The organism is Bacillus cereus, from assembly GCF_007678085.1.
GTDB lineage: Bacteria > Bacillota > Bacilli > Bacillales > Bacillaceae_G > Bacillus_A > Bacillus_A cereus_BE.
Genome location: NZ_VEDW01000001.1, coordinates 519043 through 576713, shown reverse-complemented (window position 1 = coordinate 576713; position 57671 = coordinate 519043). Strand labels below are relative to the sequence as shown.

Here is a 57671-nt window from a genome sequence, read left to right as displayed (position 1 = left end):
GCAATTGTACGAATTTTTTCTTCTAATGGTAATTCTAGTTCATAAAGTGGTGCGTAGTTATTTTCACCTTTTTCAATTTCTTTTAACACTTTTTCAGCAAGGTCAACTCCGCCTTGGCCACCTTTCTCCCAAACTTCCGTTAAGGATACTGCATAGCCACGCTCATTGCACCACTCTTGTAAGTAAGCAACTTCTGCATCTGTATCCGTAATAAATTTATTAATTGCAATTACGAAAGGCACACCGAAGCTTTGAATTGTTTCAACATGCTTCTGTAAGTTTTCCATACCTTTTGCTAATGCATCTACATTTTCTTCTTTTAATTGATCTTTTGCTACGCCACCATGCATTTTGAGCGCACGAATAGTCGCAACAATAACAACTGCTTCTGGTTTAATGCCAGCTGCACGAGCTTTAATATCTAAAAACTTCTCTGCACCTAAATCAGCACCGAATCCAGCTTCTGTAATAACATAATCACCTAATTTTGCTGCCATTGTTGTAGCGATAACACTGTTACAACCGTGAGCAATATTCGCAAATGGTCCGCCGTGAATGATAGCTGGTGTATTTTCTAACGTTTGTACTAAGTTTGGTTTTAATGCGTCTTTTAATAATAATGTTAACGCACCTTCTACACCTAAATCTTTAACCGTTACAGGTTGATTTGCAAAGTTATAAGCAACTACGATGCGAGATAGACGAGCTTTTAAATCTTGAATATCTGTTGCAAGGCAGAATACCGCCATAATTTCAGATGCTACTGTAATATCGAAACCGTCTTCACGTGGTACACCTTGAACTGGCCCACCAAGACCAATTACTACGTTACGTAGGGCACGATCATTTAAGTCAACACAGCGTTTCCAAACGATTTTACGCGTATCAATTCCAAGTGTGTTTCCTTGTTGGATATGATTATCAATAAACGCCGCTAACGCGTTATTAGCAGTTGTGATCGCATGAATATCTCCAGTAAAGTGAAGGTTAATGTCTTCCATAGGTACTACCTGTGAAAAACCGCCACCTGCCGCTCCGCCTTTTAGTCCCATCGTCGGTCCAAGAGATGGTTCGCGAAGTGCAATTACTGTTTTCTTACCAATTTTATTAAAAGCTTGACCTAAACCAACTGTTACTGTTGATTTACCTTCTCCAGCTGGAGTTGGGTTAATCGCTGTTACTAAAACAACTTTACCGTCTTCCTCGTTCTGTAAGCGCTTAAAAATGTCAAGAGATAGCTTACCTTTATAATGCCCGTATGGCTCTAATTCATCTTCTAAAATATTTAATTCAGCTGCAATTTCTTGAATCTTCTTCATACTCGCTTCTTGTGCGATTTCAATGTCGGATTTAACTGTTGTAGTAGTTGTCATATACCCTAGTCCCCCTTTAATTGGTTCTGATGATATTGTATCAGTTTTTTGTATTTTCTGCACTTATTTACCTCCTAAAAATTCTTTCATTTCTTTATACGTTTTTTAACATAAATACCCATAAGAACGTTAACGATTGTTGTAACTCTGTAGGGAGTTGACCTAACATCTTCTCATTCACTCCGCGCTTAAATACACCGATCCCATCTACAACTTCAAAACCTTGTTCTTTCGCTAATTGTTCAAATTCCCAAGGCATCATCGTATTACAAACAACATCTTTTCCGTATAAACGAGGATAACTGTTCTCTCGAGGTTTTGCTGTCGGTCCTAAAATTGCAATACATGCATACCCATCGCTTTTTAAAACACGCTTTATCTCATTTAATGCTTGTAATGGCTCCTCGGTCCATTCTAAAGAATTAATTGCCATAATTGATTCAAATTGTTCATTTTCAAACGGTAGGGATGAAAGATCTCCTTTTATAAAAGATAAATCCGGTCCTTCTCCGCGCTCCTTCCCTTTTTGAATCATCACTTCTGATAAATCTACTCCAACTGCTTTATAGCCCGCGAGACTTAATTTATATGTACCGTATCCATCTCCACAACCAACATCGAGCACTTGCCCTTCTTTCTTCACGTATTGTTCAAAAAATGGAATAATTGTACTCCTACTCCCGCTATCCCACATCTCTTGACTATTTTGATTCCAAAATTCTGCACTACTATCCCATTTCTTCTCTGCTGATTCATGCCAATTAAATTTCGTCATACACTCCCCTACTTTCACGTTTTATCACTCATTTCATTCTACATCATTTTCCAAAATTCCTGTTTATCTTCATTAGGAGATGTACAAGCGAAGAACGGAATCTTTATTCTCCAATTTTTGCTTTACTTGGGTTTAACTCATACTCATGTTCTTCTCTTTATGTAAGATACTATAGGTACACCCAATTGAAAGAGAGGGATGTACATGCGAAGAAAGAGAAATCATCATTTTAAAAGTGGTGAAAAAAACGAAGAGTATGCAGCTGAAATATCACCAACTGGCATACCAATTAGACATAAGCGTAAAGAAATTGCAAATGAAATAGAAGGTACAAATACCGGTGCAATGGTAGGCTATGTCGCTTTATTTCTTTCGCTTTTCTCAATTGCATTTTATCCAGTTACACTCGGCTCTCTTGCGATTTTAGTCGGCTTATTGGCTGTCAACTTCGGAGCAAGAACACTTGGATATACGGCAATTGGTTTTGGTAGTTTTTCTGTTTTATTTACTTTACTCTATCCGCTTGCTTTGTCAGCGTTTTAAAAAAACACACCAAGTATAACTTGGTGTGTTCATTCGTGATACAACATAATATGACCGCATCCACAGCAATGTTTCGCTGTAATTTCTTGAAACACTGGATAATTCTCTTCATCTCGATGCTCAATAAACACCTTTTCAAATCGATACATATTTTGTGCATACGCCCAATCTTGTTTCGTACGCGCATACAAAGTTGAGGAAAAAAACTCCTCACCACCGCAAACGATACATGTATTCTTCATTACTACCCCTCCTATGCTTGTCTTACTTCATCTATATGAACATAAGCATAAGAAAAAGACCTTCTATTACTAGAAAGTCTTCTCTGAAACAAAAAGAAATGTACCAAACATTCCTACTCCGCTATATTCTTTCGTAACACCAGCTTCTGTTTTAAATGTTTGCTTTACAGTCATAAAGAATACACCATTTCGTGCATCTGTACTTTCAAATTGTAATTTTTCTATTTTACCATCTACATTTTGTGTGCATTCAAAACTACTCTCATCACATTTCAATGCATACTTATCCTCTACATACACTTTAAAATCTGATTCTTTCGGACAAGTAATAAGTAAAATCGTCACGAGAATAATACTTACAATACCCACAATTGTATAATATTTCTTCATTTGTACTCCTTTCAAATGACAAGAAAACTTGACTTCATGCGCCAAGTTTTCTTAGTCCACAACCCATTGCCATTCTTGTTCTTTCTTATCAAAAATAAGCCAACCAGTCTCTGTTGCTTCTTCTTTCAATTCATCGATATTATCTAGCACCTCATCCGTACTTTCATACGAACCAACTACATATACCGGAATTTCAAGACCCCTTCTTGACTCAATTTTCCCTGCCAGATCAATATAAAGACCATCTTCCATTAATGGAATAAGCCCCATAATTACTTCTTTTGAAATTGCTGGGAAAATCTTTGATTTTTGGAAGAAAGAAAAACGTTTCTTACCGAAAGCACCGAGTTTATAAGGAATGACTTTACTTAACATCCCTACAAAGTCTGCAATTCTACGATAATACACTTTGTTGTACCATCCGTCATCATGTGAAAAATAAACAAATCTATTTTTCAATAACGGAAAGAATGTTCTTGCAAGTGGTTCTTTTTTGTGAGCCAAATATAAAAGCTCTGCAATTTCTTTTGGCTCTAATTCATCTAAATCGCTTGCATCATCAAAATCTACCCAACAAAATTCATCAAATTCATCAATCTCTGCTTGAATTAACTTATGTATATTTTCTTCCTCAACATATTCAAATAAAGTATGATAATGAAAATCTGTCCATTCAAAGTTATGCTTTAAAAGCAACACTTGATGAAGCGGTGAAGGGATGTTACTTGCAAACTCTTTAAACGTAATTCCTGATGTGATAAAACAATGACCTCGACGATTACCATTAATATATATCATATTCTTTACTTGGTCAGATCCTCCAGACAAAGCACCTAGCCACCTTCGTTTTATATGTTTCAATTCTATAGCATATTTTAACATGAAAAATTTTAGAAACATAGAAAAAACTTCAAAAACTATTTACAATTTCATGTGTTTTATTACATAGTGATTACAAGAAAAAACGCCTGCTCGTGAGCAGGCGTTTTTAAAGGATTTCATCTGGGTTTTGCGGATGATGATTTCCCTCTTTCTTTTCATCTTTTTGGAACATCGATTGAATTTTATCAATTGTCTGTGGAGCTAATTCAATCATTTTTTCTGCTAAATGTGTCGCATTTTGTAGATGCAGAATATTTACTCCATCTTTATTCACCACAAGAAATGCTACTGGTGTAATAGAAACACCACCCGCGCTACCGCCACCAAATGCAGGGTTACCGTGCGCTCTTTGCCCATCATTCGTTTGGAAATCAGAACCTCCTGCTCCAAAACCGAACGCTACTTTAGAAACCGTTAACACCACACCACCGTCAGCCGTTTGAACAGGCTCTCCAACAATCGTATTTACATCGACCATTTCTTTTAAATTTTCCATTGCCGCTTTCATTAACCCTTGAATTGGATGATCCACCGTTCATAACCTCCTTTGTCATATCTTTCCTAGTTTTTCCGAAAGTTTGTGAACTAAACATAAAATTTTATATTGATTTTAAATATATTTTTTAGAGTCTCCGCAGAAACAAAAAAACGCCCTTGAATTGTATGGATATCTCTAACAATTTCAAGGGCACTTCAAATTTGATATTTTGTATTTTTCCATGCATGATAATTAAGTAATTAAAAATTCATTACATAATTAGATTAGATTGGAAGTGTCTATTTGATAGTATATACTGTACAACCACTTCACATTTATAAAAAAATGCAAGAAGATGGTTTTTATCATGGAGATGAGAAATATGTTTGTCCTTATTTCAAACCTCCATATGCTTGGATGATGGAACAGATGAAAGAGAGAATTCCTAATTATGATGGCCGAACTTACCCTGTATGGGTTTGGAATAAAAGACCTGATCAAAACCGTCCAGCACTTTTATCTAAAGGTCAAAAAGGCGTCATTCTTACATTAGACATACGAGATGAAGACATTCTTTGGTCTTGTTTTCATACTTGGCACGCTATTTTAAATAATAGTCCTATAACTAAATCAGAGGAAGAATGGGAGCAATTCGAAACAGAAGGTTTTCCAAAAGATAAAATGATAGCTACCTGGCCCAGAATTTTTGACTTTGATTGGTTACAAAGCCTAGATAAAGATTGGATAGAATTTGATCCCGATTGGGTTCAAGGTGTAACACCTCGTATAGAAGTGAAACATATAATGAAAGCTAAACGATTTATTGCTAAATAAGGTAGAGAGCTATAGCTTTTTACTTTTTTGACTTTATATACAATAACGGATTTGAAGAATGAAAATAATTAATATATAAAGTGTAAATCTTCATACATTAGATTTACACTTCATATTCTCACTTCAAGGTCATAATTACCTGTCTTTCAACAAACCCAAATTCTTCGTACATCTCTTTCGCAAAATTTCCAGCAAATACATTCAAACGAATTTCTGAATATGTCTCCTTCAATTCCTTAATACCGGCTTCCATCAGTTCTCTCGACAATCCTCTCCCTCGATATTCTGAAAAAACGTATAACTCATATATAAATCCAAGTTTTTCACGAGAAAAATAGTCTGCATTTTCCCCTATTAATATCCATCCCATTACTTTCTTTTCTTCTTTAACGACTAAATAATATGCTCCCTTTTCCACTATAGGCTTTGTTATTTCAACCGCTTTCTCTATACTTAACCGACAATTCCCTCTTGTTCCTTCAAATAGTGATTGAGCTGCATACTGTAATATTTCGTTCGTTTCTTCTCGATTCGCCTTTTCTATCATTTTTCACAACTCTCCTCATTAATAGGCATTAATATCGCTTGTTCAAGCTCCTCCGACTCAATCACAATTGCCATCAATCCATTTTTCGTACTCGTTTCATGAAATTCGCCCTTCTCCCAAAAAACAGCTTGTCCCGCTTCCACCTTCACTTTTTCTTTATCTTCTCCGCATACATATCCTTCTCCGTCCACAATAAGAAGCAGTTGCGATACAACTGCTTCTTGATATCCAATTATTCCATTTTCTCGTAAATGCATAGCCCTAATATGTACATTTCCTTTTTGGTTTAATATTATCGACATTATGAAATTAGATTGAAATGCTGATATGTGTTTTCCTACTTCTTCACTAAAATCAAATATCTTCATTACTAGTCCTCCTTATACGTATAAAACCATCCTTACTGTCTGCATCATATGTCCTTCAAAATCTTCTTCAAACTCCTCTAATTGTGCAAAACCTTTCGATTCATAAAAACGTTTTCCTTTTTCATTCGCCGCTTCTACATGAATATAAAGCTTCCGAATTCCTATTAATGCCGTTAACCCTTTTTGTAATAAAGCACTTCCTATCCCTTTCCCTTGCTGATTTGGTAACAAATAAATCGCACCTAATTCTGCTTCGTTTTGCAGTCTAACAGGTGAAAAATTCGCAAAGCCAATTACTTCTCCCTCTTCTTCCGCAACGAATAAATGTGTATTTTCAAGACGATACTTCATTTTTTCATCAGAATAAGCCTCGTTTAAGAAACTGTCTTGAATCTCTCTCGGGATAATTCCTTCGTATGTATCATGCCAAGCTATTTTCGCTACTGATTGTACAGCATGAATGTCTTCTTGCTTCATTTCTCTAATTACATATGTCATCTCGTTGTCTCCATTCTCTTTAAATTATATTCTGCTAATATACTAGAAGAAATGGCAGAACCATTTTCATAATTCACCTTAATTAATTTTAATTTCTCAACGCTTCCCATTCTTCACGAATCATCCCCATTCGGATAGAATCATAGTACGTTCCGTTATAATAACGGCATTTTCGCATTCTACCTTCTAAAGTCATTCCTATTTTCTCCGCTACTTTCACCATGCGTTCATTGCCAGACCAAGTTGTGAGCCCTACTCTACCAATCTCCATCTTTTCAAATAGTAAATCTCGATATAACGTTAACGCTTCTGTACCATAACCACCATTCCAGTAAGCTGGATTATAAATAACAATTCCCATCTCCAACCAACGCGTCGGTTTATGCTCCCAATAAAATCCGACCGTCCCTATAATTTGGCCGTTATTTTCTATAATTAAATTGGATAGAGGTTCTTCTTTTAAACGCGTTTGCATCCCCTCTTTATAAGATGGGTATTCTTGCATTGAAAACGGAAAATACGGTGCATCCCATTTTTTCCATTCTGGGTTTTCTTCTTTAAACACGAGATTCCATAATGTTTTTATATCTGATTCTTCAATTGTACGAATTGTTACTCTATCCCCTTTTACGATTACGCTTTTCATAATTTCCTCCTACACTCCTCTTTATTTCATATATAATTATAATATTTTTTCTGAAAAATCAAAACAGATATCGTTTATTATATTGTATAATTTTGTTATAAGATACCAATTATTCATGTAGAAAGCTGGTGATTCAATGAATAATCGATTTAGTATTGCTTTATTTCTCACTATTGTTACGACAAATATTATTCTCTATTTCTTCTTACCATCAAATATTGTTACGAAATGGGACTTCAATGGAACGCCTACATCAACAATGGATAAAGGCACTTTTGTTATCGTAAATATAATTATATGTTCCTTCATATTCTTTTTATTTTTAGCTTTATCTAAAGCAGCGAGTAATCAGAAATTTCTCCTTTGGATCGGCAACACAATGTTACTATTCTTATTTTTTGTTGATATTGTCATTGCCCTTATCGCTCTTGGCTTTTCACTTCCTCTTGATCATTTCATATTTTTAGCATTAGGGCTTTTATTTATATTAATAGGCTATTTCAGTTCCAAAATTGATACGACTAAATCAACCGTTTCATTGGAGTGGAATGATAAGCACCTTGAAAAAAGAGCTTCAAATATTTGTAGTATTTCAATGATAATAGCAGGTATTTTCCTAGCGGGACTTCCATTTATCATTTCTGCTCCGTATAGAGGTTATGCTATACTAGCAATTATTTTAGGAATGACGATTGTCATTTTACCGAGTACAATTTACTTACTTATGAAAGACAGCAAGCAATCTACTCATATAAAAAGATAATAAAAAATAGGAGGCTCCATACCTCCTATTTCATCTTTTCTATCTCAACTAAAATCCCTTTCTCTATCCAGCCTTCTACTCCATCTCTTTTAACTAAATCATATCCTGAACAGCTGCCATCAATGAGAGAAACAATGTCCCCTTTTCTTACACTTATTAGCGCACAAGAAATATCGGTTTTCACTGTGTATTCACCTGAATCAAGTTGCCTAATATATTCATTTTTCACAGAGAGTAATTTATTCGTTTCTCTTTGCTTACATATCGTATAATCTTGCATCTTCTCCATAGGCTCTATGTAATAATACGGATAGGTAACCCCTCCCTGCATTTCTGAGTTCGCATTAAAATCTGCCATTACTTCATATTCTGGAAAATAGTCTACATATGTATAAGAAAACATATCACCTGCTTTTGTCCTCTGAATGATAAATGCGTTTAATTGTCCTGCCTCTTTAATTGCATTTCCGCCATCAATTGCAATAATCTTTTTCTCCCTATCAATAACGGGATTGTTAGATGGTGCTTCATCAGAATAGTTTACAACAGGCCAATGGCCAACAACTACATACTTATTTACTCTATGTGATTTATTATAAAACTCCGGCATTGCTATCGCATTTTTCCGTTCTGTTTCTTTCCAATCCTCTCTATCTTCAAGGCCAGCATGTACAAAAATATAATCCTCCGTTTCAATCGCTGTTGGCAATTCTGTTAGCCATTTTATTTCCTTTGAAAAATGGCTCATTAATTTTGTTTTCAATTCACGAATATCATTTTCTTCATGAACGTTAATATTCAATTGCGCTAGCCACTCATTAAAAATTGTATTCTTTCGCGTACATAAATAATTTATTAACGCAGGATTTTCATTTACAAGTGCTTCAACTACAACTTCACAGTTCCCTTCGACTACATAAACATTTGGCTTGCTAACTACTAGATCCATCACATAGTTTACGACGCCAACGCTATCTCTTCCTTTCTCACAAAGATCACCATTAATAATTAAATAATCTTCATCTTGAAAATTAACTTTATGTAGTAATTCTTTTAAAAGAGGTAATTCTCCATGAATATCAGATATTACGATTACTCTAACATCATTAGGGATTGATAGTTTCTTTATTTTTTCCAAGTATAAGCGCTCCAATCATTCTCTGTGTTATTTATAAAAAAACAATTCAACAACATAAATTATAAACCTTTCTAAAAAAATAGGTTCTATATATTATGTCATATAGAACCTATCCTGCTTTATAATTCTTTATGAAAAGAATAGCTTACCTTATCATAGCCTTCTCTTTCATAAAAGCGGTGAGCGTCTAATCTAGGAAAGGCTGATGTAAGAGCAATGGACTCACATTCATTTTCTTTTCCCCAGTTCTCTATATATGAGAGTAATACATTTCCATATCCTTTTGAACGATGGGCTTCTGCTGTTACAAGGTCATATACGAAAACGTGCTTCTTATTATAAAAGTTCGTACAAATCGCTATACCGGCTAGACTCACAACTTCTCCCTCTTCATTACGTAGCGAAAATAGTTTATAATTTTCTTCTTTCATTTTTTGAAATAAAGAGCTTGCTTCTTCTTTTGAAAGTTTTGTTCTTAACTGCTGTAATACGGGAAATACATCATGTAAATCCGCTTCTGTTACTACTGCTTTAATATTCATTATGATTCTCCCCTAACTATTTATAAAATTTTCTAAATGTTATATTATCATTATAGAAAGCGACTGCCCTTAACTTAAGTGACAGTTTTATTCTTTTTTATAAGACCAGTACGAAAAGGAGCGTCTACGAATGGATCTGACTATCCCATTAGCATTACAAAGTAAAACACCTATTTACTTACAAATTTACGAATATATGAAACGAGAAATCTCTCATGGATCACTACATACCGGTACACGCCTACCTTCTCACAGAAATTTAGCCATGCAACTTAATGTAAGCCGTATTACAGTTGAATCTGCTTATCAACAATTACTAGCTGAAGGTTATGTAGAAAGCAAACCGAAACGCGGGATTTTTGTTGCAGAAGTTGATATAGATGTCATTCAAAAGAAACAGCAAATTGCGTCAAACAGTGCTAACAATACAGAAAAAGAACAATATGATTATGATTGTAGTCAAGGACTTATTGATCAAAAAGCTTTTCCGATAACAAACTGGAAAAGAGCATTACACGAAACTTTATTTCAAAATGAAAATGAATTATTTGCTAAAGAAGATCCACAAGGTGAGCTCATTCTACGAGAACATATTTCAAAGTATTTATATCATGCTCGCGGGGTACATTCTTCACCTGATCAAATTATAATTGGAGCAGGTACGCAGCCTCTTCTTTGGCTACTACTTCAACTACTTGGTCAAAAAAAAGAATACGGAATTGAAAATCCTGGGTTTCACCGTATACCTGCTATGATTCATAGTTCTAATCTTCCCGTTCACCCTATCCCTTTAGATGATAAAGGAATTCATATTTCCGCTTTACGTGAATCGGGTTCCAATGTAGCGTATGTGACTCCCTCTCACCAATTTCCACTTGGAATCATTATGCCGTTATCTAGAAGGCTCGAGTTATTAAAATGGGCGAATGATTGTAAAGGATATATTATTGAAGATGATTATGACGGGGAATTCCGCTATATAGGAAAACCTATTCCTTCTTTACAAGGACTAGATTCAAATGAACGTGTTATTTATATGGGAACTTTTTCGAAATCTTTTTTACCTTCTTTACGAATGGGATATATTGTTTTACCACCTCATCTGTTAAGAGCCTATCAAAAGCTTGGTGGTATGTTTAAACAAACAGTTTCTACGCTACAACAACTTACCTTTGCCACCTTTATTCAAAATGGTGATTGGGAACGTCACATTAACCGAAGTCGTACGTTATATAAAAGAAAACATATTTCTTTAATTAAATCTATTACAAATGAAATGGGAAATAACGTTCATATACTCGGTGAACAATCAGGACTTCATATCGTACTTCACGTTCATAACGGTATGAACGAACAAGAACTTATTCATGCAGCTGCAAAAGAACGTATTAAGTTATACCCTCTCTCCACATACGATTCTGTTCATAATGTAAGGAAAGAGTCATATGTATTGCTCGGTTTTGGCAGTATTCCAGAGGATTGTATCGAAACCGTTGTCCAATTACTGAAAAAGGCCTGGTTCCCTAAATAAGAATAGCTCCACGCAAGTTATTCTTACGTGGAGCTATTTTCATTCACTATTTTTCTGATCTTGCAGTTCTTCCTGGACGTTTAACACCAGTTGTTTCCGTTGAATAGGAAGCCTCAATTATAGCAGTTGGATCTACAGAGAGAACGAGATCTTTCATTTTCGGATAAATGAAACGGTTTGTAATACAATAAATAATTCTCTTTTCTTCTCCTAAAAAACCACCTTCTCCATGTAGATACGTAACAGATAATTGCAATTCTTTTATAAGTAGATCGCCTATTTCTTTATTTTTACCAGAAATAATCATAACGCTCTTTCCTTGATTAATACCATCTAATATGAAATCAATCATCTTCGTAACAATATAGAAAATTGCTAATGAGAACATCGCTTGTTCGATTGAAAATAAAATCGCTACAAATGTGAAAATAACTGCATTTACAGCAAGTAAGAATGTACTAATTGGTACTTTAAAGTGTTTGTTCATCCAAACTGCTAACATTTCTGATCCATCTATTGCTCCGCCCATTTTCACTACAATACCAACACCAATTCCAAATAGTACTCCACCATAAAGTACAATTAATAATTCAGAAGTGGTAATCGCTGGAAATGGTTTTAAATAGATTAATCCAAGTGTTGTAACAACATTTGCATAAGATGTACGGATGAAGAACTTCTTCCCCATTACTTTTGCAGTAAAAAGGAGGATAGGAATATTAAGTCCTAAAAACACTCCGTAAAGTGGTAATCCGGCAACTTTATTTGCCATAATAGCAATGGCCGTTACCCCGCCATCTACTAATCCATTAGGTGCTAAAATAAGCTCTAATGAACCCGCTACAATAATCGATCCAATTGTTAATAATACGTATTCAAATACTTTCTTCATTCATTACCCCCAAAACTTATATATTTTCTTAGTATTATCATAACTAATTTTTTCCGCATATACAAAGAAATTGCTTTATATACACACATCTTTCACCTTTTTGGCAATTCTTATGTAGAACCGAAAAACTTTAGCTCTTACATACGACATGTTATATACTTAATTTATAGAATTTACAGAAAAAGGAGCCACTTCATGCTACAACAACTATTTACTTCACCTATTTTATCTGTTCAAACTTTACACCCAGGCTATGAAGACCATGCAAGCGATGTGTTTCTCGTCCGAACAGAAGATGCGGAAGTCATCGTTCGTTCTTCTAAAATGAATGAAGAGCCAAATAATGATTTTTGGTGGGGATGTAAAAACCTATTTGGAATTGATCCAAGGAACGTACATCATTTAGAAGCTGTACATACATTGTTGCAAGCACATACTAATCTTCCTATCCCAGCAATATTAGAAAAACATATTTTAAATGGTCGTGAATTCGTTGTGGTCGAAAAGTTAGGAGGTTACACAGTTCAATCTTTTATTGGGCAACCAAATTCTATTTTATTCAGTCTAGGAAAAGGGCTTGCAGAAATACATAAATACAAAGCAAATTACATAGGGAATGTGATAAGCTCATTCCAAGTTACACTAGATGAATTCCACTCACATGTTTTAAAGGTGAGTAAAGAGCTAGTGAATATGTTTTATTCCGATAATGAAAGCATACAAAATGCATTTCCTACTTTCGAATCACAACTTTCTTCCTTACCAACACCAAAGGAATCTACGCTCGTTTTAATTGACATGGACCCTACTCAGTTTTTATCAGATGGTACAACTATTACGGGATTAGTAGATACAGAAGCCTACGCAGTTGCTCCCCGGGAGTTTGATTTCATCGGCTTAGAATATGTATTTACAGAAAAAGAGGCTCATGCTTTTAAACAAGGTTACGAAACCATTATGCCCATTCCTCATCTTGCAGATTGTAGACCCCCCTATCGATATTTATACCGGTTATTATCTGTTCAGGGCAGTGTGGAGTTAGAAAAGTGGCTAAGTCACCCATCCTATTTTTAAATAAGAATGAGAGGGATTATGAAATGAATATTGAACAAAAGAAATCTTTAACAGCAAACGAAATTCAGCAAATGAAAGATTTAGCTCATATTTGCGGGCAACACGATAAAATTGATTACTCGTCAGATTTACATGTAAACTTTTTAGTTGCTCGTAATAAAGAAGAGATACATGATTTTTTACTCTATGACGATACTCAATTAATTGGTGCATTAAGTATGTATGACTTTGAAAGATCGACAAAACTGGAGTTAATAGGGTTTGTTCACCCAAACTATAGGAAACAACATATAGGCACCACTCTTTTACAAACTGCAATGAAAGAAATACGAAAAAGAGAGGCAGATGAAGCACTTCTTATTATGAATGGGGATTCTGCTTCTGGGAAAGAATTTGCAAAGCATATGAAGTTACCTTATTTATATAGTGAATATAGTATGGAGTTCCAAGCAAAAGAAGTGCAAAAACCAACAAAGAATACTATACAGCGCACTCTTGCATCTTCAGAATCACTTCTTGATCTTATTGACCTTTCCAGTCAAGCCTTTGGAGATTCAGTAGAAAATACCTCTATATGGTTACAAAAAATGATGAATTCACCTTCTCATCAAGTATATAGTGCTCTTATCGACGAAAAAGTGATAGGAACGATTACAGTTTCTAAGCAAGAGCAATCTACTATACTATCAGGATTCGCCGTTCATCCTTCATATCAAGGTAAAGGATACGGAAAAGATATTCTTAGTTATATGGTACATACCCTTATTACAGAAGGAGCTTCAACAATTGAATTAGACGTGGAAACAAAAAACATCAATGCTTTACAACTATATACACAATGTGGTTTTGAAATGAAAGCGAAGCATGACTACTATAATGTAATGAATTTTGAGGTGAATGCATGTGTCTAAAAAACTAATATATTCTGATTATGATATTTTCGCATCCATTTATAATAAACATTGGGGGCATTATGCTGAACACTCCTATCTACTTTTGGAAAAACTCGTTTTACAATATGCAACACCACATTCTCATATTTTAGACCTTTGCTGCGGGACTGGTCACCTTACTAAGAAATTAATTGATAATACTTTTGTAGTAACTGGTATAGATGGTTCTACCCAAATGATTGAATACGCACGTCAAAACGCGCCAGACGCAACCTTTATCGTCGATGATGCTCGTTATTTCAATATAAATGAGCAATTTCACTATGTTATCTCTACTGGCGATAGCTTAAACCATATTTTAAAATTAGAAGAATTAAAAAATGTTTTTCGTAATGTTTACTCCGTATTACATAGCGAAGGTACATTCGTATTTGATATGAATATGGAGAAAGGGTTTCTTGAAAATTGGATTGCTTCGTTTTATATTTCAGCGGAAGAATATGTTTGTACGATTGATTCTACATATGATAACGAAAATAAAAAAGCAGAAATGAACTTTATACTATTTCAGCATGACATACATAATAATTGGACAAGAAGTGACTTTTCTTTTGAAGAAGCTTGTTATTCCAATGAAGAAATAATTTCTTCGTTGAAATCCGTTGGTTTTAAGAACATTCAAATACACGGTACAAATAGAGCATTTTTCATTTGTCAAAAATAAAAAAACTGAATCATAACGATTCAGTTTTTTCTTAGTATATTTACGACAGCAGCCGTTTCATTATTTTCTTTATACACTCGCGGGATTCTTCTGTCTAACATACATGTAACTTCATAGTTAATTGTACCTAACATATCCGCTACTTCTTCCACCGCAATTTCTTCTTCACCTTGTGTACCGTAGAATACCACTTCGTCTCCTACTTGTACTGGCATTGCTTTTGAAACGTCTAACATGAGCTGATCCATACAAACACGACCAATAACAGGTACTCGAACTCCATTTATTAATGCATGCCCTTTATTAGATAACTGACGATTATAGCCATCAGCATAACCAATTGGTACAGTTGCAATCCATTCTTCACCAGTCGTTACATAAGTATTCCCATAACTTACACCGCGATTCTTCTTCGCATGTTTAATATGAGCAACTTTTGATTTTAACGACAACGCAGGCTGTAAAGAAACGACTGCATGATCTACCTCTTTTGAAGGATACATTCCATAAATTCCAATACCTACACGAACCATATTTTGAAATGTATTGCTAAGTTCCATCGATCCTGCACTATTTGAACTATGAATATATGGAATATGAATTCCTAATTCTTTTGCTGCATTGACAGCTTTCTCAAATAAACTTGTTTGCATATTCGTATAGGATTTATCAATTTCATCTGCCGTAGAGTAATGTGTAAACATTCCTACTACCTCTACATACTCCATACGGTTTAATTCTTCTAAAAATGGTTTAACCTCTTCTTCTTGTAAACCGATACGACTCATTCCTGTATCAATTTTTACCTGAATTTGCGCTTTCTTTTGAAGACGGTTTGCGATTTCATTTATACCTTGTAAATCTTCACTTCTATAAACAGTCATCATAACGTCATACTGAATTGCATCTTCCGCAGCTGCTACTGATGTATAGCCTAAAATTAAAATCGGCACGTTAATTCCTGCTTCTCTTAACTCTATCGCTTCATCTACAAATGCAACTGCAAGCTGATTTATTCCTGCTTCAATAGCAGCTTTCGCAACTTCAACTGCCCCGTGGCCATACCCATTTGCTTTTACAGCAGCCATCATTGCAATATTTTCATCATTCACTCGTTTTTTAAATTCTTTTACATTATGTTTTACTGCATTTAAGTCAACTTCAACAATTGTATCTCTTCCATATTTCAAACTCATTGGTCTAACTCCTAACTCAATAATTGCATTCCATTCTATTTCACGATTCATATGACCTTTTACAATATAATACTTTTCAATATGCTAGTCAAACTACTAGAATTTTCGGAATTTTGAGTATGATATAATACCCTTAAGAAACTATTATATACGGAGAAAAGGAGAATTACAATGTTTGTTCAATCTACATTGCACCAACTACAGGTTGCTATGGATACTTCTATTCAAATGCTTAACCAATATAATGAAGCCGATTTAAAAATACAACCCATTCACGCAAAGCGATCTGTATTTGAAATGTGTGCACATCTTTCTCTTATTTGCCATGCGGATCTACTCATTTTAAATGGTATTACAGAAAAACAACTACATACTTTCTATAAAGAACAAACACCCGAAACAATTACGCAAATGCAACAAACGATGATACAGGGCTACGATTTACTTTCTAAAACTTTTTTATCCTATTCCAATGAACAATTAGCAGAAATTAAGACTGCTTATTGGGGTATTTCTTATTCACGCTTTGAATGGTTGCTTGAAATTGTTGCACACTTTTATCATCATCGTGGGCAAATTCATATTATATTATGTGAGCATATGAAAGATCCTCGCATTCCTTTATTTGAGTGATTTTCCACTCATTCATTATTCAATCTACATATCATCAAATATATGTTCATCATTTAAAAATAGAGAAGCAATAAACCCAATAAAAAGTATCATTCCTAATAAAATAAACGTTTGAGCATAACTTCCTATTTTCATAAGATAAATAGAAATGAGGGGTCCTATACTAGTACCTAAAAATAAGATAAAAGTATAAATAGAAACTGCTATTCCCCTTGCTTTTCCTCCCAATTGGCCGACAAGAGCAACTAAAGACGGAACGGATATAGCAATACCTATTACAAAACAGACACTCATTATGACAAGAAAAGGCAAATACGAAACAAAGCCCATTGCACTTAGACTAAAAATAGCGACCAATAATCCACCTTGAAGAACTTTCCTTACTTCAAAGCTCTTTGCTAAACGACCCGTAATTGGTGATAACAGCATACCAATTAGCCCCGCTAAGCGAAAATAAAGGATTTGTTCTACAGTTAAATTATAAGTAGGAGAGCTCAAATAATTTCCTAAAACAGTGTACATATTAACAAAAGCCATTAATAAAACAAACGCAATTATATAGCTCAATACTAAGCTTTTATGTGTAAAGACTTTACCCATCTGTTTAATTGGTCCCAAAATATCAGTATAGGATTGAGATGTCTCCCCTTTCGGAAGAGAATAATGAACCCATACAGCAGTAATCATATAGACAACGCTAAGAAGAAAGAACACCATATGCCATCCAAAATGCTGACTAACAGCTGTACTTACTACTTGCCCTACAATACCGGCTACTAAAAAACCGGTACTAACAAATCCGATCGTTGTAACCTTTTTTTCTACTGGAAATATTTCTACAACGTAAGCTAACGCTACCGGAGAAAATGTAGCTGCTGCAATACCCTGTAAGCCCCTAAAAATAACAAGCCACAATATACTATCCACAAACCCTAAGGAAAACGAAATAATCGACAGAGCAAATAATCCAATGAAGATCACTTTTTTTCGCCCATATTTATCAGAGATTGCCCCAAATAACAAACATCCTATAGCAAATCCAACAGAAAATATACTGCCTGTAGCTGCAGCTTGTGCTAGTGAAACATTAAAAAGGTCTGAAAATAGTGCACTTAAAGGGATTGTTACATATAAACTAGACATAACTACCATACCCGACCAACATAATACAACGGTCATTATTGTGTAATTCTTTTCACTATTTATTTCCTTTCCTATTTCCATCATAATATCTCTCCCTTATTACAATTTTTTTCAATTTAAAACCTCTAAAGTACGCAAAATGGTATTTCTTTAACTGCTACTTATTTTAATTACATCGTAAAAATTATGGTTACCCCAAAAGTTAGTTAAGCATATAATAAGGTAAACTAATTACATTCCCAAATAAATAAGTTGATCCTCATAATCAACTTATTTACCTACCTTCTCCTAATTTCACCTGCATATTTACTTGCATTTTATTTAATAGCTTCTCTAAAACTTGACGCTCTTCTTGATTAAAGTCGTCAACTAACGAAGCGCAAGATAACCAAAAAGTTGGTAAAGAGTGCGTAACTAGTTCTTTTCCTTTCGGAGTAATTTTCACTTTTAATCTTCTTCGATCTTCAGAATGATGGAACCTTACAATTAACTCTCGTTTCTCCATCCAATCTAATAAGCCAGTGACAGAAGCACGTGTTATCCCTAATCGACTCGCAATATCCGAAGGACTCATGTTCACTTCTTCCTCATTTGATTCCATTTCACGCAAAATAAACAACAGTAAAAAATCTAATTTACTTTCCGAAATACCAAGTGGAGCTAAATCTACATCAACAGCATCAAGAACATTATCAGACGTCCATAACATTAACAAACCAAGTTTTGCTGCGATTGGATCCGTATCCGCTGATGCCGTATTTTTTATTAACTCTGCATACGGCCCAATCCCTAAAGGATGAGAATCATTTCTTGAATTCATTCATCTTTACTCTCCTTTCCTTTTAATTAGCTTACCTAACTACTTTTCATTATACTCACATTTTTCCTTTTATTGCAAGAATATTGTTAGACAAAAAATCCTGTCATAAAAACAGGATTTTTTACACTGACTAGCTATTATTTTTAAATAATACGAAACTTCTTTAAGGCAAAAGAAATACCACCTTCACTTGATTTCGTTGTAACGAAATCAGCTCTTGCTTTTAACTCTTCTCCGCCATTCCCCATCGCAATACCTAATCCTACATACTGCAACATCTCAATATCATTTCCACCATCTCCAAAAGCAATTGCTTCTGATTTGCAAATGTTTAGTTGCTCTAATACTTTTTGAATTGCAGTTAGCTTCGAGACTTTACTATCTTCCAATACATTTATAACGTAATTATGAAAACGATCAAATGTAAGCATCGGATATCTTTCAAGAAATTTTTGAGCTTCTATTTCATCTGCATACAGACATAAGCAAGAGATTTCTTCTGACAAATCCTTGCTTTTTTCAGGATACTTCTCTAAATTCAACGTCTCGCTAAGCGCTCGCATTACACGCTTATTATCTGAAGCTATTCCGTTCATTGTAAAACCCTCTGTAAAATAAGAAACGCCCTGACCATGTAATTTTGCAAACTCTGAGATATCATTAACGATTTCACTTGAAAGTACCGATTTATGTATAACCGTTTCCCCACACTTGATATGTGCACCATTTGCAGAAATAAACGTATTTATGCCTAGTTCCATAAATTGCGAACATAAGCTATATGGTCTCCCTGTAGTAACAACTACGTGGATCCCTTTATCTATTAATCTTTGTATTGCTTCTTTTGTACTTGCGTGCATACTTCTGTCAATCTCACTTAAAAGCGTACCGTCAACATCAAAGAACACTACTTTGTACATAAGTCTTTACATCCCGTCTAAATGACTCGTATCATTAATGAAATGTACCGTTTTTTGTTCACCATCAATTTCAATTAAACTTATTCCCGTATCTCCCATTTTAAAATAATAATCCATTGAAATTGGCATTTTGAAAAATGCACGTAATAGACTATTTATTACACCGCCGTGCGCAACGATTGCTATCCGGTCATGTGTATTCTCTGTCACGATTTTAGAAAAGATTCCTTCTATTCTCATTCTAAATTCAATAAACGATTCCCCGTTTTCAAAACGATCATGAAGAAACTTTGGCTCTGGATATTTCTTTGCTTCTTCAAATGAAAGACCTGCTTGCACTCCATTATTAAATTCCATTAATTCCTCTTCAAATTGAATTGGACAACCAATTCCTTCTGCTAATGTTTCACCAGTTTCTCTAGCACGTTTTAATGTACTTGCCCAAATGAAATCTGGTGGAAAATCTGCTTTCACTTTCTGTACAAGCCTTTGCACTTGCTGTCTTCCCTTTTCTGTTAATTCAAAATCAGCTCGTCCTTCATGTACATGTAAAATATCTGCTTCGGATTCACCGTGTCTTATTAGTAGTATTTGCAATTGTTCTCCACTCCCCTGTTTCATATCCACAAAATCCCATTATATCATACTCTGAATTTTCTATAACAAAAATATATTACTGTAACAGTTGTTCAACCCGTTTTAATAAACGAGTTATTCCAATTAACAATTCCAAGCACTCTAAACTTATAATTCTTTCAAAAGTGAAAAAAAATCCATCTCCATAGTAGCAAAGAGGCTAATATTTTTTATTTAGCTCAAAAATAAAAAGAGAAACGGCTTACCATTTCTCTTTCCACTCTTATTGTTCGTTTTCGTTTGACGTATCTGACGAAGGCAATCTCTTCGCATGTTTTTCTTTAAAAATTTCTCCAATTGCCCCGAGAGTACCAAGTGTTTCAATTGCATTAGACGGAATAAAGACTTTATTTGCTGGCCCTTTCGCAACTTCAATCAATGATTCAAATGATTTATAAGCAAGTACGCGCTCATCTAAATCTGCTGCACGAAGCAATTCAATTCTATTTTGTTCTGCTTTTGCAATTTCCTCAATCGCTCTCGCTTCCCCTTTTGCTTCTAACTCTTTCGCTTCTTTAATACCTTCAGCTTCTCGAATACGTGCCTCTTTATCCCCTTCAGCCATTAATATTTTACTTTGCTTCTCCCCTTCAGCACGAAGGACTTTATCTTGTTTCGCGGCTTCAGCTTCTAATATGATCGCACGTTTGTTACGTTCTGCTTTCATTTGTTTTTCCATTGATGCTTGCACATCTTTTGGCGGATTAATATCGACTACTTCTACACGTTCAATACGAACGCCCCATTTTTCTGTTGCTTCATCAAGTGCTAAGCGAATTTCTGTTGAAATTTTTTCACGACCTGATAACGTTTCATCCAGTTCCATTTTACCAATGATTTGACGCATCGTTGCAGAAGTAATGTTACGAACACCATATTCATAGTTCGAAATACCATATGTCGCAAGTTCCGGTTCCACAATTTGATAGAAAATAATTGTATCAATCTCTACTTGTACATTATCTTTCGTAATTACCTTCTGCGGTGGTACATTCGTTTGTTGAATACGTAAGTCATGATATACACGAACGCGATCCACAATTGGTATTAATAAATTTAATCCTGGCTGCATTATACGTTGAAACTTACCAAATCTTTCAACGACTCCAACTTTTTGCTGTGGAATAATTTTTATGGTTAATGCGATAAATGTAACAACAATTAGTGCGAAAATAATGGTTAATGTCAATGCTACTGCCATATTTATTCACTCTCCTTTTTCACTTGTAATATAGTACTATTCCTCTTTATAACAATAACTTTTTCTCCAACATCAATTGGATCATCTGCAATAGCTGTCCAAGTATCTCCATCTACCTTCACAATACCATTCACTTCATTTGTAATCGCTTGCATAACAATCCCTTTTTTACCGACTAGCATATCTACTGTATCAGTAAAACCTTTCGCTTCTCGAAAGTTTTTTGAAATTCTTTTCGTAAAGAAAGTCAATGTTAAACTTACAATCGCACCAGCAATGACTTGTAACAGTAGTGCTTCAGGAGCAAACAAAGCTATTAGACCTCCGACAACAGCCCCAATTCCAAGCCAAAGCATGTAAAACGTAATCGACAACATCTCTGCAATAAATAAAATACCTGCTATTATAAACCAAATTACCCATGCAGCCATATGCAACCCTCACTTTCTTTCTCATTTTCTATATGTATATGAAGAAAAGAATGGTTTATCCGCCCTTTCTTATACGTGGGCGCTTACTACAAGCTATTGTACATATTCACTGTTATAATGAGTATTATTAAAATACTATATTAATATATTCTTCATTATACATGAAAATCCCTTTCAAAAAGTGACAAAAAATTAAATTCTTTCGAAAATTTAATTTCTAAATTATAATTATTCTAACTACTTAAATATTATTTTTTACGAAGGTGGTGTGCTTATTGCAAAAGAGTTCATTAGCTTACTATTTAAGCTCTAAAATATTCATTACTCTCGCAGACATCGTATACATCATGATTATTACAACTCATATGTATATGACAACTAAATCAGCTACATTAACTGCCCTGTTTCCATTACTCCAAGTCATAACTACTCTTATAGCAAATACATCTGCACCACTTATCATGAATCGTTTTTCATCTTATTCATTACTTTTCACACTACAATGGACAAAAACTGCTCTCTTATTTTTATTAATGATATTATTCCCAGCCCTGTCCACAAACATTGTAGCACTATTCATTTTCATTTTTTTCATTTCATTATGTAGCGGCTGGAGCGCACCATTATTATACGGTATCCTTCCTCGCCTTACACGAAAAGAACAATTAGTAAAAGTAAATAGTATTTTTTCCTTTTCCACACAAATTGCACAAGCCGCTGCTTATTCATTTACAAGTGTTATTGTTCTTCTTATAGGCGCCACCTCTACACTCATGATGAATAACATTTTGATGATTTTTGGATGTTTTGCATTGCACGTTTCATTGCGTTCCATACATACTGAACGGGTAATAGAGCCTTCTTCTTCAAAAGGCGCTGCTTTATTAGAAGGTTGGAAACTCTTATTTCAGAATCCTTCTCTCCGTACCGTTACATGTATGGACTTAATAGAAACTTTCGCAGGGACGATTTGGATTGGTGCTATTACGATGGCTTATGTAACGACTGTCCTTCATAAAGGAGAAGAATGGTGGGGATATATTAATACAAGTTATTACGTTGGGACGTTAATTGGCGGGATATTAGCGTGGAAAATGAGTACATACATTCAAAATAATTTATTACGCTCCATGGCGATAGGCTCTCTTCTATTTAGTATTCTTACATTTTTATATGGTATGACGAGCAGCGGTTTTATTGCGCTTTTTCTGTGCGTTCTAATGGGGCCATGTTATCAAATTAGAGACATTTCCCAAACGACCGTTTTACAAACAAGTGTCCCTCCTTCTTTATTATCCAAAATGTATACAGCTCATGGCGCACTCCTCTCGACAGCTTCTGGTCTTTCTATGCTTAGCGTTGGAATTATTACCGATTTGTTTGGTGTTCGTACGATTTATATTCTCGCTTCTATCCTTATTTTATGCTCTGCTTGTTTATCATTTAACCTATTAAAATATGATAAGACAGAGCAAAAAGATATTTCACTTTAATGAACAAAATAAATAGGACAGGAACTCCTGTCCTATTTATTTTGTTCATGATAAGTTAGGGGATTTTCGATGCTTTGTCGCTTGTTCAAAAGCGTGTGCTAGTTTAATTAAAGTCCCCTCAGAAAAAGCAGTGCTTGCAAGCGTAATGCCAAACGGTCTCCCGTTATCCATATATCCCGCAGGTATTGCTATGGACGGATAACCTGCTTTCGCACATATAGTGGAGCCTATATAAGAAGGGAACAGAATTGCATCAAGATTATATTTTTCCAATGCAAAGTCAATACCTTGTTCTTGTGAAAAATATATATCTTCTAATCTTGCGTTTATATATTCAGGATTTCTTAATGTATTAGGAAAATCTTTTCTTCTTTCTAACTTAGTTTGGCCATATTTTAAAGTTCTTTCTGCTATGTTCTCGTTAAACTCCATTAACTCCGAAATAGAATGCACTGGAATAGTAGAAGGTAATTTAGATAGATAGTTATCTAAACTATGCTTTAGTTCATAAAGCGGTACTCCCCAGCTCCATTCTCTATGAAAAGACGGAATATCAATATTTTCTATTACTGCCGCTCCCTCACTACGCAATACTTCAATTGTTTCCTTAAACAATTTGTCATCATACTCACCAGATTCATAATAATCTTTTGGTGCATTACTATATACACCAATCTTTGCTCCATGTAAGCCATTAACATCAAGATATTTTGTATAATCATGTTCTTCTATACCTTCACTTTTATGAGTAGCTACATCTTTCTCATCTATTCCAGTTAAACTCCCTAGCAAAATAGCTGCATCTGTTACTGTTCTCGCAAATGGACCTGCTGTATCTTGCGAATACGTAAAGGGAATAATGCCTCTACGACTAATTAGACCCACAGTCGGTTTAATACCGACTACAGAGTTTTGAACAGCCGGACTTAAAATAGAAGCATCCGTTTCCGTTCCAACAGATACTACTGTAAAGTTAGCGGCCACTGCTATCGCAGATCCTGTACTTGAACCACCAACAAACATATCATCCTCACCCGTACCGTAAGGGTTTATTGTTTGCCCACCTCTTGCACTATATCCAGCCCACATGTCAAAAGACATTGCATTTGCTAATTCTGTCATATTTGTTTTTCCTATTATCACTGCTCCTGCTTCTCGCAGTTTCGTCACAAGAAATGCATCTTCACTACTAATATTTTGTTCCAAAGCAATCGTACCCGCACTTGTATGCATTGAATCATTCGTTTCGATATTGTCCTTAAGTAAAACAGGTATACCATGTAATACACCTCTTATACCTTTTATCTTTCTTTCATAATCTAACGCTTCTGCAATAAAGACAGCATCTGGATTGATTTCTAAAATAGAATTAATTTTTGGTCCATCTTGATCATATTTTGCGATTCTATGAAGGTAATACATAACTAATTCTTTTGAAGTTAATTGCCGAGCTTCCATCGCTGCTTGTATATCATGAATTGTTAATTCTTTTTGTAATCGTGTATTGAACTGAATCTCCATCGTCATTCACCTTCTATAAAGCCTTTTATTGATATCATGTATCTATTACTTGTCCATTTTCTCCGCTCCTCGTATATACAAATACAATCCCTTTAAAAGAATTCAACTTACCAATGTAAAAACCTTTTATTTCCTGAAAAGTCAACTACACCTACTGAATTGAAACGTTTCAGTGGGGGCTTGAGTTAGAACCCTAGGTCTTTTCGTCTATCGCTAGACAGTTTGACGCTCTAGCATTCGTGCCACCTTATGGTAGCAGCCCAAGCAAGTTTTTGGTTGGTACTGGCAACGAGCAATCGTTTCCCCACTTGCACCACCCTTTCGAAAAAGAGCAGTTCTTCCTTATGGAAGAAGCCACCACTCAGATTAACCCGGCGTGTGCTACAAGCCTCGACAAGTCGAATACACATGGATGGTTGACGCACCCACTAAGCTATGCACGAAGCAACAGCCTTACGTTTTTGTACTTCTAATAAAGTCGGCGTTTTCACTTTGAGATTTTCATCCAATTCTACAACTCTTGATTTTTGCAATGTATTCAACGCACCATTAATATCAGCGTGAATACATGTTCCTGATTTACTTTGATACAGACCACGAGTGATTCGCTTTCCACTAAAGCGATAATGCGTCCTATCATTCTTAGACCAAACTGGAATCGGATCTTTGTCTAGGAAACTAGCTTTTGAAGTATAGCTTTCTTCTTGTTTTAAAAATCGTATACCTTCTTTTATACATTTATTCTCAATCGCTGCGATTAGTTTATGAAAGGGGATTTGAACAAATGTTTGATTATTCTTTTTTCCCATATCAGATTTTTGTTTCCAACCAGCGTTATACCCTACGACAACCGTATCTATGTTGCATGCTTTCACTTTTTTGAACAACAAGCCTACAGTTTGTGAAATGTAACCATTTATTTGTCTTTCCCGTTTATGCCAAAGTGCTGCTATTTTGTTCGTTACAACTCGTTTCGAAAGTCCATTTTCCACATTTTTCAATTGTAGATTACATATCATTTTGTTGAAGTACCGGTTAATGGATTTTAATTTTTTCCCATCAATTAAAAATGCATCACCTGTATTTGTTACACAACTTAATAATCTATCTACACCTAAATCGCAACTTAAAGCGTTACTAGTAGCCGTGGATGGTTTCTTCAGTTGAGAAACGTGCATTTCATATGTATAATGCACCTCAAAGAACCGACCTTTTTGCTTCGGTACAATCTCAATGTAGGAGATTTTCTTATTTCTTACATTTTTAGGCATACGTATTTTAATGGAACCGTATTTTTTTCTGAATGCCACACTCATCGGAATCATCCAATACCCGTTATCATCCACTTTTGGAACTTGATAGATTTCAATAATTCGTTTGTCCGTTGAACGAGAATAATTCGGAAACTTAGGACGCCCCGTGAACTTCTCAGGATTTTTCTTCCACTTTTCCATTGCTTTAAAAAAGCTCTTTACTTCTGCATACAAGGCTCTACGAATGGCTTGAACAGAGTTTGATTGAATGCCCCAGTAATTCATAGCGGCTTGCATGGCAGTGTCCACTTCTTTTACAGTAGCCATCTTGTTATTGTTCAAATAACTTTGTTTAATCGTATACAATCCAACATTTCGCAACGCTTTTGAACTATGTGACATGCGTTGCAGCAAGCGAAATTCTTTAGCCGTAAGGCAAGCTCGTCCGATATTTTGTTTTTGAGTGAATCGTTGCAGGGTTTCTCTTTTCTTTTGTTTACGCAATACTTTCACTGCTTTCTTTTTAACCATTGTTTTCACCACCTTTCTTAGAGAGTTCATTAAAATTATTTCTTTCCTAAGATTATGTTTTATCTTAGGAAATCTCGTTTCACGAAACGAAAACTAACACTTTTGTAACTGTTAATTACTTTTGAAAAATCAATATTTGGAACGAAACGAAACAAAATGTGAACATGGTCTTCACCGCAATTCCTATTAGCCCAAGTAACCAAATGATTATTATTATCCAATTTCGTTGTCTTACGATATATTACCTCCTTATCTACGACAGATTGTATCGTAAGGCAAAAAGAAATAAACATTCGCCCTCAAAGAATTGTTATGAACGAAACAAAAGTGTTCAGCCTACCTTCTGACGGCAAAAAAAGTCTGAAACGAGTTCAACCTCGCTTCAGACCCTATTATTACTGCACGTATACTTCTTCTAACAAATGTAAAAACTCACCTTGTTTCCCGGCTAATTCAGGGCATTTTGCAATATCAATCCATTCGTAGCAAAATACTAAACCTTCATCTTCCTCACCGGCACTTACAATATGTTCCCAATCATCTTTTACATCTGTTAGTAACGTTATGTGGAAGAAATGGCGTTTTTGATATTCCTTTTTGTCTTTTACAAGTATGATGTAATCAGCTAGGAATCTTTCTATGCATAAATGACGTAATCCAGATTCTTCTTGTACTTCACGTAAAAGTGCTGCTTCTAACGTTTCTCCTTCGTCAACTGTTCCTCCTGGTACTTGCATACCAGCTTCAGGTATATCACGATGTTTAAAAACAAGCAGTTGCATAACTCCTTCTTTTTCTCTTGTCACATATGCATGTACTTTTTTCTTATATAACACCGTCATAATCCTTCTCCCCCTCAATTGTTCACTGCGTTACTTCTTCAAGTGTCAGTTGATTTTCATATAAATATGTAGCTTGTGGATTTCCCACATACCTCACATGCCATGGTTCAAATCGATAACCCGTAAGCGATTCTTTCTCTTTTGTATATCGAATGACAAAACCAAATTTATGGGCATTTTCAGAAAGCCATTGCCCTTCTTTCGTTTCACCAAAAACTGTCTCTAACTGAAACTTGGCAGATTGAGATGTAATATCCATTGCAAGCCCTGTTTGATGTTCACTCGTTCCAGGAACCGCGCTAGACATCGCTGTTTTTGCTTCTCCATCTTGTTTTTTATACATCGTATTTAATGCTTTTTGTCGATCAAAAGATCTAAATCCAGAGACTGCAAATAAGAAGATATGCTCCTTATCCGCTTGCTGAAACATTTCCTCAAGCGCCCCTGCTGCTTCTTTCCTCATTTTTTTCTTTTCTTGATCACCTTCACTTGAGTAGCGCACTTTCGGAATGACTAAATCTGGCGGTCTATACCCATCTGGCAAGCGCCTACTTTTATTTACAAGCACAAGCATCGAATTCGGATTACTAATGACCGCAATATCACCATCCATATTCGCAATCGTTTCTTTCGCTTTCGGAAATATGTTATTTACATTTACCTCGCGCGCCTGCTTATCCTTATACATTTTATAATTGACTCCTGCTACTCCAACAATAAGTACCATCGCTACCATACCAAGTAGTGTCCATCTTTTTTTCATATAACGACCTCTTATTTTAATAATTTGGCCATTTCATACTCATCGATGTTCTCTCCATCGATAATAAGAGCAGCTCTTTTGACACCTTCTTTCTCAAATCCAACTTTTTTATATAGTGCCTGAGCTCTTGTATTGCGGGCCATTACCGTTAATTCTAAACGCCATACATCATGTAATCTTGCCCACTTCTCAGCCTCTTTAAACAATCTCTTCCCAATACCTCGACCACTATACTCTTGCAAAATACCAATTACAATACTTACTACATGTCGCTTTCTTTGAATATGATTTCCATTCAATAAAATAAATCCTACTATTCTCTCTTCTTCAACTGCTACCAATATTGTTGCATATTTATTTTCTATAAAGCGATGAATCATTTGTTCTTGTTGCTTTACTGTAAATTTTCTTTCTCCTGGTTCGTATAACATAAATTTCGTTTCTTCATCTAGTTGCTTACTTAATTGCAGAAATGGTGCCGCATCTTCTATTTTGATCTCCCTAATCACTTCAATCACCCTACCAGTTTTAGAATAAAAAGTTTTCCTTGTAAAAAGATTTTCTCTATTTCCCCGAAAATCCCTTTGTAAATCCCCCAGTATAATTTGACAAATTTCGATATTACTATAACATCGACAAATTATGTCTTTTCTGTGACGTCTCATCAATTACAAAAAAACGTAAGCATTACACTCACGTTTTTTCAGACTCTCTCATTCATTTCTGTTTTACTTTATCCATTCACTTTTTCTGCCTGCCAGAAATATTCACCAAACGCTTTAGCAAGTGCATCAATCGATCGATTTAGTTCTTCCTCTGTATTATCTACGCCACCAACTTCAATTAATATCGCTTGTCCTGACAAATCTTGATTGTAGACACCATTTCCTGTTTGGAATCCTTTTTGAATGACACCACGACTAACGCCTGGATACTTCTTACTAATCGTCTCATGTAAAGCCGTTGCTAATTGTAAGTTTTTTTCATAATTTTTATTGCCTTTTCCTATGACGAAAGCAAGCTTCGCATATGATTTATCTCCAATTGTTTTTGTCGTGACATTTTTCCGAGCACTATCACGATGTAAGTCAAAGAAGTATTGCAGTTCTTTATTGCCAGTCATTGCTTCTTGTACTATTTCCCGTGACATTTTGTAAGAACTATTACTATTTAACCCTTTACTAATCAACTTTTGACCGACATCAGTCTTGTCGTTAGTAGCTCCGATCCCTTCACTTGCTAATTGTTCACGAAATCGGTCGCCGACTATTGAAATATTCGTGACTGAACTTGTCGCTTTATTCGGATTTGGATCATTTGCTAAATTCAGTAACGGCAAATAAGATTCCCAGCTATGTGAATGATAAATAAACGCAACTTGTCGTTTCCCTGTCGTTTGAGCCGGTTGCTTTTTCTCTTTGTTCGTATCCGGCTTTGGAGCCTGTCCACCTTCTCCAGTCCGTTCTTTTACTACTTCTTCAAGTGGCACGCTCGACTCTATCGGTAAGTTAGAATAATTTGTCCCTTCACCTGCAATAACAATTTCTGTATCGTACTTACCAAAACCAGGTAGCTCTTTTCCGACAAAACTGCGTACATCGTTAAAACGAATATTCGTAGCCATAGAAAAGAGAAACGAAGAAATTGAAAAATCTTGATTTAAATTTCGATATTCCTGTGTAAAATAATGATTCTCTTTTCCCAGTACGTACATGTAACCATTCATCGATAACTCGTTTAACCAATTATATAAATACGTTGACTTTGTCTCTTTCATAGAAGTTACCATCATACTAATAAGAAAAAAAGTCGCTAGTACTGTAGCAATAATAAATAATATTAACTTTCGTACACTCGTAAACTTCACATAAAAAAAGCCTCGATTCATACTATCACCCTCTCTATTTCAAGTTATGTACAAGCTCTAGAGAATAGACCGTCTAAATTCCGGCTATATTGTTAATGAGGTGAAATGAATTGAAGCTACTTATAGGGACTTTACCCGTTGTACTATCATTTATTTTTTATTGGCTTGCTAAGCATCCTACAATCCGCGTTACGTTACACATTTCAGCGTACTTATCTCTTTATGTACTCGGTACAATTATTTCTATTCATATATATGATGTTTTAATGCAAGATTTAGTTTTCATGACAAGTATTCATAGCATTTTACTAAATCCATTTTTTCTTATTACAGGAGCGTATATAGGCATATACACTTTATACTTACTTTTGTCTTACATAATTACAAATATGAAAAATGGAGCGTAATGAAATGCGACCAACCTTCATCTGTCATATATGCAAAAAAAGAATTGTACGAAAGAAAGATCTTATTACTGCCGCACGGTACTTCCGCATGTATGTATTTCACAGTGATTGCTTTAAGCGGCAGCAATTGTTCATCCCAAGATTTATCCCAATGAATACACTATTTAATTTCTTTCTAGTTATATATGGACTTATTTTTGGCAGCATTCTTATGATTACAGAGCCATCTATTATTTGGGTTATTTTCTTATTTCCCATTCTATATCGGTTTCTTTCCTATTACTATGTTGAACGCTTTTTCTCTACATAACGTGCAGACTGCCCTCTAGGAATGCTTAAACATTCCCAATCATTTTCTTTTAACATTTTACCGATATAAATCATTTGGCCAATGTGCAAAGCATAATGAGAAATTTGTCTTTCAATTGCTTGCATGACAGTTTGTGCTTCACCACGAATATATACCGGCTGTAATAAGTTTTCCGGTGTTAGCACATTCATCGTATTAAAAACATATTCCCATCCTTTATTCCATGCTGCGAGTACCTCTCCCTTAGAAGAATAACCACCTTCAAATTCAGCATCTCGGTTACGATCTATTTTTTCACCATCAGATATTAAAAAATCCGTCCATCTAGAACGCATATTACCGTGTAGATGCTTAATTATGATTGCTATGCTATTTGTTTCTTCATGAGAAGACCATTCAATCTGTTCGTATGATAATTGTGAAAGCACCCTCTCTCCTTGCTTCTTTGTTGCTTTAAAATTCGAAATGGCACATTGTAAATATTCGTGTCCGATATCCATGTTCCCCCGCCTTTACACTAACTAATTTTTGTTCCATTTGGTAATTCCATATTCGGCTGAAGTAATACAACATCACCCGCTTCAGGTACTCCTCCTAAAACAAGTACTTCTGATTTAAATCCAGCTACACGTTTTGGCGGAAAATTCACAACAGCAACGATTTGCTGACCGATTAAATCTTCTGGGATATATCTCTTCGTAATTTGAGCACTTGACTGCTTAATTCCAAGCTCTCCAAAATCAATTTCTAGTTTAATCGCTGGAACTCTCGCTTCTTTAAATTCCTCTGCATGTGTTACAGTCCCAATCCGTAAATCCAAAGTTAAAAAATCTTCAAAATTAGCCATTTTATCATTCCTCCCATTTATTACTTAGACAAAACAAAAAAATCCCCTTTAAAAAAAGAAAGGCGCCTAAGCACCTTTCTTTTGTAGTTCACTTGATTCATTTGATTTATAGAAGAAGAAACCGAGGATCCCGCCAATACATGATGGGATTAACCACCCTATTCCTTCATTATATAATGGTAACATTTGTAGTACGTTAGAAATCGCGTCAATTTTAATGTTTGCACTTTCTAAACCGTTAAAGAAACTAATTAACAATGCACCTAAAATAGCTCCAATATAAATGGTATTACGCTTTCCAATCCATTTATGGAAGTAAGAAAGTACGATTAATACGATTGCAACTGGATAAATGATCATTAACACTGGTAATGTAACTGCGATTAATTGTGTTAAACCTAGGTTAGATACGATTAAACTAAACACACATACCATTGTTACAATCGTTTTATGCGAAATCTTAGGGAATAAGTTTGTAAAGAAGCCAGCACAAGCTGATGTTAATCCAACAGAAGTTGTTAAACAAGCAAGGATAATAACGAGTCCTAATAAAATTTTACCACTTGTTCCGTATAGCTCATTTACAACATTCGTTAAAATAAGTCCACCATTCTCTGATACACCAAGTGATGTACTTGTTGAACCAAGATAAGCAAGTGATAAATAGATTAACGTTAAACCAAGTACTGCAATAATACCTGATACTACTGTTATTTTTGCAATTTGACTACTTTCTTTTATTCCTTTAGAGCGAATAACTTGTACAACGACAATTCCAAATACAAGTGCACTAATTGCATCCATCGTTAAATATCCTTGAATAAATCCACCAAAGAAAGCATTTTCTTTGTAAGCTGCTAGCGGCGCAGCCGGTTCTCCAATTGGATCAATAATTGCCTTTCCGACAATTACAGCAACAATCAATACTAACAATGGTGTAAGAAATTTCCCGAACCAATCCACTAATTTAGATGGATTTAATGATAAATACCACGTTATTCCGAAGAAAATTATAGTGAAAAGAAATAGCATGTACCACTCGGAAACCAATGCCTCTGATAAAAATGGCTTCATACCCATTTCAAATGAAACGGCTCCAGTACGCGGAATCGCGAAAAATGGTCCAATTGCTAAATAACTAATCAATGGGAAAATAAACGCAAATACAGGGTGAACTCTAGAAGATAGCGCTTTCAAGTCCCCCTCTACAAACGCGACAGCTGTTACAGCTAATAGGGGTAATCCGACTCCCGTTACTAGGAATCCAATTGTAGCAATCCAAACATTCTCTCCAGCTTGTTGCCCTAAAACTGGTGGGAAAATTAAATTTCCTGCTCCTAAAAATAGTGCAAATAACATTAAACCAATTGCTACCGTATCACCTGGCCTTAAACGTCCCTTCATACTTTTCATTTGCATAGCACTTTTTCATTGTTTATCTTTATTTTCACAATATGCTATGCATCCTCCTCTCTGCTCAAGCTGATAAAATATGCCCCTTACAAAGCAGCGTCTTTCTCCATAATTTCTCCATTCCCCTTATTCTTACTCTAACTATTAATTTTTGATTTTTTTGAATATTTAACTCATTAGAGTGGTATTGCGTGGAGTATAGTTGTCAGACCTCTTTGTTTTTATCACACATATAGTAACATATTTAGTTGAAAAATAAAAACATATTTTCAAATTGATTTTTTTGAAAATCAAAATTATCTACTTTTTTATTCTTTTACACAAGTTTTGTTACAATTTCAATTTTTACCCTACCATTATTTTTAAATAATTTTATGCGCGTAACACGCAAAAGCCATCCAACATAATTAGATGGCTTTTGCATGTTACTCTATCGTTTCAACTTCACGTGGATTTTTCATCTCTTCCACATATACAACTCTAAATCCGTGATCTTCTAAATCTTTCAATAACGTCTCTAATTCATCGTCGTTAAACTCTTCTCCTAATGTAAACATAATTCTTCGGACTAATAAGGCATCATTATCAAAAGTCATTAAACTTTGGATACCTGTATATTTTTTTAATACTGTCGATAATTTTTGAATGGCTCCGTTATAATCTTGCGTCCCAATCATGACGGAATATTTACTAGAATGGACGCCCCAAGCATCTTCTAATAACTCGAAAACTTTTTTATGCGTTAAAATTCCAAGAAAGATTCCTTTTTCATCAACTACTGATAAATAAGGTAATTTTTTTATTGTAAAAAATACTTTAAAGAACGAAGAATCTTCTCTGACATAACCTTCTTTATCGTTTAATAATTGTACGACACTCTCTTCCAGCGAACCTTTATATTCTAAAATATCTACTTTGTATACATTCCCTAAATATTTCTCTTTTTTTTCATCTAAAACTGGTACACAACGATAGCCAGTTTTATTTAAATGCTCCAGCGCTTCCCCTATTGTAATTGAACTTGAGCAAAATAAGACTTCTCTTTTCGGCACATAATTCCCTTTAATCCTCATAAACAGCCTCCTTATGTTAAAATACTTTCTGTGCCATAACTATATTATATTTTCAGAAAAAAATAAATGATTTATTTTATTTTTCTGAAAATTATTCATTTTCTTGTCATAATTTATTCACGTTTCATTCACTTATATCCCGTACAATACTAAACTTCTTTAAGAAAAATATATTGTAACTTACGCCGAAAGAAGCTAAAATAAGAATAAGAATTTTCTGAATATTCTAAGAGTAGGTGATTACATGTCTTTATTGCGCTCACATATATGTAAATTTATCGTCGGTGTTCTCATTATTTTTATCATTAGTCCTATTCCTGCTTTATTCATTACACATAAATACTCATACATAACTGGCTTAATAAGTATTTTTCATAACTTCGCACAACTTTCTTCTATGACAATTCCAAAGATTGATTGGATGCACGAATCGATTTTTTTCTCAGCAAATCAGATGATTCATACTTCTAATCATTCAACACCGTTATTCCCTTACATATGGGAAATATATTTTGTATCGATTGTTCGTTTTACCTTTACTCTTGCAATCGGATTCTTCATCAGCTTAGGGATCGGCCATTTATTTTTTAAAGCACCTCATTCGGTTAAGAAGTTTACTTCTTTATTAAGATGGATACCATACTCTTTTTGTACTGTATTATTACAATGCTCAGTCTTATTACTACTCTTATACATCGCAAAATTTATAAAGCTTCCTTACTACTCATCTTTTATCATCGTTTGTAGTACTTCCATGATTATCGTTATGCAAGCAATAAAAAAATGGGTCCCTTTCTTAAGTAACAGAAATGAATATGAAATAAAACAATCTTCTTTCCTTGTAGATACATTATTTTTGGCGCTTACTTCGAATCATAAATCTATTCTAGGTTCCATTATTCTTTCATTCATTTTTATGGAATGCGTTTTTCAAACAAACGGATTATTACAATTTATCGTTCAATTCGGCGGAAATTCACCTGTAATTGTTACAATCAGCTTACTACTTTTGTATATCCCATATTGCATACTCTCTTTTCTTCAAACACTATGGACGACAAACCACTTTAAACAACAATCATACGCTTTAACGAGAAGTATTCCAAAACCTTAATTTGAAATAACCCTCTAGAATCTGAAAGTAGGGGGTTATTCCTTTTGTATAGCGGACAAAATAACAGCACATTCAAAAACTATTGCAGAAACATACCAATATTTACCCTTTTTCTTTGACTATTCTTTTCGTTTGGATTTATTATAAAAGTATAACATAATTGCAGGAGGTGACATCTTTATTCCAAACTACGGAATAGAGAACACACTTGGACATATTAAATATTTTTCTCATCTTTGTACTTATCCTTATTTCTGGCTTTTTCGTGGCATCAGAATTCGCTGTTGTAAAAGTACGAAAAAGCCGCATTGACCAGCTTGCAAATGAAGGCAACAAACAAGCTTTAGCTGCAAGAAGTGTCATATCTAATTTAGATGTTTATTTATCAGCTTGTCAGCTCGGGATTACGATTACTTCTTTAGGACTTGGTTGGCTTGGTGAACCGACGGTGGAACATTTACTACGCCCGCTCTTTGAAAAGATTAATATTACTGGAACAATGGCAAATACTTTATCCTTTATTATTGCTTTTAGTGTTATTACATTTTTCCATGTTGTATTAGGTGAATTAGTTCCAAAATCTTTCGCCATTCAAAAAGCAGAAGCAATCACACTTAAGTTTGCACGACCACTTATTTTATTCGATAAAATTATGTACCCATTCATTTGGCTACTGAATAGTACAGCTATCTTTTTCACAAAACTACTCGGTTTAGAGCCAGCGAAAGAAAATGAACTTGCCCATTCTGAAGAGGAACTACGACTCATTTTAGGTGAAAGTTTCAAAAGTGGCGAAATAAACCAAACCGAATATAAATATGTAAATAATATTTTTGAATTTGACGACCGGGTCGCAAAAGAAATTATGGTCCCTCGTACAGAAATGATTTGCTTATCTACTGAAAATACGTTAGAAGAAAATATGGATATCGTCGCAACTGAAAAATATACACGCTATCCGATCATCGAAAAAGATAAAGATGATATTATCGGTATGATCAATACAAAAGAAGTATTTCACGATCAAACGAAAGGCATTCATAAGCCTCTTGAATCTTACATACATCCAGTACTAACTGTATTTGAAACTGTTCCCATTCGCAAAACGTTAGTACATCTACAAAAGAATCGTGTTCAAATGGCAATCGTTATGGATGAATATGGTGGTACTGCTGGACTTTTAACAATGGAAGATATTCTTGAGGAGATTATTGGAGAAATTCAAGATGAGTTTGATGCGGATGAATCACCTATGATTGAAAAACGCACGCCGAAGCTTACTGTTTTAGACGGGAAGGTTCTTATTTCTGAAGTAAATGATATGTTTGGCCTACATATTGATGATAGCGATTTAGATACAATTGGAGGCTGGCTCCTCTCTCAAGCAGTGGACTTAAATATTGAGGCTGGTTATTCCATTGAGTTTGCCGGTTTTCAATTTAAAGCACTAGAACTTGATGGACATCAAGTGAAAAAAATTGCGGTACATAAATTAGACACGAAGAAGGAGTTATAAAGTGACAGTATTATTAACAATCTGTATCATTGCCTGTTTCATTGTTTCATTTCTAGCCTTTATTTACCCTATCATTCCAGGTATCCTTGCTGTATGGGCTGGATATTTCATTTACCATTTTGGTATAAATGGCGGAGAACTAACAACTTCCTTTTGGATTATTCAAGTCATTTTCACACTATTCATTTTCGTTGCTGATTTTATTGCAAATGGATATTTCTTAAAGAAATACGGGAGTTCTAAATGGGGAGAACGTGTCGGTATGATTTCTATCATTGTCGGATCTTTCTTCTTCCCACCATTCGGTTTAATTATCATACCGTTCTTATCGGTATTTATTACAGAACTCATGCATAAAAAAGCGCCAAAAGACGCCTTTCTAGTAGGAGTTGCTACTGTAGTTGGTTTTTTAAGCAGTACCGTAGCGAAAGCCATTCTCCAAATCATTATGATTATCATATTTGTATGTTATATCATCTTTTAACCATCCCAATTTCGGGATGGTTTTTTTAATAGGAAATACCTACTCGACTATTCTCATATTGGTTTTCACTACAGAGATTCCACATAAATTGCGCTGTATCACCAACTGTTATTTTCGCTCCCCCTTCTGGTAAGACATCTTTTTCAGTTCGATATACCCCTGTCACATCGCCGTCTATTAAATGCGTCGGACAAACGACCGTCCAGCATAAATTACTACCACTAAGTATCTTATATGCGGCTAAATGATCTTCTGCTGCTGTTGTCGTCTTCCTTCTTGATTCCGTTGATTGAAAACGATATAAATTTAGATTTGTTCTTGCTTGTAAAATACCAGCTGTTCCTATTGTAATGATTTTATGAACTCCTTCTTCTTCCATTTGCTTTATAATTTGTGGCATACTCTTCGCTAATGTCCCATTTTGATCCGTTCCAAGTGCACTAATTACTATATCGCTTCCTTCTATCGCTTTCTTTATATCATTTTCATTCAATACATTGCCTTCTATTACTCGTAATCTTTCATGATGTATTTCTATTTTATTAAAATCACGCGCTAATGCAGTTACTTCAGCTGAATCCTTTAATGCTAATTTTATTATGTTTGAACCTACTCGCCCAGTTGCTCCCAAAATACATACTTTCATTTGTTTTCCCTCCTTTTTATCCTTTCTCTATTTTTCAATAATCTCAATCAATTTACAACAAAAAAGCTTCCTCATATATAAGAGGAAGCTCTATTATTATTTTATTTCTTTTCTTTTGAATCCGTAGACTTCTCAGTTCCACTCGTTTCTTTATCCTTTTTGTCCTCTTGTTGTGTTGTTGTATCGTCTTCTTTCTTCTTGTCCTCACCATTACTACAACCTACCATTAATAAAGAACTTGCAAGTGCCATAGCAGTTAATGATTTAACCCATTTGTTCATTTGCGTTTCCTCCTTTAGATAGAATATGTACAATCCCCATATTACTCTCTATTTTTAAAGGAAAGATTGAAATACAGTAAATAAACGGTAAATAATTGTAAATCTTCTGATAATAAACATAGACACCTATTCTTTTTTCTCCATGAAAAGTAAAAAAACTAAGGCGCCCATCTTTCCGCCTTAGTTTCTTATGCAAACTTCTCATTTTCATATACATGTTGAATCTTATACTCTTTCTTCACAACATATTGCCATACACTATAGGCATAACGATTCATTTTTAAGAAGCAATTTTCTAAAAACGAGCGGAATTCTGGATTTGCAACTTCAACTGCCACTTGAGCAAACTTTATTGCTAACCGTTTTAAATGCGAAATATAACACGTTGCAATATAAATATCCCCTGTATATTTACTATTAGTTTCCTTTTCCATTTCATGAAAATGAAATGAAATTGGTTCACAAGTTATACGCTGTACATTCTCTCCTTCTTGAAAATTCACTTGTTCATTATATGCTTGCAGCATATATGGTAAATGATGCTGTAATAGCTCTTTTAATTCTTCATCTCTTACCTTTCCTGTATACTCCCCAACCTTATATATAAGCATATAACTATACCTCATTAGTTCTTTCATACAATCCATGAAAGTGCCTCCCTTCTCTTTTGTCTATATACTATAAATATGATGCTATAACATTTGCTATTCTTGCTAAAAACCAATCCCATTTACTAATTTTCTCAAAATCTTCTTCCGAAAATTTTTTTGATTTATGAAAGTCTTCTTTTAATCGGTTCCATACGTCCACTGTTACTCCCTTATCATAGATAATACAATTAGACTCCGTATTTAAATAAAAACTTCTATTATCAAAGTTTGCGGTACCAATATCAACAATTTCCCCATCAATGATTGTTACTTTCCCATGAAAAAAACCATTCTGATATTGATAAATCTCCGCTCCAGCATGTAACATGTCTTTCAAATACGGATAGGCAGCTTGTTTTAACAATACTGCATCACTTTTAAATGGTACGAGAATTTTCACATTGACACCGCGGTTTAATGCATCTTTTAACTCTTTCATCATTTCTTTACTTGGCACAAAATATGGCGTTGCAATAATTAAAGACGTTTTAGCCTGCTTTAAAAGTGCTCCATATTTTTCCCATAAACCTTTTCCATCTGAAAATAAATATTGATATTTCACATTCCCAATTGCAGGTAAACTTTCATGTAAAGGCATTTTTTCTCCCGTATCCTCTTTCCAGTCAGTAGCAAATTTTCTTTCCATATCCGTGGCACCATTCCCCTTAACTCGTACATGATAATCACGCCACGGGCCAAATTTTGGATCTTGTCCAAGGTACTCCTTTCCAATATTAAAGCCACCGATATATGATACTTTTCCGTCAATCGTAACAATGCGTCTATGATTTCGTTGATGCAAAGAATAGAATACATGTTTCAATTTAAGTTTTTTACTAAACGTAAACTGGACACCATTGCTTTTTAATTGACGAATTATCTTTTTCTTCAGCTTATATCCACCTATTCGATCAACGGACAATTTTACTTCTACTCCACTCGATGCCTTTTTCTCGAGCAAGTGCAAAAACTCTTTACTTATTTCATCTTTACCTACAATATAAAAGTGGATATATATGTACTTTTCTGCATTACGTATATCCTCAAATAATTTCGTATATAGCTCTTCACCGTTCGTATATAGTTGAAATTCACCTAATCGAACTTGTCCTAATTCATATTCACTAGCCATTTTCTTCCCCATTTCCACATCGATGTTCATCCAAATGAATACACCTATTAAACAAAGGATTACAACGAAAAAGTGTTTCATGGATATTTTCCTTTCTCCACTTACTGTTATTTCTATATCTTCCCTTTTTTAATACAATATCATTCAAGAAAATATGTCATTACATGATATATGTCCATATCAAACAATGGCTCATTTGCATATTGTATGTTGTATCTTAAAATAAAAGGAGGAAATAACAATGGGCTTCGCACATGGTAATGGATTCGCGCTATTAGTCGTATTATTTATCCTCTTAATCATCGTCGGTGCTGCTTGCTTCTGCTAAGTAGTTATCGTCATATGATATGTGGATGAAAAAACTATAAAAGCGGACACCTATTTTTAGGTGTCCGCTTTTCATATAAAAAACATTTCAGTCCGTTATACATGTCCATCTCAAAAAGTTAGTAATGTAGCTACTTTCTTACTCTCTGCCTTGCGTATATGACGTTGTTCTGCACGTAATACTGCAATGCGGTATAATTCTTTCTCTTCTTCTGTTTCAGGGATTACTCGCGGCACTGGAACTGGATTATTCTCCTTACTAAGCGCAACAAAAGTAACAAATGACGTCGCTGCTATACGCTTCTCACCTGAAATCAAATCTTCTGCTACTACCTTCACAAATACTTCCATAGAGGTTCTACCCGTCCAAATTACAAAGGATTCATAACTAACACAATCTGAAGAGCGAACAGGATGTAAGAAATCTACCCAATCCATAGATGCTGTGACACATTCTTTTCTTGCATGCCTCGTTGCTGAAATAGAAGCAACCATATCCATTTCGGCTAATATCTTTCCACCAAATAGCGTATTGTGATCATTTAAATCTGTTGGAAATACTCGGCTCGTTTTAAACACTCTAGACTCATTAGCTGTTTTTCCCTTTACTGCAGTCATTATTATCACCTCTTTGATTATTTAATCCGCTATTTGCAGACATTATGACTCCCACCACAAAATTCGGCTGGAGCAAAGAAGTTCGGTAAGAGTTCCATTTCCCATTAACACAATAACGGTATGAGCTTACTATCACTACACGTTTAATATTAACAACATTCAGAACTCTTAGTCCACAAAAAAGAACCGATGTGATCAATCGGCTCCTCTAAATACATATTGTTCTTTTGGCGGTTCAACTTTATTCCATTTCGTTACTTCTAATACGGGGATATTCGCATGGAACGGTTGATAAAATTCAGTAGAAATTTCTCCCTCTACTTGAATCCAATCATCGTTTTTCCATTCTACACCTTCTGGCTTTTTCACTAACATACCATATACACCCGAATCCGCTACACAATGTATAATACCGAAACGGAATAAGAAATATTGTTCTTTTTTAGAAGAATCATCTTTGAAAACAAACCCTTTATAAGATAATTGTTTTCCAGTAAACTCGCCTGGATAATTATAAATTGTTTCCATTCCCTTTAGGAAATTTTCATCATTTAACGTTACACTATCTTTCGTTACAAACTCTTTCTTCCCTTTTTCCATTACACCACGGTATCCTTCTTTTCCGTAATAAATACTCGTGTCTGGTCTTAAGAATTGCCTTCTCATAAATGGATCTGTACTTTCTGCTTGCGCAACAGGAAAATGAAATCCTTTCGCCTTAACGATATCTGAATCTAACGTTGCAATCGGGAAAAACAATCCTGAGACTATTGGAAAACAGAACAATGTGTACGAAAATGCTTTTTTCCACCATGTATTCTCATCATTTGAATGATCATGCCCGCAATGGCTATGATCACAACTACAATCTTGTTTTCCTTGTTCTTTCTCATGTTCTTTTTGGAATACGATAATAATTTGAACGACCGTTAAAAACCCTAAAATAATTGCCGCTGTTGTTGATAAATAGGCATACCTCATATTGATATACTTCGTAATATTACCAGAAATATGAAGCTGCGCGATTAAGATTGTAAAACCTAATAATATATACGCTCGAAACATAACCTACCACCCCATCGCATAAATGAGTAGTGAGCTTGCATAAACAACAAGTGTAACTGTAACTGTAACGACAATTACAAATTTCGTTTTAAATGTCGCAAGCATCATAAACATATTTTTAATATCCACCATCGGTCCATATACGAGGAACGCGACAAGTGATGCTGTTGAAAATGTACTTTGGAATGACGAAGCAATAAACGCATCCGCTTCTGAACAAAGTGATAATATGTAAGCAAGCCCCATCATAACAGCTGGTGAAGAGAACGGCCCTTGTCCTATAGCAAGAAGTGTTGAAGTTTGTACGAACGTTTGAACTGCCGCTGCAATTAACGCACCTAATACTAAATATTTTCCCATCGAGAAAAATTCCTCAACAGCATGCGTACATACATCCCACATTTTTTTACGTAATGGACGCTTATGATTCACTTCTGGGAAGTGATCATCTCTTAATTGATGTTCTTTAAACATAAATGATAGTATAATTCCAACGATAATTGCTACGATAATCGCTACAATAGAACGATACCATACCATGTGCATACTGCTTCCAAAGGCAACGTATGTTGCAAATAATACGACCGGATTAATAATTGGCCCAGTTAACATAAATGCAATCCCGGCATATGGTGGAACCCCTTTTCCGATTAACCGCCTTACAATCGGAACGATTCCACATTCACAGCCCGGAAACATCATACCTAAAAAAGTAGCCATTAAAACAGACAGAAATCGGTTTTTTGGCATCCATTTCGCTACCATATCTTCTGTCACAAACATTTGAATGAATCCTGAAATAAATACACCTATTAGCACAAAAGGAAGTGCTTCGATCAATATGGAAATAAAGATTGTATTCATTTGCAGGAATGCTTTCGGTAATTGAAACAATTCCATGATGTATTTCCTCCAACTTTTCATTAACAATATGTAATTTTAACTCCATTTTATTAATTGGACAAGACTTATACGGAATTCACTCCCTTCATATACATTACATTTTATAAGTTATATTCTATTCAAAAATTTGGATTTCATAGCAAAAAAGCTGCTCTAGCGCAGTTACACAACTATGCTAGAGCAGCTTTCTTCTCGTTAAAAGTAACGTTTCTTCCAAAAAACAAACGCTAATGTGAAAGATAGTGTTACACATATTATGAGTACAATTACAAAACCATGTGCTTCCCCTTCAAACGGAACCTTTACGTTCATTCCAAAGAAACTAGAAACCATCGTTGGTAACGATAAAATAATTGTAATAGACGTTAACAGTTTCATAACACTATTTAAATTATTTGATATAACGGAGCTAAAAGTATTCATCATTCCACTTAAAATGTGACTATATATTTCCGCCATTTCAATCGCCTGTTTATTTTCAATTAATACATCTTCTAATAAATCTTGATCGTCTTCATACATTTTTAAAAATGTACTGTTACGCATTAATTTTTGAATTACAATTTTATTCGCCTTTAATGATGTTGTAAAGTAAACTAAACTTTTTTCAAGGCCTAGCAATGTGAAAATCTCTTTATTTTTCATCGACTTATTTAATTGATGCTCTAAATCGATTGTTTTTCTGTTAATTTGCTTTAAGTATCTTAAATAATAAGTAGAAATCGTATATAAGAGCTGCAGTGCAAAGCGTGTCTTTTTAAACGTATAAAATTCTTTAATACGTTGATTAATAAAACGTTCAAAAATTGGATTTTCTTCTAAACAAATTGTCACAAAGCAATCTGGCATTACAATCATACCTATTGGAATCGTGTCATAAATCGAATTTCCTTCTTCATCATGTCTAACTGTTGGAATATCCACGATTATTAAAGTATTATTGTCTTCTTTTTCAATACGAGAGCGTTCTTCATCATCTAAAGGGTCTTTAATGAAATCTAAGTCTACATTTAAAGTTTGTACTAGATATTGAATTTCTTCTTCCGTTGGATGAAGTACATTAATCCAGCAACCCTTTTGCATTTCCTCAACCTCTTGTAGTTTTCCGTTTCGGTCTGTTAAATAAATATTTAACATACTATCACCCCGATTCTTTTTACATGTAGGAATCTACCTCTCTTACAGAACAGTTTTTGAACCGCCATTCTCAGCATATGAAACATACGTTTAAATTTCAATAGAAAAATTATTTTGAAAACGTTTTTATAAGAAAAATATTAGGAACAAAGAAAAAGACAGAGTGCTCTCTGCCTTAAAAAGCTTATGTTGCCTTTATAACATATTTAGAAAGCATCCACAAGTTAAAGCCAACTGAAATCGTGTAACCAGCGTATGTTGAAATAATAAAACTTACATAATCGAAATACGGAAGCAATACAATATTTAAAACTATCTTCACAATAATGCCAATTACTAATCCTAGCACTGTTTTCTGTTGTTGATTAATTCCTTGTAACATCGCTGCTGTTACTGTAAAAAGCGAAAATAGTATACAGGCAGGAGCATAATACTGTAAAATAACTCTTCCCATCTCCGGATCATTTCCGGCACCAAATAAAAGAGTATATACTGGTTTTGCTAACAACATCATTCCAATCGCCGCTGGTACCGTAATACCTACTACTAATACATTCGTCCTCGTAAAATGTTTGTACAGTAACTTCACATTACCTGCTGTATAGGCTTTCGTCATCTCAGGTACGAGAGACATGCTAAAAGCAGTCGCAACGGAAACCGGGATAAGTACAACCATCTGGACAAGACCAATTATCGCATTAATCTTCTCCGCTTCTCCTTGCATATACCCTATTTGTATAAGTAGTTTATTAATTGTAAATGTATCAATCGTCTGATACAACGGAATTGCTAACCCAACTACAACAAACGGTATTGAATATGTAAAAAGCTCCTTATACAACGAGAAGAAAGATTTCGTTGTTTGCGGTATACTTGCCATTTCTTTTTTCTTTAAGTGCTTTCTCCTCTTTATGTAATACGCACTTAAAACGGTTAATCCACCAATCGCTCCCATAAAAGCGCCGAACGTTGAAATACCAACAGCTAGCGAGACAGAAGCTTTTAAAATATATAAAACGACAAAGCTTCCTATCAAAATGGTTAAGACCCGAAAAAATTGCTCGACAACTACACTTAGAGCAGAAGGCCCCATCGATTGGAACCCTTGAAAGAATCCCCTTAATAAACTCATTACCGGTACAAGTATTAACGCAAAACTTACAATTTGAATATTAGTTGTGACTGCCGCTACACTATTCCCTGTTTGATCATTGCCATCGATTACAAGTTTAGCTAAATGTGGAGCTAATATATATAGCGTTAAACATGAAATGACTCCCATTATTAACATAAAAAAGATACCGCTCTTTAACACTCTCTTAACCGTATGATAATCATTAAGTTGATCATATTTTGATACCATTTTTGAAACTGCCAGTGGTAGTCCCATCGTCGCAATGCTGAGCATAATCGTATATGGACGATATGCATACGTGTATAAAACGTACCCACTCGTACCGACCATTGCTGTAAATGGTATTACATATATAAACCCTAACATTTTAGATATCATCGTTGCCATCGTTAAAAATATCGTTCCACGTATAAACGGTGACCCTTTCATCACATTCCTCCGCTACGCTTTATTATTATACATTATGGACAACTCTTTTTTTTTAGAACCGAACCGAAACAAATAAAAAAAAGCCAATGAAAAATCATTGACTTTAACGCGCTGCTTTCTTCTTTTTGAAATACTTCAAACCGAAGTATAGAGCAACAAAAAGAACAGCTCCTATAATTATGTAATGTGTGTAATCAGATGCATACTCTTTAATGTGTCGCCAATTCCCGCCAAGCTTTTCACCTAAGTATATAAATAGTATTGACCATGGAATAATCGCAACTACTGTATACAGTGTAAATAGTTTTAATGGCATCTTGGCTAATCCTGCTGGAATAGAGATTGCATGACGTACGACTGGGATAAAACGTGCAGAAAAGATTACTCCTGCTCCGTAACGTTTAAACCAACCTTCCGCTATGTCTAAATGGTGTTTATTAATAAGTAGATATTTCCCATATTTCTCTACAACTGGACGCCCACCATAGTATCCAAGCCAATATAAAAAGATTTGAGCTAAAGTACCACCGATTGTTCCAGCAATAACTGCACCGACAAAGCTAATTTTACCATCTGCAACTAAAAAGCCCGCATATGAAAGTACAATTTCACTGGGAATAATTTCAATCATTAAAGCTAGCGCTACTCCAAAGTAACCTAAGCTTGCAAAAAATTGCAATAACTGATCTATTATGCTTGCTAACATCTTATTTTCTATCTCCTTTTTTCTTCACATACCATCCCATTATTACATAAAGGTTGCATTCTGCCAATATCTTCATTCCAACAATATTATCGGCTTAAGCATTATTAATCTATTAATGTTTCTTTCTGAGGTTCTTTCATATAGGCAAACATTTCTTTAATTTGCTCTTCTGTATTTCTAGCAATCGATAAAGTAGGCAATTCATTCTCACCAAAAAACTCAACATCTTCTGTTTCAATACTCGTCTTTTTTTCACCACCGATAATCTTACAGCCTATGAAAATTTTATATACATGTGTTGCGGAAGGTGATGGGTGATGTTTTTCTTTATCAAATATAGCGAATAACTTAAAATCATCTACTTCATAGCCTGTCTCCTCTAAAACTTCTTTTGCAGCTACTTCTGTCGGCGTATAACCGATATCAGCCCATCCACCTGGCAATGCCCATTTCCCATCACTTTTTTCTTTCACAAATAATAATTTTTCATTTTGAAAAACAACTGCTCTTATATCAACTTTTGGTGTTTGATAGCCTGTCTCACTTGCAAATAACTTCTCTACAACTTCCCAATCTGTCTTAGTGTAATGTGACATCATCGAAATGGAAATATCCCGTAATTGTTGAAAACGCTCTATATCATACACATCTTTAGAATACGTTAAACCCGCTTGTGCTATAGATTGTATTTGTTTTGCCCAATCAATCCATTTTGTCGTCATGTTTCCACATCCCCATTCTTTATTAAGTACATATTACGTCAATTCTATTGATACATCTTTATTATACAAAAAAAGAGATTGAGAATGTTCCAATCTCTTTCAAAATTAATCCAATGCATGTAAATGATCTTGTATATACTTTCTTCTTTTATTTATATATTCCTCAATCATATCAGCTTCTTGATCAAATATTTCTAATTTTTCTTTCATATATGGATCTTGTAGTAAATATGGACGAATCGATTCACACAAACCTTCTACTTTCGGCATCATAAATGAAACGGTAAATTGTTCTTCTAATATTTCTTCCAAAATACTCCGGTATTGTTTTCTAAATACAGGTATATCTAACAATCTTGCACTTAACGTGTTATAACCTTGAATACGAATATATTCATGATTAAGTGGTCTCCCTTGCACATCTCGCCCCCAAGTCGCATCATAATCCCACGGTATCACTTCAAATAAATTTGTTTCATCGTTGTGATATAGTGCATAGTTGTGAACAAAACCATCAAAGTTTTGCGTAAAAATGACGCCAGCTAACCACCTTAAATATTTGTCTACATGCAAAAACTTCCCAATTTCTTTTTCATAAGCTTCCCTCGACAAAGCATTTGCTTGAAATACAAATTCACTCAGTTGTTCTTCACTATTTTTATTCGAATATTTAAATTCATAACCCGCGAAAAGCTCGGTCTTAACATCTTTATCTCTCTCACTCATTAAAGAAAAATTCGCATCATCATCTATTGCATAATAAATAGAACCACTTGGTAATCCTCTATTTTTCAAAAAGTTTTCATCAACTGATTCTAACTGTAAATATACACCTTGAATTTGACCATTAATTTTTATAAATACATGTTGTGATTTTGGCGAAAGCACACCAATATCGTGAAAAAAGTCTAAAGATAATTTATTTCGTATGAGAGACGGATCCATAAACTCCGAATTTAAATGAAACTCTTTCGCACCTTGAAATTTTTTCGGTTTATAAAACATAACATGATAAGACTTTTTCTCAAATTCACGAATATGAGCACCTCGGTATACGATATCGATGTCATACTTCTTTTTTCCATAAGTTAGTTTTGCTGGCACTGGGCTATCTGACCAAATGTCTTTTTTCAATTCCACTAAGTACATTGGATGAATAAAAAAATCATATGAAGGCAGCATATTTTCTCATCCCTTCTCAGTTCTCTTCATTCAATGTATGCACCTTGTCTTGTCCATCCATCCGCTATCATCTATTTATATAAAATTACACTCTTGTCCTGTTCAGAAAGACGTCATATCTCATATCATGTTAAGGAAAAAGAATACCTTTTCACCTGAATACATGATAAGGAGGATTTCTATGAAACGTGATATTAGAAAAGCGGTTGAAGAAATCAAAAGTGCTGGGATGGAGGATTTCTTACACCAAGATCCAAGTACGTTTGAATGTGATGAAGATTGCTCTTCAAAAATTGAGTGTAGCGATGATTGTAAATGTCCAAGAACAAGATGTACTCGCGTAAAACATTGTACGTTCGTTACAAAATGTACTCATGTAAAAAAATGGACTTTTGTTACGAAATGTACTCGTGTTCGCGTTCAAAAATGGACGTTCGTTACGAAAGTAACACGTAGAAAAGAATGCGTTTTAGTAACAAAACGTACTCGCAGAAAGCATTGTACGTTCGTTACAAAATGTGTGCGCTTTGAAAAGAAATTTTACTGGACAAAACGATGTTACTGTAAAAAATGCGAATTCTTCCCTCACGGACACGGTGGTTCTTGTGATGATTCATGGGATCATGGTAAAGACTGTCACGATGATGGACACAAATGGAACGATTGCAAAGGCGGACATAAATTCCCATCTTGCAAAAACAAGAAATTCGATCACTTCTGGTATAAAAAACGTAATTGCTAGTTTTTATGCCTACAGAAAAAGGCCGCTTTGCGGCCTTTTTTACGTTCATTGAAAATGACTTATATCCGCAAATTGCTTCACTTCCCCTTTACCTTCTTCAAATTCTATTATACTAAGACTAGCACTATGCATAAATGGATCATCCCACACATTTTCTATTTCAATACCCGCAAAATGTCCTACAAGTAGTTTTGCCGCTGCCGCATGGGAAACAATTAATATACTTTCTCCTTTATGCTTTTCTAGAAGAAGCTGTATCCCCTCTATTACCCTTTTATAAACAGACTCAAAATTTTCTCCTGATGTTGACTGAAAAAGATGTGGCTCACACCAAAACAATTGTATTTCGTCTGGGTATTGCCTTTCTATATCATCGACTGTCTGCCCTTCCCATATACCCATGTTAATTTCATAAAAATGCTCATCCGCAATTATCTGTATATTACGATTTCCGTTTATTAACTCTGCAGTATGAAGGGTTCTTTCACTTGGACTACTATAAATCGCATCGATAGATAAATCTTTCATTCGATCTCCTAATTGCTTAGCTTGTAGCATACCGTTTTCGGTTAAAGCAGAATTTTTCCGCCCTTGCATTCGCTTCGCTACATTCCATTCCGTTTCACCGTGCCTTGTTACATATACAGTTGTTTTCATTTCTCATTCCCCCTTACCATGTTGGCCGCAATTCCCACGGTTCTACTCGTCCTACAATCCATTCACCACATTTACTCTCAATTCCTTTTATTACCCCCTCCGATATTTCTTCATGGGTAAGCCATCTCCCGTACGTATCTTCTAATATAAAACCTAATATTATTCTATGGTAGCTACACCGCGTACCTCCTATTTTTTGTGCGGGCATACGCGAAGCTTTACTACCTAAAATATGAAAAACATTGTATGTTTCAGACGATAAGTCTAATTCTCTACAAATGAGTGATAACGTACCCTTCGCACTTGCGTGTATCCATGCGATAACTAATGTTATTGGGCCATTCTGCTCAATTGTACTTTTAATAGCTAACTTTATACCGTCATCATTATGATAATCTAACGGAAGACACGTGATACTTTCTGGCGCAGCACTCTCTCGCTTAACATTTTCTAATTTCACTTCATCTCGTCCAATAATAGAAACATGAAATCCTTGCTCACAAAGCCACATAGAAACTCTCTTTAGCATTCCTGTCCCGCCAATTACTAGCGCATGCAACGTATTTCCTCCCTTAGTAAAATGTCATATGAGCTTTATCTTCCCTATAGTAATTAAGTCGGTCTTGCAATGTCCCTGAATGAAATTCAAACTTATGGCCATCAGGGTCAACAAAATATATAGACTCACAATCTCTTACATCTCGTTCTCTTCCTTGTAAAATATGAACATCGTTTTCATCTAATCGCTGCATTAGACGTTCAAAGTCTTTCTGTTCAACTGAAAACGCAATATGCGTATAAGATTGATGAATCTCATTTCTCGGAATATGTGTTTCTTCATTAAGTGCTACCCATACCCCACATATATTGAAATATGCGAGTTTTCTCCCTTTAACTAATAATTCCCCTTCCAATACTTTTTCGTAAAATGTAATAGAATCTTCTAAATTAGATACTGAAAAACAAAGATGATTGATTCCTTTTAGCAACTCTAATTCCTCCTATACAAATAAAAAATGAGCGAAAATTCACTCATCTTTTATTATACTATTTCTTTGTAATATATGCCCATTTATAACTGAAGTCCCCACCAAACGTATGATTCGCAATACCTTTCACGTATGGTTTTTCTAAATATGCCGTACTTTGTTGGTACGCAGGAGAAATAGCAGCATCTTGACCAATTAAGATTTTTTCAGCTTCTGCAAGGGCATTCCAGCGTGCTTTATCATCTTTTAATAGCTCTCCTTTTGATTTCGCTACTAAATCATCATACTTCGGATTAGAATAATCCATTTCATTAAATGAGCTTCCCGTAACAAACATATCAATATAAGTCATTGGATCCGGATAGTCCGGACTCCATGCGGATAATGAGAATTCATATTCAAATTTCTTTTCTAACTCTAGCTTCTGTTTATATGGTTGTTGTTTCAAATTCACTTTAATACCAGGTAAATTTTTCTCTAACTCTTCTTTAATAAAGTCGCCCACTTTTTTACGGCTACCGTTATCATCATTTAGAAATTCTACTGTAATTGTATCTTGGCCAAGCTCTTTTTTCGCTTCTTCCCATAATTTTTTTGCTTTTTCTGCATTATCTTTGCTGTCACGGAAATTTTTATTTACAGTACGGAAATCTTTTCCATCTGGTCCTGTCGTAAATTTCTCAGGTACTAAGAAATATGCTGGTAATGATCCGTCATTTAAAATAACATTGGCAATTCCTTTTTTATCGTATGCCAGATCAATCGCTTCACGAACTTTTTGGTTTTTAAACGTTGCATTTTTTTGGTTAAAACGTAAGAAATACATACGTGGATCTAACTTCGTTTTAAATTCATCTGGCTTATTCTTTTTATATTTATCAACGAATTCAGAACTTAAAATAACTCGATCTGCTTGATCACTATCATATAAATTTACTCCTGTGCTCGTTTCCTTCACAATATTCACATTAATTTCTTCTAACTTCACAGTATCTTTATCCCAATAATTAGGGTTTTTCTTTAGCTGATAGCTTCGTTCATGTTTCCATTCACTCATCGTAAATGGTCCATTATATAATAGTTTATCTGCTTCTAATGCATATTTATCCCCTTGTTCTTTCACATATTTTTCATTTAAAGGGAAAAATGTTGGGAATGAAGTAAGCTCAAGGAAATATGGTGCTGGTTGTTCTAATTCTACTACTAACGTTTTATCATCCTTTGCTTTTACTCCTAATTGATCTAACGGTAATTCTCCCTTATTTACTTTCTGTGCATTTTTCACATCAAATAAAATAAATGCATACTCAGCTGCCGTTGCTTTATCTAATGCGCGTTGCCATGCATATACAAAATCTTGCGCTCGAACTGGATCCCCATTAGACCACTTTGCATCTCGTAATTCAAATGTATATGTCGTTTTATCTTCACTAATCTTCACATCTTTTGCCATACCCGGAGTTGGTTTATTATCCTTATCTAAACGATATAATCCTTCCATTGCATTGACAAAGGCACGGAATGATACAGAGTCTGTCGATTTTGACGTATCCATTGAAGGAATTTCTGCTGCTTCTAATAAGTTTAAAACTTGCTTATCTGCTGCTCCCTTACCTGCTTCTTTCTTCGTTGTAGATGCCTTCTCCCCATTTCCGCAACCTGCAACTAATACACTTGTTGATAATGCAACTGCAGCAATCGTTGTTACCTTTCTCTTCATTCTTCCTTCCCCCAATCTATATGTATAAATGAAAGCTAGTATAATACATATTATTATACAAAAGATTCAGATTATTTCAAATATTATTTTTGTACAGTAAAAAAAGAAGCGGATAGAACGCCCTTCTATCCGCTTCTTTTTCTATTCCTTTTACTTGTAATCCATCCTCTATGTCAAATGGATTTTGAACTTTAAATATTTCGTCCATTATCTTCAAAAACTCTTCCTCATTTTTGGATTCGCCATTAATCGTCAATGAGTACGGCTCAATCTCACCCAATTTATAATCAACAACAAATTGGATCTTCACCTTTTTCCTTGGCATATCAGGACTTTCTCCTTGGAACTCTACCAATTCTAATCCTTCGGTGCCACGATAATATACCCAACCTGGATTTCTAAAATAATTTTCAAACGATTCACCAATGGAAAAGAACGGATATTCATATAGTGAGCCTGCACGAACCTTTTGTATAATATCTCGATCAGTCGGGAAAAAGAAATGGCTGAAAAAGATACTAGCAACCGCTAAAATCGTAACGATGGTTGCTCCCATTTTACTCGTTCCACCACTATCACGGATGAGATACTTCTCAACCGATTCATCTTGAATTTCTCGTGCTTTTATTCGATATATACGCCTTTCTGCAAATTGATAATATAATCCATTCGCAAAAATCGCCATTCCAAATAAAATAAAAACGAGTAATAGAAACGTAAGAGGCACCATATTAATGATTGGCAACGCTACGTTGAATCCCATGTAATAAGAAAACGCATCACACGCTAATAATAACAATATAAATAAAGCTGCAGGTACATAATACTTACGATATCCAAGCCAACCCACATTGAAAATAGCTGCCCAACCATTCCAGCTCCACCTAGCAATCCTCTTATCCTCAAGCTCCCATTTCCTTTTGTAATACGGATATTGTCTCCCTACATATACTTCTAATTCTTTGTCTATTAGCGAGCTTCCTTCACCTTGTTCAGTATGCAAAGTCCGCTGGCAACTTTCACAATTCAACTGATTTCCCTTGCAAAGTTGCCCACAATTTATACACTTCAAAACAATCCCTCTTCTCATCCATACGTCATTTCAAAATACCTTCGTGTTTTAATAACCACTCTTTCCTCCATAAACCACCAGCATACCCAACAAGCTTCCCGCTCTTTCCTATTACACGATGACACGGAACGATAATTGAAATTGGATTACGACTATTCGCTCCTCCTATCGCTCGTACAGCTTTCGTATTTCCGACCTTCTCTGCAATATCTAAATATGAAGCACTTACGCCATAAGGAATAGTATAGAGCGCATCCCATACATTTTTTTGAAATGATGTTCCCTCAGCAGACAAAGGGACCGTGAACTCTTTTCTTTTCCCCTTAAAATATTCATCTAGCTCATTTATACATTGATCTATCATTTCATTTTTATGTTCTTCTTGTCTCTCATCAACAAATATAACAGACATAATTCCTTTATCGTTCGCTGTAATTTCCAGCAAACCTAATTCACTTTCATAATAAGCCTGGTACATATGTCATCCTCCAATTCAATTCATATTAATTATTGTAACACGAATAGACAAAATTTTTCGTATAAGCGTTTTATTAGGGAAAACAAAAAAGAGAATGATACAATGTAAGAAAATTCAATCTAGGAGGCTATTGGATGAATTCCGAACTTTTTTCATCTTATACAATTAAGGACGTTACATTAAAAAACCGTATCGTTATGTCACCTATGTGCATGTATTCATCAGAAAACGAGGATGGTCAAGTAACTAATTTCCATCTCGTTCATTACGGAACAAGAGCTGCTGGTCAAGTCGGTTTAGTTATGATTGAAGCAACCGCTGTGTTACCTGAAGGTCGAATTTCTAATAAAGATTTAGGCATTTGGGATGACAGCCTAATTGCAGGCTTACATAAAACGACAACCCTTATACATGATAACGGTGCAAAAGCTGCCATTCAACTCGCTCACGCCGGAAGAAAAGCTGAATTAGAAACGAACGCTTTCGCTCCATCAGCAATTCCGTTTAATGAAACAATGAAAATACCTGTAGAAATGAGTATACAACAAATAAAAAATACCATATTAGCTTTTCAGCAGGCTGCAATACGATCAAAACAAGCTGGATTTGACGTTATTGAAATACATGGAGCCCACGGTTACCTTATTAATGAATTTCTTTCCCCACTTTCTAATAAGCGGACTGATGAATATGGAGGTTCACCTGGAAATCGCTATCGTTTCTTACGCGAAATCATTGACTCGATAAATGAAGTTTGGAAAGGACCGTTATTTGTTCGTATTTCAGCAAACGATTATCATCCTGACGGGTTAACGGTTCAAGATTACGTTCAGTATACAAAATGGATGAACGAACAAGGTGTAGATTTAATCGATTGTAGTTCTGGTGCTGTTGTACCGGCACACATCGATGTATATCCCGGGTATCAAGTACAATATGCTAAACATATTAAAGAGCATGCTAATATTGCAACTGGGGCTGTTGGATTGATTACAACTGGGGCACAGGCAGAACAAATTTTAAATAAGAACGAAGCAGATTTAATTTTTATCGGACGTGAGTTACTTCGCAATCCTTACTTCCCAAGAATAGTCGCCAATGAACTTGGCTTTGATTTACAAGAACCTTACCAATACAAGCGAGCACCAGGGAAAATTCATACGAATAAATAAAACCGAGAATTATATGTACTACTTGAATCAAGAGGAATTAAAGAGATACTATAAGACAACGTATTTTATTTCATAATCTTATTTTTAGGTGTATCAATATTTTGCTTGATACGCCTATTTTTTATCTCCTTATTATCACTACATATAGTATTACATTGAAATAATATTATATAAACTCAGTTAACTTTAATAAATAAAACAAGCATAATCACATTCCAAAAATGCGACAGGGTTAAAAATCGTATTCCATAATCCGGAGTAACAAAAAACAATTTCTCAAATTAAATGAGAAATTGTTTTTTTATAACAGTATACTCCTTTTAATTCGTTTGTTTAGTTTGAAACTCCAGCAATTTTAAGTATCATTTACAAATAAGAACGATGCGCTGGCCATGAACCTTGAAGCTTGCGAAGTTGTACAATCTGCCCTGTATGATAAGCATCGTGCAAAAGGATGTTCATATATTGTTGCCAAACTGGTAGAGAAGGAGTTAATTGATCTAATTCTGCTTCTTGAAGGGATATTAATGCAGATTGTAAAGCATCATGCACTTGAATTGTTCGCAACACTGTTTGTTGCCAAACATCCTCATCATTTCGTCCACCTTGGACAAACGTTTCATCATTATTTTGCGGCACAACAAATGTTTCATCTTGGTGCAAACGGGCAAGTAAGCGTTCTTTAAAGACAAGTAAATGGTTTACATTTTCCCAAATCGTATTACTAGCCTTTCCTTCTGGTTGCCAGCATGCTTGTGCAGCAGTAAGATCCTTTAATGCGTCTAATAATGGTGGATACCATTCTTCTTCATAAAAAACTTGCTTAATTCCATTTTGCAACATTTCTTTTTTAGCCATTCGCATATCCTCCTTTTGCAATCCCTCAAAATATATAAAGTAGTACATGTATGACTTTTATATCTTCGGAATCCAATTCCCTTCAGATTTTACTCAAACAGATATAAAAACAGATTATTCCCACATAGAAAGTATATTCTAATGATTACTTGGCCTTAAAAACAATGGATATGTGATAGTAGTATATTTTTAAATGAGGTGAAAAATTCTTATAACACGAAATCATCCGTTAGTATAATACGACTTTAAAAATAGCATTGTAATAGATGAGGTCACTTGTCCTACAAAATCAAGAGTGTTGGAGACGTATAAAGAAAAACTTTAATCCGCGGAGGTTTTACTGCCCACAAATAGCGGGATAAAAATGGTATTTGTATTATAAATTTTCGTGAAAAAGGAGTGGGCTCCCCACTCCTTTTTCACTTTCTTATAATTGCTAAACTCTACATGTATTTACTGTTCATTCAAGATTCAAACCTTATTTTTAATACATGTCATTCTTCTCTTTTTTTATTCTATCGTTGTAATTTCATTTGAGTTATAAATATAAATACCCGTTTCTTCTCGCAATGCAGTGATATACATCCCTTTCGCCACATCTTTCGCTGAAATTGGTTTATACTTTTTGAAAGCCCCTTTAAATATAAAAGGAATGATACGAGATAACTTTTCAGCCATTCGTTCACCGAAACGAAATTCTTGTCGATTCCCTACTAATAAAGATGGCCTAAAAATATGAATACCACCAATGACTAACTTTTGTAATTCCTCTTCCATTTTCCCTTTAACTTGTGAATAAAAGAAAAACGCTTTAGGATTTGCTCCCATCGAGGACACAACAAGGAAATTTTGCACCCCTTGTTTTTCAGCTAAACAAGCAGCTCGTAACGTATATTCATAATCTACCTTTTTGAAATTCGCCTTTGTTTTTGCTTTTTTGATTGTTGTGCCTAGACAACTAAATACGTCATCTACAGCAAAAAACTCTTTATATTCCTCTAACATCGAAAAATCTACTTGCTTTTGCTGTAACTTCTCATGTTGCCATTGCATTGGTTCTCTTACAAAAATAGTAACCGAATCGTAGTAATCTGATTCAAGTAATAGACGCGTTATCTCTTGTCCAACTAAACCACTTGCACCAAGTACTAACGCTGTTCGCTTATTCATATATGCATATACCTCTTATTTTACTTTTCTCTCCTTCAGTAAAATACAACTTCTAGGAGTTTCCTTTTCTCATTTTACCACAAGTAAAGCACTATGCGTACGCATAGTGCTTTACTCACTCTTTTTTCTCATCTTTCTCTCGTAATTTTGTGACTGTTGATGCATCTCCTAAATTACTTATTAATCTTCTTAAAAAAATTAAGACTAAGGCTAATGGTAATACTACCGCTAATATCAATAAAATAGCTTCCATTAAATAACCCAAACACTCAGCCCCCTCTACAACCTCCTTTCATATATATGAACACAGCGTTGTCACATATGCATGTATTC

68 protein-coding genes and 2 pseudogenes (1 of these 70 running past the window's edge) are annotated in these 57671 nt (G+C 34.8%); 17 read left to right on the top strand and 53 right to left on the bottom strand.

Annotation, left to right across the window (positions count from 1 at the left end; genetic code table 11):
• Together FS742_RS02935 and FS742_RS02930 are read right to left on the bottom strand one after the other, a co-directional pair.
• A protein-coding gene (locus FS742_RS02935) for a formate--tetrahydrofolate ligase (RefSeq protein WP_012580602.1) crosses the window boundary here: on the bottom strand, window positions 1–1373 show its 5' portion. 316 nt of this gene lie to the left of the window's left edge; 1373 of the gene's 1689 nt are visible here — the first part of the coding sequence; the start codon lies at window positions 1371–1373; its stop codon lies beyond the left edge, outside the window.
• Window positions 1374–1467: 94 nt separating this feature from the next.
• Entirely contained in the window at window positions 1468–2148 is a 681-nt protein-coding gene (locus tag FS742_RS02930; protein ID WP_144611133.1) for a class I SAM-dependent methyltransferase, read from the bottom strand.
• 204 nt (window positions 2149–2352) lie between these two features.
• Here FS742_RS02930 and FS742_RS02925 point away from each other — a divergent pair, with 204 nt between their 5' ends.
• The gene (locus FS742_RS02925) at window positions 2353–2691 is read left to right on the top strand and encodes a hypothetical protein (RefSeq protein ID WP_001253209.1); all 339 of its coding nucleotides are present in this window, start codon (window positions 2353–2355) and stop codon (window positions 2689–2691) included.
• Between the two features lie 29 nt (window positions 2692–2720).
• Here the strand turns inward: FS742_RS02925 and FS742_RS02920 are convergent, their stop codons facing one another.
• From FS742_RS02920 to ytfJ, 4 genes are all read right to left on the bottom strand, one after another.
• Window positions 2721–2933, bottom strand: coding sequence for a hypothetical protein (locus tag FS742_RS02920; RefSeq protein ID WP_000798748.1), 213 nt, complete (start codon window positions 2931–2933; stop codon window positions 2721–2723).
• A gap of 69 nt (window positions 2934–3002) precedes the next feature.
• Window positions 3003–3323 carry a hypothetical protein gene (locus FS742_RS02915; protein WP_144611132.1) on the bottom strand — a complete coding sequence of 107 codons (321 nt, stop codon included), beginning with the start codon at window positions 3321–3323 and terminating at the stop codon, window positions 3003–3005.
• Window positions 3324–3374: 51 nt separating this feature from the next.
• The gene (locus FS742_RS02910) at window positions 3375–4151 is read right to left on the bottom strand and encodes an oxalate:formate antiporter (RefSeq protein ID WP_000014090.1); all 777 of its coding nucleotides are present in this window, start codon (window positions 4149–4151) and stop codon (window positions 3375–3377) included.
• Window positions 4152–4311: 160 nt separating this feature from the next.
• Window positions 4312–4737, bottom strand: a complete 426-nt coding sequence (ytfJ, locus tag FS742_RS02905) for a GerW family sporulation protein (protein WP_087964241.1) — start codon at window positions 4735–4737, stop codon at window positions 4312–4314.
• A gap of 249 nt (window positions 4738–4986) precedes the next feature.
• Between ytfJ and FS742_RS02900 the strand changes: the two genes are divergently transcribed.
• On the top strand, window positions 4987–5517 hold the full coding sequence (locus FS742_RS02900; RefSeq protein ID WP_144611131.1) for a DUF3841 domain-containing protein: 531 nt from the start codon (window positions 4987–4989) through the stop codon (window positions 5515–5517).
• A 118-nt stretch (window positions 5518–5635) separates the two neighbouring features.
• On the opposite strand, the gene FS742_RS02895 is transcribed toward FS742_RS02900, so the two are convergent.
• The 5 genes and pseudogenes from FS742_RS02895 to FS742_RS02880 all read right to left on the bottom strand — a co-directional run bounded on the left by FS742_RS02895 (window position 5636) and on the right by FS742_RS02880 (window position 7576).
• The gene (locus tag FS742_RS02895; RefSeq protein WP_144611130.1) at window positions 5636–6064 is read right to left on the bottom strand and encodes a GNAT family N-acetyltransferase; all 429 of its coding nucleotides are present in this window, start codon (window positions 6062–6064) and stop codon (window positions 5636–5638) included.
• Window positions 6061–6432: a cupin domain-containing protein gene (locus tag FS742_RS02890; protein ID WP_144611129.1), complete on the bottom strand. Its 372-nt coding sequence runs from the start codon at window positions 6430–6432 to the stop codon at window positions 6061–6063. Before FS742_RS02890 ends, FS742_RS02895 begins: the two co-directional genes overlap by 4 nt.
• A gap of 12 nt (window positions 6433–6444) precedes the next feature.
• Window positions 6445–6930, bottom strand: a complete 486-nt coding sequence (locus FS742_RS02885; RefSeq protein WP_144611128.1) for a GNAT family N-acetyltransferase — start codon at window positions 6928–6930, stop codon at window positions 6445–6447.
• A pseudogene (locus FS742_RS27870) lies at window positions 6927–7040 on the bottom strand (2'-5' RNA ligase family protein); the annotation flags it as partial. The pseudogene FS742_RS27870 and the gene FS742_RS02885, both read right to left, overlap by 4 nt.
• Complete coding sequence (locus FS742_RS02880) at window positions 7019–7576, bottom strand: GNAT family N-acetyltransferase (protein ID WP_144611127.1); 558 nt, start codon at window positions 7574–7576, stop codon at window positions 7019–7021. The gene FS742_RS02880 and the pseudogene FS742_RS27870, both read right to left, overlap by 22 nt.
• A gap of 136 nt (window positions 7577–7712) precedes the next feature.
• Here FS742_RS02880 and FS742_RS02875 point away from each other — a divergent pair, with 136 nt between their 5' ends.
• The gene (locus FS742_RS02875) at window positions 7713–8339 is read left to right on the top strand and encodes a DUF1648 domain-containing protein (RefSeq protein ID WP_144611126.1); all 627 of its coding nucleotides are present in this window, start codon (window positions 7713–7715) and stop codon (window positions 8337–8339) included.
• A 25-nt stretch (window positions 8340–8364) separates the two neighbouring features.
• Here the strand turns inward: FS742_RS02875 and FS742_RS02870 are convergent, their stop codons facing one another.
• Both FS742_RS02870 and FS742_RS02865 read right to left on the bottom strand, forming a co-directional pair.
• A complete protein-coding gene (locus FS742_RS02870) occupies window positions 8365–9477 on the bottom strand; it encodes a metallophosphoesterase (protein WP_144611125.1) in 1113 nt (370 codons plus the stop codon).
• A gap of 119 nt (window positions 9478–9596) precedes the next feature.
• Entirely contained in the window at window positions 9597–10019 is a 423-nt protein-coding gene (locus FS742_RS02865) for a GNAT family N-acetyltransferase (RefSeq protein ID WP_144611124.1), read from the bottom strand.
• 130 nt (window positions 10020–10149) lie between these two features.
• Here FS742_RS02865 and pdxR point away from each other — a divergent pair, with 130 nt between their 5' ends.
• Complete coding sequence (gene pdxR / locus FS742_RS02860) at window positions 10150–11550, top strand: MocR-like pyridoxine biosynthesis transcription factor PdxR (RefSeq protein ID WP_144611123.1); 1401 nt, start codon at window positions 10150–10152, stop codon at window positions 11548–11550.
• A gap of 46 nt (window positions 11551–11596) precedes the next feature.
• Here pdxR and FS742_RS02855 read toward each other — a convergent pair whose 3' ends face one another.
• A complete protein-coding gene (locus FS742_RS02855; RefSeq protein WP_144611122.1) occupies window positions 11597–12442 on the bottom strand; it encodes a YitT family protein in 846 nt (281 codons plus the stop codon).
• Between the two features lie 195 nt (window positions 12443–12637).
• On the opposite strand from FS742_RS02855, the gene FS742_RS02850 reads away from it, so the two are divergent.
• The 3 genes from FS742_RS02850 to FS742_RS02840 are packed head-to-tail and all read left to right on the top strand — an operon-like array spanning window position 12638 to window position 15133.
• Window positions 12638–13516, top strand: a complete 879-nt coding sequence (locus FS742_RS02850) for an aminoglycoside phosphotransferase family protein (protein ID WP_144611121.1) — start codon at window positions 12638–12640, stop codon at window positions 13514–13516.
• 23 nt (window positions 13517–13539) lie between these two features.
• Window positions 13540–14427 carry a GNAT family N-acetyltransferase gene (locus FS742_RS02845; RefSeq protein WP_144611120.1) on the top strand — a complete coding sequence of 296 codons (888 nt, stop codon included), beginning with the start codon at window positions 13540–13542 and terminating at the stop codon, window positions 14425–14427.
• A complete protein-coding gene (locus tag FS742_RS02840) occupies window positions 14420–15133 on the top strand; it encodes a class I SAM-dependent methyltransferase (RefSeq protein WP_144611119.1) in 714 nt (237 codons plus the stop codon). Before FS742_RS02845 ends, FS742_RS02840 begins: the two co-directional genes overlap by 8 nt.
• Before the next feature lie 20 nt (window positions 15134–15153).
• On the opposite strand, the gene alr is transcribed toward FS742_RS02840, so the two are convergent.
• Complete coding sequence (gene alr, locus FS742_RS02835; RefSeq protein ID WP_144611118.1) at window positions 15154–16329, bottom strand: alanine racemase; 1176 nt, start codon at window positions 16327–16329, stop codon at window positions 15154–15156.
• A gap of 171 nt (window positions 16330–16500) precedes the next feature.
• Here alr and FS742_RS02830 point away from each other — a divergent pair, with 171 nt between their 5' ends.
• Window positions 16501–16962: a DinB family protein gene (locus FS742_RS02830; RefSeq protein WP_144611117.1), complete on the top strand. Its 462-nt coding sequence runs from the start codon at window positions 16501–16503 to the stop codon at window positions 16960–16962.
• 24 nt (window positions 16963–16986) lie between these two features.
• Here the strand turns inward: FS742_RS02830 and FS742_RS02825 are convergent, their stop codons facing one another.
• The 6 genes from FS742_RS02825 to FS742_RS02800 all read right to left on the bottom strand — a co-directional run bounded on the left by FS742_RS02825 (window position 16987) and on the right by FS742_RS02800 (window position 22113).
• On the bottom strand, window positions 16987–18186 hold the full coding sequence (locus FS742_RS02825; protein ID WP_144611116.1) for an MFS transporter: 1200 nt from the start codon (window positions 18184–18186) through the stop codon (window positions 16987–16989).
• Between the two features lie 193 nt (window positions 18187–18379).
• Window positions 18380–18925 carry a MarR family winged helix-turn-helix transcriptional regulator gene (locus tag FS742_RS02820; RefSeq protein ID WP_144611115.1) on the bottom strand — a complete coding sequence of 182 codons (546 nt, stop codon included), beginning with the start codon at window positions 18923–18925 and terminating at the stop codon, window positions 18380–18382.
• A 143-nt stretch (window positions 18926–19068) separates the two neighbouring features.
• On the bottom strand, window positions 19069–19845 hold the full coding sequence (locus FS742_RS02815) for a Cof-type HAD-IIB family hydrolase (RefSeq protein ID WP_144611114.1): 777 nt from the start codon (window positions 19843–19845) through the stop codon (window positions 19069–19071).
• A 6-nt stretch (window positions 19846–19851) separates the two neighbouring features.
• Window positions 19852–20442, bottom strand: coding sequence for a histidine phosphatase family protein (locus FS742_RS02810; RefSeq protein WP_144611113.1), 591 nt, complete (start codon window positions 20440–20442; stop codon window positions 19852–19854).
• Window positions 20443–20704: 262 nt separating this feature from the next.
• The gene (locus FS742_RS02805) at window positions 20705–21682 is read right to left on the bottom strand and encodes an SPFH domain-containing protein (protein WP_144611112.1); all 978 of its coding nucleotides are present in this window, start codon (window positions 21680–21682) and stop codon (window positions 20705–20707) included.
• Window positions 21683–21684: 2 nt separating this feature from the next.
• The gene (locus FS742_RS02800; RefSeq protein ID WP_144611111.1) at window positions 21685–22113 is read right to left on the bottom strand and encodes an NfeD family protein; all 429 of its coding nucleotides are present in this window, start codon (window positions 22111–22113) and stop codon (window positions 21685–21687) included.
• 275 nt (window positions 22114–22388) lie between these two features.
• Here FS742_RS02800 and FS742_RS02795 point away from each other — a divergent pair, with 275 nt between their 5' ends.
• Window positions 22389–23606 (top strand): MFS transporter, encoded by a 1218-nt coding sequence (locus FS742_RS02795; RefSeq protein WP_144611110.1) that lies wholly within the window; start codon window positions 22389–22391, stop codon window positions 23604–23606.
• A gap of 45 nt (window positions 23607–23651) precedes the next feature.
• Here the strand turns inward: FS742_RS02795 and FS742_RS02790 are convergent, their stop codons facing one another.
• From FS742_RS02790 to spoIIP, 7 genes and pseudogenes are all read right to left on the bottom strand, one after another.
• The gene (locus FS742_RS02790) at window positions 23652–25127 is read right to left on the bottom strand and encodes an amidase family protein (protein ID WP_144611109.1); all 1476 of its coding nucleotides are present in this window, start codon (window positions 25125–25127) and stop codon (window positions 23652–23654) included.
• A gap of 428 nt (window positions 25128–25555) precedes the next feature.
• Window positions 25556–26911, bottom strand: coding sequence for an RNA-guided endonuclease TnpB family protein (locus FS742_RS02780; RefSeq protein ID WP_144612048.1), 1356 nt, complete (start codon window positions 26909–26911; stop codon window positions 25556–25558).
• A gap of 21 nt (window positions 26912–26932) precedes the next feature.
• Window positions 26933–27093 (bottom strand): annotated as a pseudogene (locus FS742_RS28340) (transposase); the annotation flags it as partial.
• 213 nt (window positions 27094–27306) lie between these two features.
• The gene (locus tag FS742_RS02770; protein ID WP_144611108.1) at window positions 27307–27753 is read right to left on the bottom strand and encodes an NUDIX hydrolase; all 447 of its coding nucleotides are present in this window, start codon (window positions 27751–27753) and stop codon (window positions 27307–27309) included.
• 22 nt (window positions 27754–27775) lie between these two features.
• Window positions 27776–28516 (bottom strand): M15 family metallopeptidase, encoded by a 741-nt coding sequence (locus FS742_RS02765; RefSeq protein WP_144611107.1) that lies wholly within the window; start codon window positions 28514–28516, stop codon window positions 27776–27778.
• 11 nt (window positions 28517–28527) lie between these two features.
• Window positions 28528–29025, bottom strand: a complete 498-nt coding sequence (locus FS742_RS02760; protein ID WP_144611106.1) for a GNAT family N-acetyltransferase — start codon at window positions 29023–29025, stop codon at window positions 28528–28530.
• 224 nt (window positions 29026–29249) lie between these two features.
• The gene (gene spoIIP / locus FS742_RS02755; protein ID WP_144611105.1) at window positions 29250–30404 is read right to left on the bottom strand and encodes a stage II sporulation protein SpoIIP; all 1155 of its coding nucleotides are present in this window, start codon (window positions 30402–30404) and stop codon (window positions 29250–29252) included.
• 89 nt (window positions 30405–30493) lie between these two features.
• Here spoIIP and FS742_RS02750 point away from each other — a divergent pair, with 89 nt between their 5' ends.
• Window positions 30494–30790, top strand: a complete 297-nt coding sequence (locus FS742_RS02750) for a hypothetical protein (protein ID WP_128974695.1) — start codon at window positions 30494–30496, stop codon at window positions 30788–30790.
• A 4-nt stretch (window positions 30791–30794) separates the two neighbouring features.
• On the top strand, window positions 30795–31100 hold the full coding sequence (locus FS742_RS02745; RefSeq protein WP_144611104.1) for a permease: 306 nt from the start codon (window positions 30795–30797) through the stop codon (window positions 31098–31100).
• On the opposite strand, the gene FS742_RS02740 is transcribed toward FS742_RS02745, so the two are convergent.
• From FS742_RS02740 to cbpA, 4 genes are all read right to left on the bottom strand, one after another.
• Complete coding sequence (locus FS742_RS02740; RefSeq protein ID WP_144611103.1) at window positions 31073–31600, bottom strand: DUF1572 domain-containing protein; 528 nt, start codon at window positions 31598–31600, stop codon at window positions 31073–31075. The genes FS742_RS02745 and FS742_RS02740 overlap by 28 nt on opposite strands.
• A 17-nt stretch (window positions 31601–31617) precedes the next feature.
• A complete protein-coding gene (gene csaA, locus FS742_RS02735; protein WP_144611102.1) occupies window positions 31618–31947 on the bottom strand; it encodes a chaperone CsaA in 330 nt (109 codons plus the stop codon).
• A 66-nt stretch (window positions 31948–32013) separates the two neighbouring features.
• Window positions 32014–33351 carry a branched-chain amino acid transport system II carrier protein BrnQ4 gene (brnQ4, locus tag FS742_RS02730; RefSeq protein WP_395940390.1) on the bottom strand — a complete coding sequence of 446 codons (1338 nt, stop codon included), beginning with the start codon at window positions 33349–33351 and terminating at the stop codon, window positions 32014–32016.
• Window positions 33352–33785: 434 nt separating this feature from the next.
• On the bottom strand, window positions 33786–34433 hold the full coding sequence (gene cbpA, locus FS742_RS02725; RefSeq protein ID WP_087959607.1) for a cyclic di-AMP binding protein CbpA: 648 nt from the start codon (window positions 34431–34433) through the stop codon (window positions 33786–33788).
• 244 nt (window positions 34434–34677) lie between these two features.
• Here cbpA and FS742_RS02720 point away from each other — a divergent pair, with 244 nt between their 5' ends.
• From FS742_RS02720 to FS742_RS02710, 3 genes are all read left to right on the top strand, one after another.
• A complete protein-coding gene (locus FS742_RS02720; protein ID WP_144611100.1) occupies window positions 34678–35547 on the top strand; it encodes a hypothetical protein in 870 nt (289 codons plus the stop codon).
• A gap of 208 nt (window positions 35548–35755) precedes the next feature.
• Complete coding sequence (locus FS742_RS02715; RefSeq protein ID WP_144611099.1) at window positions 35756–37063, top strand: hemolysin family protein; 1308 nt, start codon at window positions 35756–35758, stop codon at window positions 37061–37063.
• A 1-nt stretch (window position 37064) separates the two neighbouring features.
• Complete coding sequence (locus FS742_RS02710; RefSeq protein ID WP_000217326.1) at window positions 37065–37547, top strand: DUF456 domain-containing protein; 483 nt, start codon at window positions 37065–37067, stop codon at window positions 37545–37547.
• 25 nt (window positions 37548–37572) lie between these two features.
• Here the strand turns inward: FS742_RS02710 and FS742_RS02705 are convergent, their stop codons facing one another.
• The 4 genes from FS742_RS02705 to cls form a co-directional block, all read right to left on the bottom strand.
• Window positions 37573–38193, bottom strand: coding sequence for an NAD(P)-dependent oxidoreductase (locus FS742_RS02705; RefSeq protein WP_144611098.1), 621 nt, complete (start codon window positions 38191–38193; stop codon window positions 37573–37575).
• Between the two features lie 101 nt (window positions 38194–38294).
• Window positions 38295–38474, bottom strand: coding sequence for a hypothetical protein (locus FS742_RS02700; protein WP_144611097.1), 180 nt, complete (start codon window positions 38472–38474; stop codon window positions 38295–38297).
• A gap of 188 nt (window positions 38475–38662) precedes the next feature.
• Window positions 38663–39121 carry a spore coat protein gene (locus FS742_RS02695; protein WP_144611096.1) on the bottom strand — a complete coding sequence of 153 codons (459 nt, stop codon included), beginning with the start codon at window positions 39119–39121 and terminating at the stop codon, window positions 38663–38665.
• A 31-nt stretch (window positions 39122–39152) separates the two neighbouring features.
• A complete protein-coding gene (gene cls, locus FS742_RS02690) occupies window positions 39153–40337 on the bottom strand; it encodes a cardiolipin synthase (RefSeq protein WP_144611095.1) in 1185 nt (394 codons plus the stop codon).
• A 160-nt stretch (window positions 40338–40497) separates the two neighbouring features.
• On the opposite strand from cls, the gene FS742_RS02685 reads away from it, so the two are divergent.
• Window positions 40498–40584, top strand: a complete 87-nt coding sequence (locus FS742_RS02685) for a YjcZ family sporulation protein (RefSeq protein ID WP_000505094.1) — start codon at window positions 40498–40500, stop codon at window positions 40582–40584.
• 110 nt (window positions 40585–40694) lie between these two features.
• Here the strand turns inward: FS742_RS02685 and FS742_RS02680 are convergent, their stop codons facing one another.
• The 8 genes from FS742_RS02680 to cotH form a co-directional block, all read right to left on the bottom strand.
• Complete coding sequence (locus FS742_RS02680) at window positions 40695–41201, bottom strand: acyl-CoA thioesterase (protein ID WP_144611094.1); 507 nt, start codon at window positions 41199–41201, stop codon at window positions 40695–40697.
• A 195-nt stretch (window positions 41202–41396) separates the two neighbouring features.
• Window positions 41397–42266 carry a TIGR03943 family putative permease subunit gene (locus FS742_RS02675; RefSeq protein WP_144611093.1) on the bottom strand — a complete coding sequence of 290 codons (870 nt, stop codon included), beginning with the start codon at window positions 42264–42266 and terminating at the stop codon, window positions 41397–41399.
• Window positions 42267–42269: 3 nt separating this feature from the next.
• Window positions 42270–43166 carry a permease gene (locus FS742_RS02670; RefSeq protein WP_000418724.1) on the bottom strand — a complete coding sequence of 299 codons (897 nt, stop codon included), beginning with the start codon at window positions 43164–43166 and terminating at the stop codon, window positions 42270–42272.
• A gap of 198 nt (window positions 43167–43364) precedes the next feature.
• Entirely contained in the window at window positions 43365–44306 is a 942-nt protein-coding gene (locus FS742_RS02665) for a magnesium transporter CorA family protein (protein ID WP_000932392.1), read from the bottom strand.
• 184 nt (window positions 44307–44490) lie between these two features.
• A complete protein-coding gene (locus tag FS742_RS02660) occupies window positions 44491–45870 on the bottom strand; it encodes a putative polysaccharide biosynthesis protein (protein ID WP_144611092.1) in 1380 nt (459 codons plus the stop codon).
• Window positions 45871–45973: 103 nt separating this feature from the next.
• Complete coding sequence (gene uptA, locus FS742_RS02655; protein ID WP_000881202.1) at window positions 45974–46576, bottom strand: undecaprenyl phosphate transporter UptA; 603 nt, start codon at window positions 46574–46576, stop codon at window positions 45974–45976.
• 104 nt (window positions 46577–46680) lie between these two features.
• Window positions 46681–47298: an NUDIX hydrolase N-terminal domain-containing protein gene (locus FS742_RS02650; RefSeq protein WP_144611091.1), complete on the bottom strand. Its 618-nt coding sequence runs from the start codon at window positions 47296–47298 to the stop codon at window positions 46681–46683.
• A gap of 105 nt (window positions 47299–47403) precedes the next feature.
• Window positions 47404–48480 carry a spore coat protein CotH gene (gene cotH, locus FS742_RS02645; RefSeq protein ID WP_144611090.1) on the bottom strand — a complete coding sequence of 359 codons (1077 nt, stop codon included), beginning with the start codon at window positions 48478–48480 and terminating at the stop codon, window positions 47404–47406.
• 181 nt (window positions 48481–48661) lie between these two features.
• On the opposite strand from cotH, the gene exsB reads away from it, so the two are divergent.
• Window positions 48662–49222 (top strand): exosporium protein ExsB, encoded by a 561-nt coding sequence (gene exsB / locus FS742_RS02640; RefSeq protein ID WP_076537042.1) that lies wholly within the window; start codon window positions 48662–48664, stop codon window positions 49220–49222.
• 45 nt (window positions 49223–49267) lie between these two features.
• Here the strand turns inward: exsB and FS742_RS02635 are convergent, their stop codons facing one another.
• The 6 genes from FS742_RS02635 to FS742_RS02610 all read right to left on the bottom strand — a co-directional run bounded on the left by FS742_RS02635 (window position 49268) and on the right by FS742_RS02610 (window position 54138).
• A complete protein-coding gene (locus FS742_RS02635) occupies window positions 49268–49879 on the bottom strand; it encodes a phosphoserine phosphatase 1 (RefSeq protein WP_144611089.1) in 612 nt (203 codons plus the stop codon).
• Window positions 49880–49892: 13 nt separating this feature from the next.
• Window positions 49893–50438 (bottom strand): short-chain dehydrogenase, encoded by a 546-nt coding sequence (locus tag FS742_RS02630; RefSeq protein WP_144611088.1) that lies wholly within the window; start codon window positions 50436–50438, stop codon window positions 49893–49895.
• A 13-nt stretch (window positions 50439–50451) separates the two neighbouring features.
• A complete protein-coding gene (gene fosB, locus FS742_RS02625) occupies window positions 50452–50868 on the bottom strand; it encodes a FosBx1 family fosfomycin resistance bacillithiol transferase (protein ID WP_144611087.1) in 417 nt (138 codons plus the stop codon).
• 58 nt (window positions 50869–50926) lie between these two features.
• Window positions 50927–52588: a peptide ABC transporter substrate-binding protein gene (locus FS742_RS02620; protein WP_144611086.1), complete on the bottom strand. Its 1662-nt coding sequence runs from the start codon at window positions 52586–52588 to the stop codon at window positions 50927–50929.
• A 76-nt stretch (window positions 52589–52664) separates the two neighbouring features.
• Window positions 52665–53678 (bottom strand): DUF2628 domain-containing protein, encoded by a 1014-nt coding sequence (locus FS742_RS02615; RefSeq protein ID WP_144611085.1) that lies wholly within the window; start codon window positions 53676–53678, stop codon window positions 52665–52667.
• Between the two features lie 7 nt (window positions 53679–53685).
• On the bottom strand, window positions 53686–54138 hold the full coding sequence (locus FS742_RS02610; RefSeq protein WP_144611084.1) for a methylated-DNA--[protein]-cysteine S-methyltransferase: 453 nt from the start codon (window positions 54136–54138) through the stop codon (window positions 53686–53688).
• Between the two features lie 134 nt (window positions 54139–54272).
• Between FS742_RS02610 and namA the strand changes: the two genes are divergently transcribed.
• Complete coding sequence (gene namA / locus FS742_RS02605; RefSeq protein WP_144611083.1) at window positions 54273–55310, top strand: NADPH dehydrogenase NamA; 1038 nt, start codon at window positions 54273–54275, stop codon at window positions 55308–55310.
• Window positions 55311–55676: 366 nt separating this feature from the next.
• On the opposite strand, the gene FS742_RS02600 is transcribed toward namA, so the two are convergent.
• The 3 genes from FS742_RS02600 to FS742_RS27425 form a co-directional block, all read right to left on the bottom strand.
• Window positions 55677–56168 (bottom strand): DinB family protein, encoded by a 492-nt coding sequence (locus tag FS742_RS02600; RefSeq protein ID WP_144611082.1) that lies wholly within the window; start codon window positions 56166–56168, stop codon window positions 55677–55679.
• 510 nt (window positions 56169–56678) lie between these two features.
• A complete protein-coding gene (locus tag FS742_RS02595; protein ID WP_144611081.1) occupies window positions 56679–57338 on the bottom strand; it encodes an oxidoreductase in 660 nt (219 codons plus the stop codon).
• Window positions 57339–57453: 115 nt separating this feature from the next.
• A complete protein-coding gene (locus tag FS742_RS27425; RefSeq protein WP_000540925.1) occupies window positions 57454–57603 on the bottom strand; it encodes a hypothetical protein in 150 nt (49 codons plus the stop codon).
• Window positions 57604–57671: the final 68 nt, after the last annotated feature.

Excerpts from the sequence above, each read along its gene's own strand:
- FS742_RS02930 (WP_144611133.1), bottom strand. The coding sequence starts at position 2,148 with ATGACGAAATTTAATTGGCATGAATCAGCAGAGAAGAAATGGGATAGT.
- FS742_RS02925 (WP_001253209.1), top strand. The coding sequence starts at position 2,353 with ATGCGAAGAAAGAGAAATCATCATTTTAAAAGTGGTGAAAAAAACGAA.
- FS742_RS02920 (WP_000798748.1), bottom strand. The coding sequence starts at position 2,933 with ATGAAGAATACATGTATCGTTTGCGGTGGTGAGGAGTTTTTTTCCTCA.
- FS742_RS02915 (WP_144611132.1), bottom strand. The coding sequence starts at position 3,323 with ATGAAGAAATATTATACAATTGTGGGTATTGTAAGTATTATTCTCGTG.
- FS742_RS02895 (WP_144611130.1), bottom strand. The coding sequence starts at position 6,064 with ATGATAGAAAAGGCGAATCGAGAAGAAACGAACGAAATATTACAGTAT.
- FS742_RS02890 (WP_144611129.1), bottom strand. The coding sequence starts at position 6,432 with ATGAAGATATTTGATTTTAGTGAAGAAGTAGGAAAACACATATCAGCA.
- FS742_RS02885 (WP_144611128.1), bottom strand. The coding sequence starts at position 6,930 with ATGACATATGTAATTAGAGAAATGAAGCAAGAAGACATTCATGCTGTA.
- FS742_RS02880 (WP_144611127.1), bottom strand. The coding sequence starts at position 7,576 with ATGAAAAGCGTAATCGTAAAAGGGGATAGAGTAACAATTCGTACAATT.
- FS742_RS02875 (WP_144611126.1), top strand. The coding sequence starts at position 7,713 with ATGAATAATCGATTTAGTATTGCTTTATTTCTCACTATTGTTACGACA.
- FS742_RS02865 (WP_144611124.1), bottom strand. The coding sequence starts at position 10,019 with ATGAATATTAAAGCAGTAGTAACAGAAGCGGATTTACATGATGTATTT.
- pdxR (WP_144611123.1), top strand. The coding sequence starts at position 10,150 with ATGGATCTGACTATCCCATTAGCATTACAAAGTAAAACACCTATTTAC.
- FS742_RS02855 (WP_144611122.1), bottom strand. The coding sequence starts at position 12,442 with ATGAAGAAAGTATTTGAATACGTATTATTAACAATTGGATCGATTATT.
- FS742_RS02850 (WP_144611121.1), top strand. The coding sequence starts at position 12,638 with ATGCTACAACAACTATTTACTTCACCTATTTTATCTGTTCAAACTTTA.
- FS742_RS02845 (WP_144611120.1), top strand. The coding sequence starts at position 13,540 with ATGAATATTGAACAAAAGAAATCTTTAACAGCAAACGAAATTCAGCAA.
- alr (WP_144611118.1), bottom strand. The coding sequence starts at position 16,329 with ATGAGTTTGAAATATGGAAGAGATACAATTGTTGAAGTTGACTTAAAT.
- FS742_RS02830 (WP_144611117.1), top strand. The coding sequence starts at position 16,501 with ATGTTTGTTCAATCTACATTGCACCAACTACAGGTTGCTATGGATACT.
- FS742_RS02825 (WP_144611116.1), bottom strand. The coding sequence starts at position 18,186 with ATGGAAATAGGAAAGGAAATAAATAGTGAAAAGAATTACACAATAATG.
- FS742_RS02820 (WP_144611115.1), bottom strand. The coding sequence starts at position 18,925 with ATGAATTCAAGAAATGATTCTCATCCTTTAGGGATTGGGCCGTATGCA.
- FS742_RS02815 (WP_144611114.1), bottom strand. The coding sequence starts at position 19,845 with ATGTACAAAGTAGTGTTCTTTGATGTTGACGGTACGCTTTTAAGTGAG.
- FS742_RS02805 (WP_144611112.1), bottom strand. The coding sequence starts at position 21,682 with ATGGCAGTAGCATTGACATTAACCATTATTTTCGCACTAATTGTTGTT.
- FS742_RS02800 (WP_144611111.1), bottom strand. The coding sequence starts at position 22,113 with ATGGCTGCATGGGTAATTTGGTTTATAATAGCAGGTATTTTATTTATT.
- FS742_RS02790 (WP_144611109.1), bottom strand. The coding sequence starts at position 25,127 with ATGGAGATTCAGTTCAATACACGATTACAAAAAGAATTAACAATTCAT.
- FS742_RS02780 (WP_144612048.1), bottom strand. The coding sequence starts at position 26,911 with ATGGTTAAAAAGAAAGCAGTGAAAGTATTGCGTAAACAAAAGAAAAGA.
- FS742_RS02770 (WP_144611108.1), bottom strand. The coding sequence starts at position 27,753 with ATGACGGTGTTATATAAGAAAAAAGTACATGCATATGTGACAAGAGAA.
- FS742_RS02765 (WP_144611107.1), bottom strand. The coding sequence starts at position 28,516 with ATGAAAAAAAGATGGACACTACTTGGTATGGTAGCGATGGTACTTATT.
- spoIIP (WP_144611105.1), bottom strand. The coding sequence starts at position 30,404 with ATGAATCGAGGCTTTTTTTATGTGAAGTTTACGAGTGTACGAAAGTTA.
- FS742_RS02745 (WP_144611104.1), top strand. The coding sequence starts at position 30,795 with ATGCGACCAACCTTCATCTGTCATATATGCAAAAAAAGAATTGTACGA.
- FS742_RS02740 (WP_144611103.1), bottom strand. The coding sequence starts at position 31,600 with ATGGATATCGGACACGAATATTTACAATGTGCCATTTCGAATTTTAAA.
- csaA (WP_144611102.1), bottom strand. The coding sequence starts at position 31,947 with ATGGCTAATTTTGAAGATTTTTTAACTTTGGATTTACGGATTGGGACT.
- brnQ4 (WP_395940390.1), bottom strand. The coding sequence starts at position 33,351 with ATGAAGGGACGTTTAAGGCCAGGTGATACGGTAGCAATTGGTTTAATG.
- cbpA (WP_087959607.1), bottom strand. The coding sequence starts at position 34,433 with ATGAGGATTAAAGGGAATTATGTGCCGAAAAGAGAAGTCTTATTTTGC.
- FS742_RS02720 (WP_144611100.1), top strand. The coding sequence starts at position 34,678 with ATGTCTTTATTGCGCTCACATATATGTAAATTTATCGTCGGTGTTCTC.
- FS742_RS02705 (WP_144611098.1), bottom strand. The coding sequence starts at position 38,193 with ATGAAAGTATGTATTTTGGGAGCAACTGGGCGAGTAGGTTCAAACATA.
- FS742_RS02700 (WP_144611097.1), bottom strand. The coding sequence starts at position 38,474 with ATGAACAAATGGGTTAAATCATTAACTGCTATGGCACTTGCAAGTTCT.
- FS742_RS02695 (WP_144611096.1), bottom strand. The coding sequence starts at position 39,121 with ATGGATTGTATGAAAGAACTAATGAGGTATAGTTATATGCTTATATAT.
- cls (WP_144611095.1), bottom strand. The coding sequence starts at position 40,337 with ATGAAACACTTTTTCGTTGTAATCCTTTGTTTAATAGGTGTATTCATT.
- FS742_RS02685 (WP_000505094.1), top strand. The coding sequence starts at position 40,498 with ATGGGCTTCGCACATGGTAATGGATTCGCGCTATTAGTCGTATTATTT.
- FS742_RS02680 (WP_144611094.1), bottom strand. The coding sequence starts at position 41,201 with ATGACTGCAGTAAAGGGAAAAACAGCTAATGAGTCTAGAGTGTTTAAA.
- FS742_RS02675 (WP_144611093.1), bottom strand. The coding sequence starts at position 42,266 with ATGTTTCGAGCGTATATATTATTAGGTTTTACAATCTTAATCGCGCAG.
- FS742_RS02670 (WP_000418724.1), bottom strand. The coding sequence starts at position 43,166 with ATGGAATTGTTTCAATTACCGAAAGCATTCCTGCAAATGAATACAATC.
- FS742_RS02665 (WP_000932392.1), bottom strand. The coding sequence starts at position 44,306 with ATGTTAAATATTTATTTAACAGACCGAAACGGAAAACTACAAGAGGTT.
- FS742_RS02660 (WP_144611092.1), bottom strand. The coding sequence starts at position 45,870 with ATGAAAGGGTCACCGTTTATACGTGGAACGATATTTTTAACGATGGCA.
- uptA (WP_000881202.1), bottom strand. The coding sequence starts at position 46,576 with ATGTTAGCAAGCATAATAGATCAGTTATTGCAATTTTTTGCAAGCTTA.
- FS742_RS02650 (WP_144611091.1), bottom strand. The coding sequence starts at position 47,298 with ATGACGACAAAATGGATTGATTGGGCAAAACAAATACAATCTATAGCA.
- cotH (WP_144611090.1), bottom strand. The coding sequence starts at position 48,480 with ATGCTGCCTTCATATGATTTTTTTATTCATCCAATGTACTTAGTGGAA.
- exsB (WP_076537042.1), top strand. The coding sequence starts at position 48,662 with ATGAAACGTGATATTAGAAAAGCGGTTGAAGAAATCAAAAGTGCTGGG.
- FS742_RS02635 (WP_144611089.1), bottom strand. The coding sequence starts at position 49,879 with ATGAAAACAACTGTATATGTAACAAGGCACGGTGAAACGGAATGGAAT.
- FS742_RS02620 (WP_144611086.1), bottom strand. The coding sequence starts at position 52,588 with ATGAAGAGAAAGGTAACAACGATTGCTGCAGTTGCATTATCAACAAGT.
- FS742_RS02615 (WP_144611085.1), bottom strand. The coding sequence starts at position 53,678 with ATGAGAAGAGGGATTGTTTTGAAGTGTATAAATTGTGGGCAACTTTGC.
- FS742_RS02610 (WP_144611084.1), bottom strand. The coding sequence starts at position 54,138 with ATGTACCAGGCTTATTATGAAAGTGAATTAGGTTTGCTGGAAATTACA.
- namA (WP_144611083.1), top strand. The coding sequence starts at position 54,273 with ATGAATTCCGAACTTTTTTCATCTTATACAATTAAGGACGTTACATTA.
- FS742_RS02600 (WP_144611082.1), bottom strand. The coding sequence starts at position 56,168 with ATGGCTAAAAAAGAAATGTTGCAAAATGGAATTAAGCAAGTTTTTTAT.
- FS742_RS02595 (WP_144611081.1), bottom strand. The coding sequence starts at position 57,338 with ATGAATAAGCGAACAGCGTTAGTACTTGGTGCAAGTGGTTTAGTTGGA.